39 protein-coding genes (2 of these 39 running past the window's edge) are annotated in these 57,671 nt (G+C 71.3%); 25 read left to right on the top strand and 14 right to left on the bottom strand.

The annotated features are described in order from the left end of the window. The 3 genes in view from ACZ41I_RS17905 to ACZ41I_RS17895 are tightly spaced (at most 2 nt apart) and all read right to left on the bottom strand, a layout consistent with a single transcriptional unit that may run on beyond the window. On the bottom strand, window positions 1-1,067 hold the 5' portion of the coding sequence (locus tag ACZ41I_RS17905; RefSeq protein WP_468514542.1) for an acyl-CoA dehydrogenase family protein. 25 nt of this gene lie to the left of the window's left edge; only the first 1,067 of its 1,092 coding nucleotides appear in the window; its start codon is at window positions 1,065-1,067; its stop codon lies beyond the left edge, outside the window. After that, window positions 1,064-1,330 (bottom strand): acyl carrier protein, encoded by a 267-nt coding sequence (locus tag ACZ41I_RS17900; RefSeq protein WP_468514594.1) that lies wholly within the window; start codon window positions 1,328-1,330, stop codon window positions 1,064-1,066. The genes ACZ41I_RS17905 and ACZ41I_RS17900 overlap by 4 nt, the downstream gene beginning before the upstream one ends. A 2-nt stretch (window positions 1,331-1,332) precedes the next feature. Further along, window positions 1,333-2,196, bottom strand: a complete 864-nt coding sequence (locus ACZ41I_RS17895; protein WP_468514541.1) for a 3-hydroxyacyl-CoA dehydrogenase family protein — start codon at window positions 2,194-2,196, stop codon at window positions 1,333-1,335. A gap of 211 nt (window positions 2,197-2,407) precedes the next feature. Between ACZ41I_RS17895 and ACZ41I_RS17890 the strand changes: the two genes are divergently transcribed. After that, entirely contained in the window at window positions 2,408-7,186 is a 4,779-nt protein-coding gene (locus ACZ41I_RS17890; RefSeq protein WP_468514540.1) for a type I polyketide synthase, read from the top strand. After that, window positions 7,179-11,021 carry an SDR family NAD(P)-dependent oxidoreductase gene (locus ACZ41I_RS17885; RefSeq protein WP_468514539.1) on the top strand — a complete coding sequence of 1,281 codons (3,843 nt, stop codon included), beginning with the start codon at window positions 7,179-7,181 and terminating at the stop codon, window positions 11,019-11,021. The genes ACZ41I_RS17890 and ACZ41I_RS17885 overlap by 8 nt, the downstream gene beginning before the upstream one ends. 13 nt (window positions 11,022-11,034) lie before the next feature. On the opposite strand, the gene ACZ41I_RS17880 is transcribed toward ACZ41I_RS17885, so the two are convergent. Both ACZ41I_RS17880 and ACZ41I_RS17875 read right to left on the bottom strand, forming a co-directional pair. Next, window positions 11,035-12,138, bottom strand: a complete 1,104-nt coding sequence (locus ACZ41I_RS17880; protein WP_468514538.1) for a helix-turn-helix transcriptional regulator — start codon at window positions 12,136-12,138, stop codon at window positions 11,035-11,037. A gap of 30 nt (window positions 12,139-12,168) precedes the next feature. Beyond that, entirely contained in the window at window positions 12,169-17,712 is a 5,544-nt protein-coding gene (locus tag ACZ41I_RS17875; protein WP_468514537.1) for a type I polyketide synthase, read from the bottom strand. 246 nt (window positions 17,713-17,958) lie between these two features. On the opposite strand from ACZ41I_RS17875, the gene ACZ41I_RS17870 reads away from it, so the two are divergent. From ACZ41I_RS17870 to ACZ41I_RS17850, 5 genes are read left to right on the top strand one after another with little or no spacing between them, the layout of a single operon-like run. Further along, a complete protein-coding gene (locus tag ACZ41I_RS17870; protein ID WP_468514536.1) occupies window positions 17,959-23,544 on the top strand; it encodes a type I polyketide synthase in 5,586 nt (1,861 codons plus the stop codon). Next, a complete protein-coding gene (locus ACZ41I_RS17865; RefSeq protein WP_468514535.1) occupies window positions 23,541-24,335 on the top strand; it encodes a thioesterase II family protein in 795 nt (264 codons plus the stop codon). Before ACZ41I_RS17870 ends, ACZ41I_RS17865 begins: the two co-directional genes overlap by 4 nt. A 7-nt stretch (window positions 24,336-24,342) precedes the next feature. Continuing rightward, window positions 24,343-25,389, top strand: coding sequence for an ABC transporter ATP-binding protein (locus ACZ41I_RS17860; RefSeq protein WP_468514534.1), 1,047 nt, complete (start codon window positions 24,343-24,345; stop codon window positions 25,387-25,389). After that, window positions 25,367-26,212 carry an ABC transporter permease gene (locus ACZ41I_RS17855; protein WP_468514533.1) on the top strand — a complete coding sequence of 282 codons (846 nt, stop codon included), beginning with the start codon at window positions 25,367-25,369 and terminating at the stop codon, window positions 26,210-26,212. Before ACZ41I_RS17860 ends, ACZ41I_RS17855 begins: the two co-directional genes overlap by 23 nt. Beyond that, a complete protein-coding gene (locus ACZ41I_RS17850; RefSeq protein ID WP_468514532.1) occupies window positions 26,212-27,030 on the top strand; it encodes an ABC transporter permease in 819 nt (272 codons plus the stop codon). Before ACZ41I_RS17855 ends, ACZ41I_RS17850 begins: the two co-directional genes overlap by 1 nt. Before the next feature lie 21 nt (window positions 27,031-27,051). On the opposite strand, the gene ACZ41I_RS17845 is transcribed toward ACZ41I_RS17850, so the two are convergent. Beyond that, complete coding sequence (locus tag ACZ41I_RS17845) at window positions 27,052-29,445, bottom strand: lantibiotic dehydratase (RefSeq protein WP_468514531.1); 2,394 nt, start codon at window positions 29,443-29,445, stop codon at window positions 27,052-27,054. A 60-nt stretch (window positions 29,446-29,505) separates the two neighbouring features. Here ACZ41I_RS17845 and ACZ41I_RS17840 point away from each other — a divergent pair, with 60 nt between their 5' ends. The 7 genes from ACZ41I_RS17840 to ACZ41I_RS17810 all read left to right on the top strand — a co-directional run bounded on the left by ACZ41I_RS17840 (window position 29,506) and on the right by ACZ41I_RS17810 (window position 36,440). Then, window positions 29,506-30,150, top strand: a complete 645-nt coding sequence (locus ACZ41I_RS17840; RefSeq protein ID WP_468514530.1) for a LuxR C-terminal-related transcriptional regulator — start codon at window positions 29,506-29,508, stop codon at window positions 30,148-30,150. 185 nt (window positions 30,151-30,335) lie between these two features. Next, window positions 30,336-31,694: a hypothetical protein gene (locus ACZ41I_RS17835; RefSeq protein WP_468514529.1), complete on the top strand. Its 1,359-nt coding sequence runs from the start codon at window positions 30,336-30,338 to the stop codon at window positions 31,692-31,694. Between the two features lie 191 nt (window positions 31,695-31,885). Next, window positions 31,886-32,224, top strand: a complete 339-nt coding sequence (locus ACZ41I_RS17830) for a hypothetical protein (protein ID WP_363217358.1) — start codon at window positions 31,886-31,888, stop codon at window positions 32,222-32,224. 64 nt (window positions 32,225-32,288) lie between these two features. After that, entirely contained in the window at window positions 32,289-33,065 is a 777-nt protein-coding gene (locus ACZ41I_RS17825; protein ID WP_468319453.1) for an ATP-binding cassette domain-containing protein, read from the top strand. Next, a complete protein-coding gene (locus tag ACZ41I_RS17820) occupies window positions 33,059-34,348 on the top strand; it encodes a DUF7224 domain-containing protein (protein ID WP_468514528.1) in 1,290 nt (429 codons plus the stop codon). The genes ACZ41I_RS17825 and ACZ41I_RS17820 overlap by 7 nt, the downstream gene beginning before the upstream one ends. Beyond that, the gene (locus tag ACZ41I_RS17815) at window positions 34,348-34,968 is read left to right on the top strand and encodes a hypothetical protein (RefSeq protein ID WP_399764174.1); all 621 of its coding nucleotides are present in this window, start codon (window positions 34,348-34,350) and stop codon (window positions 34,966-34,968) included. Before ACZ41I_RS17820 ends, ACZ41I_RS17815 begins: the two co-directional genes overlap by 1 nt. 14 nt (window positions 34,969-34,982) lie before the next feature. Continuing rightward, window positions 34,983-36,440, top strand: coding sequence for a glycosyltransferase family 39 protein (locus tag ACZ41I_RS17810; protein ID WP_468514527.1), 1,458 nt, complete (start codon window positions 34,983-34,985; stop codon window positions 36,438-36,440). A gap of 17 nt (window positions 36,441-36,457) precedes the next feature. Here the strand turns inward: ACZ41I_RS17810 and ACZ41I_RS17805 are convergent, their stop codons facing one another. After that, window positions 36,458-37,039, bottom strand: a complete 582-nt coding sequence (locus ACZ41I_RS17805) for a Uma2 family endonuclease (RefSeq protein ID WP_468514526.1) — start codon at window positions 37,037-37,039, stop codon at window positions 36,458-36,460. Between the two features lie 40 nt (window positions 37,040-37,079). Then, entirely contained in the window at window positions 37,080-38,063 is a 984-nt protein-coding gene (locus ACZ41I_RS17800; RefSeq protein ID WP_468514525.1) for an SMP-30/gluconolactonase/LRE family protein, read from the bottom strand. A gap of 117 nt (window positions 38,064-38,180) precedes the next feature. Here ACZ41I_RS17800 and ACZ41I_RS17795 point away from each other — a divergent pair, with 117 nt between their 5' ends. Beyond that, window positions 38,181-38,618 (top strand): MarR family winged helix-turn-helix transcriptional regulator, encoded by a 438-nt coding sequence (locus ACZ41I_RS17795; RefSeq protein ID WP_363217385.1) that lies wholly within the window; start codon window positions 38,181-38,183, stop codon window positions 38,616-38,618. Here ACZ41I_RS17795 and ACZ41I_RS17790 read toward each other — a convergent pair. Continuing rightward, window positions 38,584-39,825 (bottom strand): serpin family protein, encoded by a 1,242-nt coding sequence (locus tag ACZ41I_RS17790; RefSeq protein WP_468514524.1) that lies wholly within the window; start codon window positions 39,823-39,825, stop codon window positions 38,584-38,586. The two genes, ACZ41I_RS17795 and ACZ41I_RS17790, sit on opposite strands and share 35 nt — an antisense overlap. A 230-nt stretch (window positions 39,826-40,055) precedes the next feature. Between ACZ41I_RS17790 and ACZ41I_RS17785 the strand changes: the two genes are divergently transcribed. The 5 genes from ACZ41I_RS17785 to ACZ41I_RS17765 all read left to right on the top strand — a co-directional run bounded on the left by ACZ41I_RS17785 (window position 40,056) and on the right by ACZ41I_RS17765 (window position 45,241). After that, entirely contained in the window at window positions 40,056-40,808 is a 753-nt protein-coding gene (locus ACZ41I_RS17785; protein ID WP_363217366.1) for a GntR family transcriptional regulator, read from the top strand. A gap of 392 nt (window positions 40,809-41,200) precedes the next feature. Then, window positions 41,201-41,392, top strand: coding sequence for an SPOR domain-containing protein (locus ACZ41I_RS17780; protein WP_208899008.1), 192 nt, complete (start codon window positions 41,201-41,203; stop codon window positions 41,390-41,392). A gap of 49 nt (window positions 41,393-41,441) precedes the next feature. Continuing rightward, complete coding sequence (locus ACZ41I_RS17775; protein ID WP_399764851.1) at window positions 41,442-41,861, top strand: (deoxy)nucleoside triphosphate pyrophosphohydrolase; 420 nt, start codon at window positions 41,442-41,444, stop codon at window positions 41,859-41,861. Between the two features lie 91 nt (window positions 41,862-41,952). After that, entirely contained in the window at window positions 41,953-42,381 is a 429-nt protein-coding gene (locus tag ACZ41I_RS17770) for an ATP-binding protein (protein ID WP_363217367.1), read from the top strand. Between the two features lie 271 nt (window positions 42,382-42,652). Then, window positions 42,653-45,241, top strand: coding sequence for a SpoIIE family protein phosphatase (locus ACZ41I_RS17765; protein ID WP_399764191.1), 2,589 nt, complete (start codon window positions 42,653-42,655; stop codon window positions 45,239-45,241). Window positions 45,242-45,288: 47 nt separating this feature from the next. Here ACZ41I_RS17765 and ACZ41I_RS17760 read toward each other — a convergent pair whose 3' ends face one another. After that, the gene (locus ACZ41I_RS17760; protein WP_468514523.1) at window positions 45,289-46,863 is read right to left on the bottom strand and encodes a hypothetical protein; all 1,575 of its coding nucleotides are present in this window, start codon (window positions 46,861-46,863) and stop codon (window positions 45,289-45,291) included. A gap of 80 nt (window positions 46,864-46,943) precedes the next feature. Between ACZ41I_RS17760 and ACZ41I_RS17755 the strand changes: the two genes are divergently transcribed. After that, on the top strand, window positions 46,944-48,020 hold the full coding sequence (locus tag ACZ41I_RS17755; RefSeq protein WP_399764197.1) for a hypothetical protein: 1,077 nt from the start codon (window positions 46,944-46,946) through the stop codon (window positions 48,018-48,020). A 42-nt stretch (window positions 48,021-48,062) separates the two neighbouring features. Then, window positions 48,063-48,377, top strand: coding sequence for a hypothetical protein (locus ACZ41I_RS17750; RefSeq protein WP_363217371.1), 315 nt, complete (start codon window positions 48,063-48,065; stop codon window positions 48,375-48,377). Here ACZ41I_RS17750 and ACZ41I_RS17745 read toward each other — a convergent pair. Genes ACZ41I_RS17745 through ACZ41I_RS17730 form a run of 4 tightly spaced genes read right to left on the bottom strand, consistent with a single transcriptional unit; the run spans window position 48,358 to window position 52,243 of the window. Then, entirely contained in the window at window positions 48,358-49,128 is a 771-nt protein-coding gene (locus tag ACZ41I_RS17745) for a succinate dehydrogenase/fumarate reductase iron-sulfur subunit (protein ID WP_363217372.1), read from the bottom strand. The two genes, ACZ41I_RS17750 and ACZ41I_RS17745, sit on opposite strands and share 20 nt — an antisense overlap. After that, complete coding sequence (locus ACZ41I_RS17740; protein WP_468319438.1) at window positions 49,125-51,086, bottom strand: fumarate reductase/succinate dehydrogenase flavoprotein subunit; 1,962 nt, start codon at window positions 51,084-51,086, stop codon at window positions 49,125-49,127. The genes ACZ41I_RS17745 and ACZ41I_RS17740 overlap by 4 nt, the downstream gene beginning before the upstream one ends. A 22-nt stretch (window positions 51,087-51,108) precedes the next feature. Next, complete coding sequence (locus ACZ41I_RS17735; protein WP_363217375.1) at window positions 51,109-51,930, bottom strand: hypothetical protein; 822 nt, start codon at window positions 51,928-51,930, stop codon at window positions 51,109-51,111. 22 nt (window positions 51,931-51,952) lie between these two features. Beyond that, window positions 51,953-52,243 carry a hypothetical protein gene (locus tag ACZ41I_RS17730; protein ID WP_363217376.1) on the bottom strand — a complete coding sequence of 97 codons (291 nt, stop codon included), beginning with the start codon at window positions 52,241-52,243 and terminating at the stop codon, window positions 51,953-51,955. Between the two features lie 315 nt (window positions 52,244-52,558). On the opposite strand from ACZ41I_RS17730, the gene ACZ41I_RS17725 reads away from it, so the two are divergent. The 3 genes from ACZ41I_RS17725 to ACZ41I_RS17715 all read left to right on the top strand — a co-directional run. After that, a complete protein-coding gene (locus ACZ41I_RS17725) occupies window positions 52,559-54,736 on the top strand; it encodes an ABC transporter family substrate-binding protein (protein ID WP_399764204.1) in 2,178 nt (725 codons plus the stop codon). 154 nt (window positions 54,737-54,890) lie between these two features. Next, on the top strand, window positions 54,891-56,798 hold the full coding sequence (gene typA, locus ACZ41I_RS17720; RefSeq protein WP_399764207.1) for a translational GTPase TypA: 1,908 nt from the start codon (window positions 54,891-54,893) through the stop codon (window positions 56,796-56,798). A 419-nt stretch (window positions 56,799-57,217) separates the two neighbouring features. Next, a protein-coding gene (locus ACZ41I_RS17715; RefSeq protein ID WP_468514522.1) for an ABC transporter permease crosses the window boundary here: on the top strand, window positions 57,218-57,671 show its beginning. The gene runs 581 nt beyond the window's last position; 454 of the gene's 1,035 nt are visible here — the first part of the coding sequence; the start codon lies at window positions 57,218-57,220; the stop codon falls past the right edge of the window.

Below are 57,671 nucleotides of genomic sequence, written 5' to 3'. Positions count from 1 at the left end.
CCCACTTTGGTGTCCGGGGGGGAGGGGGGGAGGGGCCTGCTGGGTGCGCACCCGCCGGCCCCATGGATCTGCACGGCCTCGGAGGCGTGCCGTGCGGCGGCCGTGGAGGCGAAGTACTTGGCGATCATCGTCGCCATGATCGTGTCCGCGTCACCGGCGTCCTTCAGTCGCGCGGCCTCCAGACAGAGCAGCCGGGCCGCCGCCGCGTCCGCCACCATGTCCGACAGCTTCGCCCTGATGAGCTGGCGCTCCCGCAGCGGCATGCCGCCCACCTCGCGCCGTGACGTACGGCGGGCGCTGGCGTCGAGGCACGCCTGCAGGATGCCGACCGACCCGGCCGCCACACTGAGCCGGCCGAGGTCCAGCACCCCCGTCAGCACCATGCCCGAGGCGAAGGCCTCCGGACCGAGCAGTGCCTGCGGGCCGAGCGTCACTTCACGCAGGTCCAGCCGCGCCAGCATGCTCGCTCTGGTGCCCAGCATGTCGTCCACCGGTACGACCTCCAGACCGGGCGCACCGCGCTCGACGAGGAAGGCCGCCACCCCGTGCGGCGTGCGCGCGAAGACCAGGAAGACACCCGCGAGTTGCCCGCCGGTGATCCATGTCTTGGTGCCGTTCAGCACCCATCCGTCGTCCTTGCGGACGGCCGTCGCGGTGAGCGCGGTGGCGTCGCTGCCCACCTCCGGCTCGGTGAGGCAGAAGGCGCCCAGCACCCGGCCCGCGGCCAGGTCGGGCAGCCATCGTGCGCGCTGCTCGGCACTGCCCCAGCGCTGGATCGCGTAGGACACCATGCCGTGCACGGTGAGCAGGCTGCGCATCGAGGAGCAGCCGCGCCCCACCTCCTCGTGGATCTCCGCGAGGGCACGGAACGACACCCCGGAACCACCGGCCGCCGTGGGCAGGAAGGGTGCCCACAGGCCGGCCGCCGAGACCGCCTGAAGCAGGGTGCCGGGCACCCGGCCCGCCCGGTCGTAGTCGTCCGCGTGGGGAACGATGTGCGTCTCGGTGAACGCGCGTGCCGAGTCACGATCGAGTACGGGTGCCGCGTCTAGAGGCAGGCCCTTCACACCGGATCGCCCCCCGATCCGGCGGCCAGCGGCTGACGGTCGATCAGGGCCGCCATGGACGCAACCGTGCGGAAATTGTCGAACCTCAGCTCCTCGTTCGGTATCACGAAACCGAAGGAGCTCTCGATGAACATCACCAGCTCCATGGCGAAGAGGGAGTTGATGAACCCCAGAACGAAGATGTCCTCGTCGTCGGCGAAGGAGATGTCCGGGAAACGCCCTTTGATGAAGGCGTGAATACGCGCGGCTGTGCTGTCGGTCATGGTCACGCCCCCGATTCCGTCGGTGTCGTGTACGAGTAGAAGCCCTGGCCCGTCTTCCTGCCGTGCAACCCGGCGTCGGTCATCTGCTTCAGCAGCGGGCACGGGCGGTACTTGCTGTCGCCGAAACTGTCGTGAAGAACCTGGATGCTGTAGAGAATGGTGTCCACGCCGATCAGGTCGGCGGTCTCCAGAGGGCCCATGGGGTGGTCGAAACACCCCCGGAACACCTCGTCCACGTCCCGGGTGGTGGCCACACCCTCATGCACCAGGAAAGCGGCCTCGTTGATGGTCAGCATGAGAACCCGATTGGATACGAAACCGCTCGCATCCCGGACCTGAACGGGTTTCTTGCCCAGCGACGAAAGGAGCTCCCGGGTGCGCTGAAGCGTCGTTTCGGAGGTGTGATGGCCCGGAATGAGTTCCACGACCGGCTTCAGTGGCACCGGGTTCATGAAGTGCACGCCGACGACCCGGTCCGCACGGTCGGTGGCCGACGCGATACGGGTGATGGGAATGGCCGACGTGTTGGCGATGAACACGCACTCCTCGGCCGCGACGGCGTCGAGCCGCGGGTACAGCTCCCGCTTGAGGTCCCAGTTCTCCGTGATGTTCTCGACGACGAACTCCGCCGACGCGAGCGCCTTGAGGTCGGTCTCGAACGCGACCGCGCCCAGGACGGCTTGTTCGTCCACCGGGGGACCGCCCAGGAGACGGCTCATCCGGCAGTTCCGCTCGATCTGCCGACGTGCCTTTTCCAGGGTCGCGTTGTCCACGTCGATCAGTACGACGCGGTGGCCGGCCTGTGCCGCGGTCTGCGCCACACCCGTTCCCATGATCCCTGCGCCCACGACGCCCATCACGGTCATGGTTCACTCCGTCCTCTCATCGCCGTAAGCTTTGGGCCGCATCTCGGCGACGGTCAAGGAAATCCCCGGTCCCGAATCCCCGCAGCCGCTGACACCTTGTGGACGGCAGCTTGTTGTCACCGGCATCGAGTGGACAACGCCGTCACACCCCGCCGCACACTGATGCGTCATCGACGAATGACGCGTGCCATGGGCGAAGGGAACCGTGACGTTGGAGCAACCGATACGTGACCATGACATTGCGGTGATCGCCATGTCGGGCCGATTTCCCGGTGCTGCGGATGTCGGGGGTTTCTGGGAGAACCTCGCGAGCGGCGTGGAGTCGTTCACGCATTTCACCGATGACGAACTGCGCGCCGCAGGTGTCGACGAACGGATCATCGAGCACCCCGACTATGTCAAGGTGCGTCCGGTCCTGGACGACATCCGCGGATTCGACGCGCGTTTCTTCGGCTACAGCCCGCGCGAGGCCGAGGTCGCCGACCCGCAGCAGCGCATCTTCCTGGAATGCGTCTGGGAGGCGCTGGAGAGCGCCGGATACGGCAGGGCCGACACGCGCGGCCGGGTGGGGCTCTTCGCGGGCGCCAACTTCAGTATGTACATGGTCAACCGCTTCGTCGGTCCCGCGCTGCCGCACCTGGACCCGTACGAGCTGATGATCGGCAACGACAAGGACGCGCTGGCCACCGTCATCGCCTACCGGCTGGACCTGACCGGCCCGGCCGTGTCCGTGCAGACCTTCTGCTCCACGTCCGCGACCGCCATGCATCTGGCGTGCGAGAGCCTCCGGCGCGACGAGTGCGAGATCGCCCTGGCCGGCGGCGTCTGCGTCCGTGTCCCCGACCGCGTCGGACACATGTACTTCGAGGGCGGCATGGAGTCGCCCGACGGACACATCCGGACCTTCGACGCCAAGGCGCGCGGCGGCATCTTCGGGGACGGCGCCGGAGTCGTCGTCCTCAAGCGGCTGAGCCGGGCGATCGCCGACCGTGACACCGTGCTCGCGGTGATCCGGGGCTCCGCGATGAACAACGACGGCGCCTCCAAGTTCAGCTACACCGCACCCAGCGTCGTCGGACAGGCGGCCGCCGTCGCCGCGGCCCTGGCCGACGCGGAGGTGTCACCCCGCGACGTGTCCTACGTCGAGGCCCACGGGACGGCGACGGAACTGGGCGACCCCATCGAGGTCGCGGCCCTCACCCGCGCGTTCAAGTCGGCCGAACTCGACCGCACCGGCAAGGCGCTGGACGACCGCAACTACTGCGCGATCGGCTCGGTGAAGACCAACGTCGGCCATCTGGACCGGGCCGCCACCGTCGCCGGACTGATCAAGGTGGTCCAGGCGCTGCGGCACGAAGTGATCCCGCAGTCCCTCAACTTCGAGACCCCGAACCCCGAGATCGATTTCGCACGCAGCCCGTTCTACGTGGCCGGCAAGCAGGTGCGGTGGGCCCGCCAGCAGGGCCGCCCGAGGATCGCGGGCGTCAACGGCCTCGGCATGGGCGGCACCAATGTGCACCTGGTGGTCCAGGAGGCCCCCGACCCCAGGCCGCGTCCCGTCGACACCCGGCGCTGGCACCTCCTGCCGCTCTCCGCGCAGGTGGAGGCGGCCGCCGAGGAACAGCGCAGCCGGCTCGCCCGGCATCTGAAGACCCATCCGGAGACCGCGCTGGCCGATGTCGGCTTCACCCTGCACCAGGGACGTTCCCAGTTCCGGCACCGGCAGGTGTGCGTGACGGACTCCGCGGACGCCGCCGCCGCGGCGCTGGTCGGCGAGACCCCGGCCGGCGCCTCCCTGCTGGTCCGGCACGACGACACCCGCGGACGCCGGGCGGCCTTCATGTTCGCGGGCGTCGGCGAGCACTACACCGGCATGGTCGCCGAGCTGTACCGGACCGAGCCCGTCTTCCGCCGTCATGTCGACCTGTGCCGGCAGCTCCTCGCCGAGTTCTCGCCCGTCGACGTGATCACCCCGCTCACCGCCCCCCGGCAGACATCCCAGCAGGGCGGCGACCTCGCGGCCCTGCTGGGCCGGCGCGGTGACACGCCGGCGCCGGCGGACCCCTTCGCGGACACCCGGGTGGCGCAGCCCGCCGTCTTCGTCGCCGAGTACGCCCTCGCCGCCACCTTCCTGGAATGGGGCCTCGCGCCGGCCGCCGTCCTCGGATACAGCGTCGGCGAGTACGTCGCCGCCTGCGTCGCCGGCGTGTTCTCGCTGCGCGACGCGCTGCGGCTGGTCGCCCACCGTGCCGAGCTGATCGCCGAGCAGCCCGCGGGCGCCATGCTCGCCGTCGCCCTCACCCGGGACGAGCTGCACGTCCGGGTGCCCGACCTGGACGCGCGCGGCATCGACATCGCCGCGCACACCCCGGGACAGACCGTGGTGGCGGGACCCGTGACAGCGGTGCGGGACCTTGCGGACGAGCTGCGGAACCGGCAGATCGTCTGCCGGGAGCTGTCCACCACGCACGCCTTCCACTCCCGGATGCTCGCCCCCAAGGCGGAGGAGCTGACGTCCTGGGTCGCCGAGCACATCACCCTCTCCGTACCGAGCCTGCCCTGCCTGTCCAACGTCACCGGCGAGGAGATGGACGCCGGCCTGGTGACCGACCCGTCGTACTGGGCCCGTCACATGTGCGCGCCCGTGCGTTTCGAGGAGGGGCTCGGCAATCTGCTGGGCCGTCCGGACACGGCCCTGGTCGAGATCGGCCCCGGCAGGTCCCTGGGTGCCATGGCCCGTGCCCACACGGCATGCGACCGCTCCCGCTGGCCGCTGATCGTCTCCACGCTGCCCGCCGCCGGCGAGGACCGCGGCGACGACCGTGCCCTCGCGGAGGCCCTGGCCGAGCTCTGGCTGAGCGGTGTGGACCTCGACTGGGACGCCTACCACCGGGCCGGCCGTGACTTCCAGCCCGGCCGGGTGACGCTGCCCACCTACCCCTTCCAGCGCCAGGAGTACTGGTTCAACGCCGACTGGAACCCGGCCCACCCCGCCCCGGACGGCCTCTTCCAGGACGACCGGGTGCCCGAGGGATACGAGGAACTGCCGCTGCTGCCCGAGTCGCAGTGGCTCCACCTGCCCGTCTGGCAGCAGCGACTCCCGCGTCCGGCAATGGCGGACCCGGGCAACGACTGGACCGTCTTCACCGACGACGGCGAGGCGGACCGGATCCTCGACGGGATGCGGGACAAGGGCGCCACCGACGGGCGGCGCGTGATCCTCGTACGTCCCGGGGACCGCTTCTCCCAGGACGGCGACACCTACCGCATCAGGCCCGGCAACACCCAGGACACCCTCGAACTCTTCGCCGCGCTCCGGGAACGCGGCCGGCTGCCGCAGCGGGTGCTGCACCTGTGGACCCTGCACGACGGGCCCGCCGAGGAGACCGTCCGGCGCGGCACACACACCCTGATCGCGCTCGCCCGCGCCTCACAGGAGACCGGGCTCGGCACCTGGGGGCTCGACGTCGTCACCGCGGGCGTGCACCAGGTCGCCGCCGACGACCCGGTCCGCCCCGAACGCGCCACCGTGCTCGGACCCTGCACCATCATCCCGGTGGAGTGCCCGGGCACCACGGTGCGCTCCATCGACCTGGTCCACGGCGCACCGCCGCCCCTCGACCAGCTCCTGGCCGAACTGGCCACCGATCCAGGCAACCAGACGGTCGCACTGCGCGGCGGCCGGGTGTGGACGTGCGACTACCAGGCACTGGAACTGCCCGCGGAGCAGCCCCCTCCGACCGTGGGTACGCCGCTCCGGCACGGCGGTGTCTACCTGATCACCGGTGGCCTCGGCGGAATCGGCCTGGGCCTCGCGGAGCGTCTGGTCAAGGAGTACCGGGCGAGGCTCGTGCTGTTCGGCCGTACCCCCGTGCCACCCCGTGACCAGTGGGACGCCGTGCTCGCCGACCCGGCGGCCACCGAGGAGGTGCGCCGCCGCATCGAGGGGCTCAGCCGGCTCGTCGCCGAGGGCGGCGAGTTCGTCGTGGTGCCCGGCGACGTCTCCCGGCCCGACGACACCGAGCGCGCGGTCACCACCGCGGTACGCGAGTTCGGTGCCCTGCACGGCGTGCTGCACGCCGCCGGTGTGCCGGGCGTCGGCATGATGCAGTTCAAGACCACCGAGGACGTCGACCGGGTGCTCGCTCCCAAGGTGGCCGGCACCCTCGCGCTGGCCCAGGCCATCGAGCGGCTGCCCGAACCGCCCGACTTCATGCTGCTGTTCTCGTCCGTCGCCTCGGTGACCGGCGCCCTCGGGCAGGCCGACTACTCCGCCGCCAACGCGTTTCTGGACGCCTTCGCCTGCAGCGGCCGGCTGCCCGGCACCCGGGTGCTCTCGGTGGGCTGGGGCGAGTGGGAGTGGAACGGCTGGAAGTCGGGCCTCGACGGCTACGAGCCGGTGCTCCGGGCCTTCTACGAGATGCACCGCGCCCGCTTCGGCATCAGCTTCGACGAAGGCTGGCGCTGCCTGCACCAGGTCCTGGCCCGCCCCGAGCCCCATCTCTTCGTGTCGACGCAGGACTTCTCCGCGATGGCCCGCGGCAGCCGCGACTTCACCATCGAGGACGTCCAGGAAGGCGCCCGGCGCGGGCGAGGCGAACAACGCCATCCGCGCCCCGACCTGTCCAGCCCCTATGTTCCGCCGCGCACGGAGGCCGAGACCGTGATCGCCGAGATCTGGGCGGAAGCCCTCGGCGTCGACAAGGTCGGCGTCAACGACAACTTCTTCGACATGGGCGGCAACTCGCTTCTCGGCGTGGGCATCGTCGCCGCCATCCGCCGGTCACTGGAGCTCGAACACCTGCCGGCCCATGTGATCTACCAGGCGCCCACGGTCGCCGCCCTCGCGGCACTGACCGTCGAGAAGGAGCCCGAGGACGAGGACGCCACCGGCGACCGGTCGTCGCAGGCACAGAACCGGGCAAGGCAGCGCCAGCAGCGGCTGGAGCGCCGGCGGGCCACTCAGCGGGGAGGGAGCAGCGATGTATGACGAGGACCACGAGGCCGACTACGACGCCGCCGTCGCCGTCATCGGCATGGCGGGCCGGTTCCCCGGCGCGTCCGGCGTGGACGAGTTGTGGGCCAACCTCCGGGCGGGCCGGCCGGGGCTGCGCGAGCTGGACGAGGAACAGCTGACCGCCGCCGGTGTCAGCCCGGCGCAGCTCGCCAACCCCGCCTACGTGCGCGTGGCCGGTCCGCTGGAGGGGGTGGACCTCTTCGACGCCGGGATGTTCGGCTTCAGCCGCGTCGAGGCCGAGTCGATGGACCCGCAGCACCGGCTGTTCCTGGAGTGCTGCTGGGAGGTGCTGGAGCGCAGCGGCTACCCGCCCACGCAGATGCCCGGCCGGGTCGGCCTGTTCGCCGGGTGCGGGCACCCCGACTACAGCTACCACGTGGCCCCCCGGCTGATGACCGAGCCGGGCGGGGAGCTGCTGATGGCGGTCGGTCTGGAGCGGGACTCCTTCTCCTCGCTGATCTCCTACAAGCTGGGCCTGACCGGCCCCAGCGTCACCGTGCAGACCTTCTGCTCCACGTCCCTGGTGGCCGTGCACATGGCCGCGCAGTCCCTGCTCAACTTCGAGTGCGAGACGGCGATCGCCGGCGGTGCGTTCATCCCGCTGCCGCAGCAGGTCGGTTACGTCCACCAGGAAGGCGGCATCCTCTCGCCGGACGGCACGGTCCGCGCCTTCGACTCCGGCGCCCGCGGCAGCGTCATCGGCAGCGGGGTGTCCGCCGTCCTGCTCAAGCGGCTCACCGACGCCATCGAGGACGGCGACCACATCGAGGCCGTGATCCTCGGCTCGGCCGTCAACAACGACGGCCGGGCCTGCGCCGGATACACGGCGCCCGGCGTCGACGGCCAGGCCGAGGTGATGGAACAGGCCATCTCCTTCGCCGGTGTCGCACCCGAGACCATCGGGTACGTCGAGTGCCACGCCACCGGCACCCAGCTCGGGGACTCCATCGAACTGGCCGCACTGGCCCGGGCGTTCCCCAGGCATCTGCCGCGCCCCGTCGTCCTGGGCTCCCTCAAGCCCAGCATCGGCCACCTGGACCGCTCCTCAGGGACAGCGGGACTGATCAGGGCGTCGCTCGCCCTGAAGCACAAGGTGCTGCCGGCCACGCCGAACTACGAGAACCCGAACCCGGCGCTCGCCACGGAGCGGGACCGGTTCACCGTGCTGGACCGGGACACCCCGTGGCCCGACGAGGCGCAGCCACGCCGCGCCGGCGTCAGCTCGTTCGGCCTGGGCGGCACCAACGCCCATGTGGTGCTGGAGGAGCCGCCGGTCAGGCAGCGGCCCGAGCGGCGCCCGGCACCGCGGTTGCTCGTGCTGTCCGCGCGGGACGCCACCGCGCTGGACGAGGCGACCCGCAATCTGGGCCGGCACCTTGCCGAACAGCCCGATCTCGACCTGGCCGACGTCGCCTTCACCCTGCAGCGGTCCCGCACGCTCTTCCCCGTACGGCGCGCGTTCGTGTGCACGGACCTGGCGGAGGCGAGCGCCGTGCTCGCCGACCCGGCCCGCTGGCCGGCCGTCCGGGAGGAGCGGCACGAGCCGGTCGTGGAGCTGTCCGCACCAGGTGCCGGTGACGAGCCGTCGGAGACCTGGTGGCGGGAGCTGCACACCGCCGTCGAGCGCCTGGTGCCCGGCAGCGCCCGTCCGTCCGGTGCCGCGACCGGGCAGGAACAGGCGCGCGCGGCGGTCCTGGACGCGCTGGCCCGACTGGGCTGCCGTACCGGAGTACCGGACGACGCCGCGGCCGGGAGCGTACGCCACCTCCTGGAACCGGCGGCGGGCGACGACCCCGAGCGGTGGTTCCTCACCGCGCTGGGACAGGCGTGGACGGCCGGCGCGGCGATCGACTGGACGGTACTGGACCGCGCCGGAGCGCTGCGGGTACCGCTGCCCACCTACCCCTTCCAGCGCCGCCGCTACTGGGTCGACCCGCCGGAGTCCCTGCTGCTGCCCGGCGCCGGGCAGCCGGAGGACACCGGGCGCCGGGACGACGTCGAGCAGTGGACCCATGTGCCCGCCTGGCGGCGCCGGCACGCCGACCCGGTGGATCCCGAGGAGCTGATCCGTGCCGCCGGGCCCTGGCTGGTGCTCGCCGCCGACGCGCTCGGCACGGAACTGGCCGCCCGGGTACGGCAGGCCGGCGGTGACGTCGTCGTGGCCCGGCCCGGGCCGGAGTTCGGCGGTGACGTGGCGGAGGGCTTCACCTTCCGGCCCGGCGCCGCGGAGGACGCACACCGGCTCATCGGCACCCTCGACGCGACACCGCGGACCGTCGTCCACGCCCTGAGCCCCGCCTGCACGGGCCTGCCCTTCGAGGAACAGCTGCTGCACGGCTTCGAGACGGTCCGCACCCTGGTGGGTGCGCTCGCGGCTCACGCCCCCGCGCAGCCCGTCGACCTGCTCGCCGTCACCCGGCAGGGCGTGCAGCTCGCCGGCTCGGCACCGCACGACCCGGCGCAGGCCGCGCTCGGCGCGCTGCTTCCGGTCCTCGCCCAGGAGAACCCCGGCTGGGTGTGCCGCCAGGTCGACCTCGGCCCGGCCGCCGGTGGCGCCGCCGCGCTCCGCGCCGAGACCGCCGCCCTGCTGAACGAGGCGCTCGTCGCCCACGAGGGCCCGGTCGCGCTGCGCGGCACCGAACGCTGGGTGCGGACCTACGAGCCCAGGCCCCTGCCGGGCACCGCCCCGCAGACGCGCGCCGGCGGTCCGCTGCGCCCGGGGGCGACCGTGCTGATCACCGGTGGCCTCGGCCATGTCGGCCTCGTCCTCACCCGCCACCTCACGCTGAACCTGGGCTGCCGGGTGGTGCTGACGGCGCGTACCCCGCTGCCCGAGCCGGAGTGGTGGCCGCAGTACCTCACCGAGGCCACCGACACGTCGGCCAAGGCCTTCCGCTACGTCAAGGAGCTGTCGGAGCTGACCGGGAAGGGCGCCGAGGTGCTGGTGCTCGCCGCCGACGTGGCCGACGCCGGGCGCATGAGCCAGGTGGTGCGGACGGCCCGGGAGCGGTTCGGCGACCTCTCCCTGGTGGTCCACGGCGCCGGCGTCTCCGACCCGGCGACGTTCGGCCCCGCCCACATGGTGTCCGACGAGGGGTGCCGTGCCCACTTCAGGGCCAAGGTCGGCGGTTTCCTCGCCCTGCGGGAGGCGCTGCGCGGGCTGGACGTGCCGGTCGTCGCCCTGTCCTCCCTCTCCGCCGTCCTGGGCGGACTGGCGCTCGGGCCGTACGCCGCGGCCAACGCCGCCCTGGACGCCTGTGCCGTGGCGGAACGGGCCGCCGGCCGCGGGACCTGGCTCACCGTCAACTGGGACACCTGGCGCCCGGAGGTCCAGGCCGTCGGCCACACCGGCGAGTTCGACATGGAGCCGCACGAAGCGGTCGACGTGTTCGAGCGGGCCGTCGCGGCCCTCGACCACGTCGACCACCTGGTGATCTCCACGGGTTCGCTGGCCGCCCGGTACGACCGGTGGATCGTACGGACCGACGAGGCCGCCGACCGCAAGGACGACGCCGTCCGCGACCCCCGCCCCGAGCTGTCGACGCCGTACACGGCACCGCGGGACGGCACGGAACTGGCTCTCGCCGAGATCTGGGCCGGGGTGCTGCGGTTGGAGAAGGTCGGCGCGAACGACGACTTCTTCCACCTCGGCGGCACGTCCCTGCTGGCGATCCAGCTCATCGCCCGGGTCCGCGAGAAGCTGGGCGTGCCCGTCCCCGCGACGGCGCTGCTCGGCTATCCGACCGTGCGCGGCCTCGCCGCCCAGATCGACGAGGCCCGGGCGGCGGAGGAGGACACCGGCAGCTGACAGCAGGGACGGATCAGCTGGCGGGCGGCGTGTACCGCTCCTGGTACATGCCGCCCGCCCCCACCCGTACACCTGCCTGGAACCTGCTGACCGCGTCCAGGTCGCGCAGGACGGCGGCGATATGGCGGCGGCAGGTGCGCACCGAGACGCCGAGCCGCCGGGCGACCGCCTCGTCGGTGAGGCCGTCCGCCAGCAGCCGGATGATGGCGTCGTGGAGGCTGCCCTCCACCGGCCGGTAGCCGTCGGCCTCCGACGCGTACGGATGCGCCCCCGACCAGGCCGGCTCCACGATGTCCAGCAGCATCCGGACCGCCGAACGGCTGCGCACCATCACCCCGGCCGAGGTGCCGGCGTCCTCGCCGGTCCTCTCCGCGAGGAGGAAGGCGACCTCCGCATCGAAGATCATCAGCTGTCGCGGCAGCTGGTCCGCCGTGCGGATCTCCGCGCCGGCGCCCAGCAGTTGGCCGAGGGCGCGCCGCGCGCGGATGTCCGAGCGGGCCGCGTGCTGCAGCAGCAGCCGGACCCGGACACCGCGCGCCCGCAGGCCCAGCGCGCCGACGGGCGGCACAGCCGCGCCGTCCCCGTCTGCGCCGGACAGATGCCCCAGATGCCCGTTGGGCAGGAACGCGATGTACTGCCCGGTGCAGTGCTCCGCCGCCACGGACAGCTGCTCGGCCAGTTGCCGGTGGTCGTGCAGCTCCACGAGGGACGGGGTCTCCGCGCCCGGCTCGTTGCGTGGCCTGGTCTGCGTGTAGTGCGGCCGGAACGCGTTCAGTTGCCGCCGTAGCTGGCTGATCGTGGCACGGCGCCGGTGCACCTCCTCGTCGATGGGCAGGATCAGGGACGCCGAGGCGACGTCCGGATCCACCGGCACGAGGACGGTCCGCGCTCCGCCCGGCTGCTCGCGCAGCAGGTGCAGACGTCTGAGCTGACGTACCGCGCGGCGCAGTTCCTCGGGATCGAGCCCCAGTTCCTCGGCCACGCGCGCGTCGTCCTCACCCGGGACGAGACGGCCGCGCCGCAGCGCGTGCGCGTAGACGGCCGCGGACTGCGGACTGGGGGCGTCGAGCCCGGCCGTCAGGGGGAAGAGGTCCGTGTTGTCGTCGGTGAGTTGCATCGCGATCCTCTACTGCCTGCTGCCTGTCCCTTACACCGCCGCGCCGGCTTCGGCGAGGGCCTCGTCGACCCGGCGGGCCAGGTCGCGGACGGTGGGGTATTCCAGGACGGCCACTCCGGGGACGTTGACGCCGAAGGCCTCCCTGATGCGCACCGCCAGTTGCTGCGCGACCAGCGAGTTGCCGCCCAGGTCGAAGAAGTCCTCGTCCAGCCCGATCCGGGAGATGCCGAAGGCCTCCTGCCACAGCTGGGCCAGCCGTTCCTCGGTCGTCGTCGCGGCGGGCTCGGCGACCTGTGTGCGCTCCGAACGGACGGCGACACCCGCGAGTTCTCCGCCGGTCGCGGACTCGATGTAGGAGGACATCTCGGCGATCCGGCGCACCCGTGTGTCCAGGGGCTCCCGGCTGACGACGTACCGGGTCTCGCCGACGCTGCCCAGCACACGCCACAGCAGGGACAGCCCCTCCTCGGGGGTGACGAGCAGTTCCGCACCCGGGATGCCGGGACGCGCCACGACCGGTTCCGGGGCCGCGGGACGGGGACCGGCCTCGCGGCGCGCCGCCGGCGCGGCGTCCTCGGCGCCGCCCAGCTCGGCCGCCCTGAGGATGCGGATCGTGAATCCCTCGATCGTCACCAGCTCGCGCCCTTGTTCGTCCAGGACGCCGATGTCGTACGCGGCGGTGTCGCTGAGCGCTTCCTCGTCCGTCGTGACGGCCCGGACGTGGCTGTGCAGCCGGGCCGGCAGGGCCTCACGGACGATCAGCCTGCGGTAGCCGACGGGCAGCCAGGTCCTTCCGTCCGCCTTCAGCTCGGGCAGGAAGAGGCTGAGCGAGGTGGCCCCGTCCAGCAGCGAGGGGTGCAGCACGAAGTCGGCGAGGTCCGTGTCCGTCCCCGGTCGCAGACCCAGGGTCGCGAGGTGTTCGCCGTGGCCGATGCGGAACGTCTCCAGCACCGGCCAGTGCTCGCCGAACCGGACGAGGTGCGCACCGGACTCCGCCTCGCCGGGCTCCGGCGACCACAGCAGCCGGTCGCACCGTTCCATCAGGCCCGGCAGGTCGCGGACCTCGGGTTCGGCGTCGCCGCGGTACGGGGTGATCCTGGCCCGTGCGTGGTGCTGCCAGCGCGCCTCGGCCAAGTCCGCGGGCCGGCTGCGCACGGAGAAGTCGTACACGCCGGGTCCGACCCGCTGTCCTCGGACCTGCAGTTCCCGTTCGTGGTCGATCGCCAGGGGGCGGCTGAAGAGGACATCGCTCATCTCCACGGGCCCGGGTGACACCGCTTCCTGGTAGGCGGCCCGCATCAGTTCGATGTACGACGTGCCCGGCAGGACTTCGGAGCCGCCCATCCGGTGGTCGCTGAGCACCCAGTGGAAGCCGGGTTCGACGATCCTGGTGAACGTGATCTCCGTGTCGTCCTCGTGCAGCGGGCGCCCGCCGAGCAGCGGATGGCCGGACCGGGCGGGCACGCGGCCCTGTTCCAGTTGCCGGAAGGCCCGGGGGGCGGCGTCCTGCGTGTCGCCGATCATGCCCACCTCGGTCCAGCCGCACCAGTTGACGGCGACGGTGTGGCAGTCGTCGTCCTGGCGGGAGGCCGCGTAGGCGTCGAGGAACGCGTTGGCGGAGCAGTAGTCCACCATGCCGTAGTCGCCCGACACCGCGACGATGGAGGAGAACAGCACGAGCAGTTCGAGCTCCCCGCCCAGCAGGCGGTCCAGCACCAGGGTCCCCTCGACCTTGGGCGCGAGCACCGCGTCCGCCTGGTCGGCGGTCCGCATCGCCGCGAGGCCGCCGCCGGGCACTCCGGCCGCGTGGAACACGCCGTGGATACGGCCGAAGCGCTCCTGCGCCGCCTCGACGACCTTGCGCATGGCGGCCTCGTCCGTGACGTCGGCGGAGGCGAGCAGTACCTCACCGCCGAGTTCCTCCACCTCCCGCACCCCGAGGATCCGCCGGCTCACCCGGTCGTCGGTGCCGTAACGCTCCAGATGGCCGTCCCAGTCCGCGCGTTCGGGCAGGGGGGTGCGGTTGACCAGCACCAGACGCGCGCCCGCCGTGCGGGCCAGTTCCTTCGCGGTCTCCAGACCGATGCCGCCGAGGCCGCCCGTGACGAGGTAGACACCCCGTCGGCGCAGGGTCCGGGGCAGCTCGGACCGCTGCGACAGGGTGACGGGCTCATGGTCCGCCACCCAGCGGCGCCCGGCCCGGTAGGCGACCAGAGGGTCGGCCACAGGTGTGTGGACCTCGTCCATGATCCGCTCCACCGGCGTCCCGGCGCCGACGTCGACCAGCTGGAAGGCGAGGTGCGGCGTCTCGTGCGGGATCACCCGGCACGGCCCCTGCACCAGCGCCTTCGCCGGCTCGACCGGGTCCGTGCCGGTGACGTCGCAGGAACCCGACGTCAGCACCCGGATGTCCACCTGACGCTCCGGCCAGCGCTCGATCAGCGCCTGGGACAGGAACAGCGGGCTCAGGAAGCCGGTGTCCCGCACCCGGCCGACCTCGGCCCGGTCGAGCACGGGAGCGGCGGCCGGCCCGGCCGTCCAGGCGTGCACGATGTGCGCGGGCCGGTGTGCGCGCGCGTCGAGCGCCGCGCACAGCGAGTCGTAGTCCGCGCGTTGCGCGGGGGCGAGGGTGAAGCGGTCGTCGCCCAGATCGGCGAAGGCCTCGCCCGGAGTCACCCGGACCACGTGGGCGCCGCGCGCGGCGAGCGTCCGGGCGAGGTCCCGGGTCCAGCCGTCGTCGTACCCGAGGACCAGCCAGGACTCGGTGGAGTCGGTGACGTCGCGTGGGCCGTCCGCCGGTGCCAGGGGCCGTCGCCGCCACACCGGGACGAAGGTCGCCTCCTCGGCGGGCAGTTCGGTGGGCACGGCCGCCGGAGCCGTCTGCGGCTGCTCGGTGTCGTCCGGGTCCGGTTCGACCCAGTGCCGCTTGCGCTCGTACGGGTAGCCGGGCAGGGCGACACGCCGGCGTGGCGCGCCCTCCCGCAGCGCCGCCCAGTCGACGTCGACGCCGTGGGCCCACAGAGCCCCGGTCGCCTCGGCGAGGACCTGGTCGTCGGCGCGCTCGGAGTCGGCGCGGCGCAGCGACGGTACGACGGCGGCGCCGCGCGGCAGGATCTGCCGGGCCAGCGTGGTCAGCGTCTGACCGGGACCGGCTTCGAGCAGCACCGCGCCCGTCTCGGCCACGGTTGCGCAGGCCTGGGAGAACCGTACGGTGCCGCGCAGCTGGTCCGCCCAGTAGCCCGGGTCCGTGGCCTGCTCGTCGGTGAGCCAGGTGCCGCTGAGCGTGGACACCACGGGGATCCCGGGCGGCTGCGGCGCGGCCTCGGCGACCGCTTCCCGGAACGGGGCGAGTACCGGGTCGAGCATGGAGGAGTGGAAGGCGTGGGAGGTCTCCAGCCGTTGACCGCGCACCCCGTTCATGGTGAGCCAGTCCCGCAGGATCTCGATCTCGTCCTCCGGACCCGCGACCACACAGCTTCTCGGCCCGTTGACGGCGGCGAGGCAGAGGCTGTCCGTGAGCAGCGGTTCGAGGTCGCTCTCCGGCATCTGCACGGCCAGCATGGCGCCGGCCGGCATGGACTGGGTCAGCCCGCCGCGCAGCGCGACCAGACGCAGGGCTGCGGGCAGCGTGAACACGCCGGCCAGGCAGGCGGCCGCGTACTCCCCGATGCTGTGCCCGACCATCGCCACGGGCCGGACCCCGCGGGCCAGCCACAGCCGGGCGAGGGCGTATTCGGTGACGAAGAGGGCGGGTTGCGCGAGGTCCGTCTGCCGCAGTCGGCCGGCCATCGCGGGGTCCGCCTCGTCCGGGGCGGTGCACAGGTAGGGACGCAGGTCGAAGCCGAGGTCCTCGCGCAGCAGCTCGGCGCAGGTGTCCACGGTCTCCCGGAACACCGGCTCACGTCGGTACAGGCCGGCCGCCATGCCGATCCGCTGGGTGCCCTGCCCGGGGAACAGGAAGGCGGCCCGCGCGTTCTTGCGGGCCTCGGCGGTGACGCCGCCGGTGCCTTCCAGCGCGGCGACGGCCTGAGCGGTGTCCCGGCAGACGAGCGCGGTGCGGTGCCGCAGCAGACGGCGGCCGTCCTGGAGGGTGTGGGCGACGTCGGCGAGCGGCAGTTCCGGATGGGTGCGCAGGTGGGTGGCGAGCCGGGCGCGCAGCGCGGTGAGTGCCGTCTCGGTGCTCGCCGACAGGGGAAGGACCTCGTACCCGTCGTCCGCGCGGTTGTCGGTGCGCGGCGGAGCGGGGGGCGCCTGCTCCACGATGACGTGCGCGTTGGTGCCTCCGATGCCGAACGAGCTGACCGCCGCCCGCCGCGGGGCACCGGTCCCGGGCCAGGGGAGCTGTTCGGTGTTGACGTAGAACGGGGTCTCGTCGAACCCGATGCGGGGGTTGGGCGTCTCGAAGTTGATGACGGGCGGGACGACCCCGTGCTTCACCGACAGCACGGCCTTGATCAGCCCGGCCACACCCGCGGCCGGGCCGAGATGGCCGATGTTGGCCTTCAGCGACCCGATCGGACACGACTGCGTGGCCGTGCTGCCCGCCTCCCGGTAGGCGGCGGTCAGGGCCGCGACCTCCGTCGGGTCGCCGACGGCCGTGGCCGTGCCGTGCGCCTCGATGTAGCCGATGGTGTCCGGGTGCGGATGGCCGGCCGCGGCGAGAGCGCGTGCGATCACCGCCGCCTGTCCGTCGGAACTGGGCGCGGTGAAGCCGCGCCGGGTGGCGCCGTCGTTGTTGACGGCGGAACCGATCAGCACCGCCTCGATGTGATCGCCGTCGGCGACCGCGTCCTCGTACCGTTTGAGGACCACCGCGCCCGCGCCGTGACCGAAGTTGGTGCCGGTCGCCTTCGCGTCGAAGACCCTGACATGGCCGTCGCGGGAGTAGATGCTGTCTTCCGTCCACAACTGCCCCGCGTGGTACGGCAGCATGATGTTGACGCCCCCGGCGAGGGCCATCGTGCACTCGCCGGCCGCGAGGGCCTGGCAGGCGCTGTGGACCGCCACCAGGGACGTGGAGCAGGCGGTGAACATGGACACGGCCGGGCCCTCGCACCCCAGGGCGTAGGCGACGCGCGTGGCGAGGTAGTCCGGGTTGTTGCTGATCTCGACGGCCATGTCACCCACGGCCGCGCGGACCGTGCTGTTCTCGTAGACGTTCTGGAAGTGGTAGCGGTCCGGTCCGCTGCCGCCGAACACGCCGATCGGCCCGGCGTAGCGCCGCGACTCGTACCCGGCGTGCTGCAGCGCGCTGTGACACACCTCCAGGAACACCCGCTGCTGAGGATCGGTGATGTCGGCCTCGCGCGGGTGGTAGCCGAAGTAACCGGCGTCGAAGCCCTCGATGTCGTCCATGAGGGGACGCCGGCGAACGTAGTCGGGATGGGCGATGCGCTCCTCGGACACCCCGCAGGCGCGCAGCTGGTCGTCGCTGATCTCGGTGAGGGACTCCACCCCCGCCAGGAGATTCGCCCACAGCCCGTCGATGTCGCCGGCCCCGGGGAACCTGCCCGCCATGCCGATGACGGCGATCCTCTGCGCCGGCCCGTCCCCGCCCGCCTGTGCCCTGTGCATGTACGAATCCCCCTACAAAGCCCGCTGGGGCGACCGAAGCTACGCGAGCGGCCGGGCGTCAGCCACGTCAGATTTGCGTGACCCGGCCCGTCGGCCCCGTGCGCCCGGTACGGCCGGCGACCGGCCCTGGGCCATCGGGCATTTGCATGTCACACCCTGAACGACAGGTGAATGTGACATTGCTTGGCACCCCGTCGCCCTTCCTAGGCTGGGCCGCCGGACGGAACTGGGGATGCAGGGGGACCTATGTCGGAAGAGCTGCGCGAGGACCACATCGCCATCGTGGGGATGGCCTGCCGGTTCCCCGGAGCCGATACCCCCGAGGAGTTCTGGCGGAACCTCGCCGCAGGCGTCGAGTCGATCACCCGCCTGTCCGAGGAGGAACTCGCCGCGGCCGGTGTGGAACCCCGCGTCTACCGGCACCCCCGTTACGTCAACGCGGCCGCCCTCATCGACGACATGGAGGGCTTCGACGCACGGTTCTTCGGCTACACCCCGCGCGAGGCCGAGGTACGCGATCCCCAGGGGCGGATGTTCCTGGAGGCCTGTCATGCTGCCATCGAGGACAGCGGATACGACGTGACCCGGCTGGATGGCCAGGTCGGTGTCTTCGGGGGCATGGCCAACAACTTCTACGGCGAGCGCAACGTGGCGCGCAACGCGGCCGCGATGGCCGCCGTCGGCGGCATGGCCATCGAGGTCAGCAACAGCCCCGACTATCTCGCCACCACCGTCTCCTACCGGCTGGGCCTGCGTGGTCCGAGCATCAACGTGCAGACCGCGTGCTCCACTGCGCTGGTCGCCGTACACCTCGCGAGCCAGGCGCTGCGCGGCGGCGAGTGCGACTACGCGCTGGCCGGCGGGGTCGAGGTGGAGTTGCCGTACCGCACGGGCTACACGTGGAGCGAGGGCGGCATCTACTCCCGCACCGGGCAGATCCGGCCGTTCGACGCCGACGCCTGCGGGACGCTGTTCGGCACCGGGGTCGGCGTCGTCGCCCTCAAGCGGCTCGGCGACGCACTGCGCGACCGCGACCATGTCTACGGCGTGATCCGCGGCTCCGCCGTCAACAACGACGGCGGTGACCGGGCCGGTTTCACCGCCCCCGGGGTGCGGGGCCAGACACAGCTCGTCATGGAGGCGTTGGCGGTCGCCGAGGTGCATCCCGACACCATCGGCTTCGTGGAGGCGCACGCCACGGGCACCCTGGTGGGTGACCCGATCGAGGTGGCAGGGCTGACCCGGGCGTTCCGCACGGCCGGGGCCACCGGGGTGGGTGCCTGCCCCATCGGCTCGGTCAAGGCCAACATCGGCCACCTCGGGCCCGCCGCGGGCATGGCCGGACTGATCAAGGTCTGCATGGGCCTGCGGCACGAGGCCATCGCGCCGAACATCAACTTCGACCGGCCCAACCCGAACCTCGACCTCGACACCAGCCCGTTCTACGTCCCCACCACCGTCACCCCCTGGAAGCGGGGGGACCGGCCGCGCCGGGCCGGGATCAGCTCCTTCGGCATCGGGGGCACCAACGCGCACGTGGTGATCGAGGAGGCGCCGAGCCCGGCGCACCGTGGCGAGCCCGGTCCGGCACCCCGCCGCCGTGTGTTCGTGCTGCCCGTGTCGGCGCGTACCGCCACGGCAGCGGAGGAGGCGGCGCGCCGGCTCGGCCACCATCTGAACGAGCATCCGGACATCGACCTCGCCGATGTGGCGTACACCCTCCAGAACGGCCGTACCGCGCACCCGCACCGCCGGGTCGTCGTCAGTGACTCGGTCACCGAGGCGGCACACGCCCTGCAGGCCCCCCACTCCAGCCGCCAGGTCAAGGCGCCGGGCCCCGCCCCCGCCCGACGGGCGATGCTGCTGTTCCCCGGGCAGGGCGCCCAGTACGTCGGCATGGGCCGGCAGCTGTACCGGACCGAACCCGTCTTCCGGCAGGCCGTCGACACCTGCGCCGACCTGCTGCGCCCGCATCTCGATGCCGATCTGCGCGAGCTGCTGTACCCGGCGCAGGAGTCGGAAGCGGCGCGTGCCCGGCTGCGCGAGACCCGCTACAGCCAGCCCGCCCTGTTCGCCGTCTGCTACGCCCAGGCGCAGCTGCTGCACAGCGCTGGCATCCGGCCCGAGGGCATGATCGGGCACTCGGTCGGCGAATACGTCGCCGCCCACCTCGCGGGCGTCTTCACCCTCCCGGACGCGCTCGCGGTTGTGGCCGCCCGCGGCAGGCTGATGCAGGCGATGGCGCCCGGCGGCATGCTCGCTGTCGCCGCGCCCGAGGCGCAGGTGACCGCGCTGCTGCCGGACGGCGTGGAGATCGCCGCGGTCAACGGGCGGCTGAGTACCGTGGTGGCCGGCCCCCTGGACGCCTTGCAGACCGTCGCCGAGGCCTGCGAGGCGAACGGCCTCGGGTGTCACCGGCTGGAGACCTCGCACGCCTTCCACACCCGGATGATGGAGCCGTGCCTGGAGGAGTTCACCGCCACCGTGGCCCGGTACGGCCCGCAGGCGCCCCAGGTGCCCTTCGTGTCCAACGTGACCGGGACCTGGATCACCGACGACGAGGCCCGCGACCCCGCCTACTGGGCTCGGCACCTGCGCTCCCCGGTCCGTTTCGCCGACGGCATCGGCACCCTCGCCGCCGGTGACGTCTGTCTGCTGGAGGCCGGACCGGGAGACACCCTGACCCGGCTCGCCCGGCAGGGCGTGGGATACGAGGCGGTGCCCATCGTGCCCACCATGCGGCACCCGCGGCGGGACGCGGCCGACGACGCCGTGTTCGCCGCGGCCCTCGCCGACGCCTGGGTGAACGGTGTGGTGATCGACTGGGAGGCATGGTCGCAGAGGCCCGAGCACGGGCGGGTGCCGCTGCCGACCTATCCCTTCGAACGGCAGCGCTACTGGGTCGACCCCGACCCGGTGGCGCCCGGCGCGGCCGCCCCGGAGGAGACCGGACGGCTGCCGGTGGAACGCTGTGCCTTCGCCCCGAACTGGCAGGAGGCACCGCTGCCGAGCCCGAGGCCCGACCTCGCGCCCGGCCACTGGCTGGTGTTCGGCTCCGGTCACCCCGTGGTCGACTGCCTGGTCGAGGAGTTGCGCGGCAGCGACCGGAACCGGGTGACCGTGGTCCGCGCGGGCGACGGATTCGCGAGGCTCGGGGCAGCGGAGTTCACCGTACGGCCCGGCGCGGCCGCCGACCTGGACGCGGTGCTGGCCGAGCTGACCGACGACCCGCCGGGCCAGGTCGTCCACGCCTTCACGCTCACCGAGCCCGATCCGGACGCGGACACCGACCCGCTGTCCGCGCAGAGCATCGCCGACGCCCTCGACCGCGGCTTCCACAGCCTGCTGCACCTGGGCCGGCAGCTCGACACCCTCCAGCAGAGCAGGAGCGGTGACGAGCCCGGAACCGTCCGCGTGTACGTCCTGTCCAGCAATGTGCAGGAGGTCTCCGGCACCGAGCACCTGGAGCCGGCCAAGGCACCGGTACTGGGCCCCGCACTGGTCATGGGGCGTGAGATCACGGGCGTCAGCTGCCGCTCGGTCGACCTCGCCCTGCCCAGTGACGAGTCGCCGCGCGTCATGGCGCGCCGGCTCCTCGACGAGTTCACGGCGTCCGCCGAGGACCGTCAGGTGGCCTGGCGCGGCCGCAAACGGTGGTCTCTCGGCCACCGGACCGTGCCGTTGGAGGAGCCTTCGGCCACTCCGGTCGTGCTGCGGCCCTCGGGCACCTATCTGGTCACCGGCGGGCTCGGCGCGCTGGGCCTCGCCGTGGCCGAGGACCTGTCCCGGACGGGCCCGGTCACGCTGCTGCTGGCGGGCAGATCCCCGCTCCCGCCCCGGGAGCAGTGGCGGACGACCGCCGACGATCCCGCGACCGAGGAGGGGCTGCGCCGCAAATTGCGCGCCCTGCTGAGCATCGAGGAGCGCGGCGCCACCGCCGTCCCGCTGCGCTGTGACGTGTCGGACGAAGCGGCGCTGGCGGCGGCACTGGCCGAGGTCCGCGCCGGCCATCCCTCCGTCACCACGGTCCACGGGGTGTTCCACGCCGCCGGTGTCGCCGGCGGCGGCATGATGGCCGTCCGCAGCGACGAGGACATCGCGCGGGTTCTCGCCCCGAAGGTGGCCGGCACGCTCGCCCTGCACCGTCTGCTCGGCGCCGAGGCCGACTTCCTCGCCCTGTTCTCCTCGGTCATCGCCGTCGACGGACTGTTCGGTCAGGTCGACTACTGCGGGGCCAATGCCTTCATGGACCGCTTCGCCGCCTTCGCCGCCCGCCGTGGCGCTCCGGTGGTCTCCATCGGCTGGTCGGGCTGGCAGGACTTCGGCATGGCGGTCGAGACCGCCGCACCGGAGGCCTTCCGCCGGCTGGAGTTCGGCGCTCGCTCCGAGCCCGCCCAGCACCCGCTGCTGCACCACGTCACGCGCCGGGGCGAGGTGGTCGAGTTCAGCACGGTGCTGGAGCCGGGCGGTCACTGGATCACCGCCGAACACCGGCTCGGCGACACCGACCTGCTGGTCGGATCGGCCCTGGTGGAGATGGCCGACGGCGCCTACCGGGAGGGCGTGGGCGGCGCCGCGGACATCACGGGGCTGGTCTTCCTCGGCCCGGTCGCGGTGAACGAGCCGGTCGAACTGCGCATCACCCTCACCCCCGACGGTCCCGCCCACACGGTCACCGTGTCGGCGTCGCCCGTCGGCGAGGGGCGGCGGGTGTGGACCGAGCGCATGCGCTGCCGGATGGAACCGTCCGGCACCGAGCCGGCCCCCGCCCGCGATCTGGCGGGCATCGCGGCGCGCTGCCGCAAGTTCTCGGTGAGCCGGGAGATGCTCGACACGGCTGCCCGGCTGATCCAGTTCGGCTCCCGGTGGACGGGCAGCATCCGGAGCATCGACGTGGGAGACCGGGAGGAGCTGTCCCGTGTCGAAATCCCCGAGCAGTACCGCTCCGAGACGGCCCTGTACCGGCTGCACCCCGCGCTGCTCGACGCAGCCGTCGACGCGAAGTACGGCGCCGACCGGATCGAGCGCGGCGACGCATACCTGCCGATGGGCTACCAGCGCATCCGTGTGCACGAGCCCATACCGTCCGGGTTCTGGGTGCACATCCGCCGGGTCTCCGAGGACGGGGCGGAGGTGGGCACCACCGACGTGACGCTGCTCGGCGACGACGGGCGCGTGCTGGTCGACATCACGGGCTACACGGAACGCCGGATCCCGCCGACCGCCATCCGCGCCCTGGCGGATTCCGGTACCGCGCCGCTCGCGGAGGGTGCGGGGTCCACGCCCGCCGAAGCCGTGGTCCGGGACGTCAACACCGAGGGCCTGGCCGAGTTCGGCATCACCGCCGAGGAGGGACTGGAGACACTCCGCCGCATCCTGCACTGGCGTCCCGAACCGTATCTGATCGTCTGCCCCACCGGGATCCACGAAGTGCTGCGGCGCTTCGACGCCCTGACCCTGGAGACGGTCCAGCGGGAGCTGAGCGGCAGCCGGGTCACCAACCGGCCGGCGTCCGGCGCGGAACGCATGGTGGAGACCGCGTATGCGCAGCCGGAGACGGAACTGCAGCGGGCACTGGCCGGCCTGTGGGCCGACACCCTGGGCGTCGACGGCATCGGCATCGACGACGACCTCTTCGAACTCGGCGGCAACTCCCTGGTGGCCGTGCAGGTCGCCGCCCGGATACGTGACACCCTCACCCTCGCCGTACCGATCGCGGCGCTCTTCGATCATCCGACCGTCAGGGAGCTGGCCGAGCACCTGAGCGGTGCGGGCGGGGACGAGGAAGACCGGACAGAGGCGACCGGGGAGCACGGGGGAGCAGCGGTATGACGTCCTCACTGGACCCGTGGATCAAGCTCGCCCGCCACCTGGACTCCCCCCGCATGCGCCTGGTCTGCTTCCACCACGCGGGCGGCGGTGCCTCGTACTTCAAGGACTGGCCGGCCGCCCTGGCCCCGTACGGCGTGGAGGTGTGGCCGGTCCAACTGCCGGGAAGGGAGAGCCGCTTCAAGGAGCCGAAGGCCACCGACCTGGCGGACCTGACGGACGAACTGGTCCACTTTCTCGGCACGAAGCTCGCCACGGTGCCGTACGCCGTCTACGGACACAGCGTGGGCGCCTTCGTGGCCTGTGCCTTCGCGGCCCGTATGGTGCGCCTCGCTCTGCCCGGTCCGTGCCATGCGTTCCTGGCCGCGGCCCGCCCCCCGAGCCACCCCGACCCCGATGCCCCGCTCCACCGGATGAGCGACGAGGCCCTGCTGGCCAAGCTGGAGACCTACGGCGGCATCCCCCGGGAGCTGCAGGCCTATCCGGACCTGATGGCCATGGCCGTGGCCACCGCACGAGCCGACCTGCGGCTGACCGAGACCGCCTCCTGGCCCGAGCGGCCCTGGCTGGAGTGCCCCGTGACCGTGGTCGGCGGCGACCGCGATGTCACGGTGCCGGTGGATCTGCTGCCGTTCTGGCGCGAGGTGACGTGCGGCGACACCGATGTGATCACCGTGTCCGGGGGCCATTTTCCCGAACCCCGCATGCCCACCAGGATGATGGAGGCGATTCGACGTGCCGCACACACGGGCGGACCAGGAGCCGGTCGCCCCGGGCTCTGGGCCTGGCTCTGAGCCGGCGTTGCCGGCGGCCTTCCCGGCGACCGGGGCCGATCACGCGATAGAACTGGAACGCCTGACCAAGTTCTATCCGGACCGCCGCGACGCGGAGGACCGGCCCGTCGCGTCCGTCGACAGCATCGACCTGCAGGTACCCCACGGGCAGGTGTTCAGCCTGCTGGGGCGCAACGGGGCCGGCAAATCGACCACGGTCCGAATGATCGCCACGCTCCTGGAACCCACCTCGGGGAGCATCCGGGTGTGCGGCCTCGACGCGGCCCGGCGCCGGCGCCAGGTGCGGGCACGGCTCGGTGTGGCCCTGGGCGGTGAGCGGAGCGTCTACTGGAAGCTGACGGCACGTCAGAACCTGGAGTACTTCGCCGCCTTGCACGGACTGTCGCGACGCCGGGCCAGAGCACGCATCGACGAGGTCCTGGAGCAGGTGAGCCTCGGCGACCGGGCCGATGACTATGTCGAACGGTACTCCACCGGCATGCGGCAGCGGCTGGTGATCGGCCGGGCCATCCTGCACCGCCCCAGCGTGCTGCTCCTGGACGAGCCCGCGAGCGGGCTCGACCCGCACGCGGCCGAAGACCTGCACAGCCACGTTCGTGCCCTGCGCGACACGGGCCACACCATCCTGCTCACCACCCATGACATGAGCGAAGCCGACCTGCTGTCCGACCGGGTCGCCATCATCGACAACGGCCGGTTGAAGGCCATCGGCACGCCGGAAGAGCTCAAGCGCTCCGTGGGGGCGGCCAGGCTGCTGCAGGTCCGGCTTCTCGCCCCGGGCCCCGAACAGCTCGACGCGGTGACCGCGGAACTGAGGCAGACGGTGGCCGTGACGGTGCGGAACGGCGCCGACCGGGCCGACGACCGCAGCGTGGACCTCACCCTGTCCGCCGGACCGGAGGACGACCTGGGTCCCTGGCTGTTCAGCGTGGCCGGACGGCACGGAGCGACGGTCATACGGATGGAGAACGAAGCGGTCAGCCTGCGTGACGCCTTTCTCGCCCTCACCTCCGACCCGGGAGGAGCGCCTGGTGCCCCGACTGCCCAGGACTGAGCTGGTCTCCTTCTGCGCAACGGTCCGCAAGGAATGGCAGGTCATGCGCCGCTATCCCGAGAACTTCGTGATGGTTGCCGTCATGGCCGTGGTGGTGCCCGCCTCCTTCGTCGCCCAGGCGAGCGGCTTCTCCGGCGGCGGGCAGAAGGACGCCGTCGACGCGTTCGCCGCACGGGCGGGCACCGGCCAGGTCGCGGGGTTCGTCTACCTCGGCTGGGCGGTCTACCTGTGGATCACGATGATGTTGTGGGGCCCCGGCTCCGCGCTGCGCCAGGAGCGGATCCAGGGCTCGCTGGAGATGGTGCACCTCACTCCTGTCTCCCGCTTCACGGTGCTGTACGGCCCCGCCGTGGTGGAACTCGTGCCCGCGGTGCTGCTCTTCGGCGTCGTCGGCTTGATGCTGCGGTTCGCCTTCGGGGTCCCGATCGGACTCGGACAGCTGCTCGCCGGTCTGCTCGTGGTCTGTGCCTCCGTTCCGGTGCTGTTCGCACTCGGCGCGCTGATGGCCGTACTGGCCCTCCGGCTGCGCGATGCCGAAGGGGTGACGGAGGCGTTGCGTGGCCTCATGGGGATCCTGTGCGGCGTTTCCTACCCGATCGCTGTACTGCCGCACTGGATACAGCCCGTCAGCAGGCACCTGCCGCCCACGCAGATCCTCGACCTGCTGCGCGGCTCGGTGCTGGAACGGCCATGGCTCGCCGGTACGGCACAGCGGCTGCTGATCCTGCTCGTGACGGGGGTCGTACTGGGCGCACTGGCGGTGTTCGCACTCGGCCGGACGCTGCGAAGCGCCCGGAGGACCGGACGGATGGGACATTACTGATGAACGTGGCTCTCGCCGTCGTCCTGCGGGAACTGCGCGTCCAATGCCGGTACCCCGTCAGCCTGATCAACCTGGTGCTCCTCACACCCCTCTACGAGATGGCCATTCCCACCCTGCTGCTCGGCACCGCGTTCACGGTGCACGGCTCCGCTGTCGGCCTGGCGCACACCGTGGGCACCGACGATCTCGCCGGATGGGTCGGACTCGGGGTGCTCGTCGCCTCCCTGCTCGTGGGTGCGGTGCGCGGAGTGTCGGGGACGCTGCAGACCGACCGCAACACCGGTGTGCTGGAACACTCCTGGGCCAGCCCCGCGTCACGCGCGGTCTTCGTCATCGGCGGTGTGGCAGCGGGCACGGTCTTCACCGCGGCGGCGAGCGCTCTGCTGCTCGCCTTCGCCGTCGGTGTGCTGGGTGCCGGCTACCGGCTGGGCGGAGTGCTGCTCGGCGTGCCGGTGCTGGTGGTCCTGCTGATCGGCAACTGCGGTTACGGCTATCTGGCCGCAGCGGTGACCCTGAGGCTGCGGCGACCGAACGGCCTGCTGGACCCGCTCACTTCGCTCGTGGCCGCCTTCTCGGGAGTCGCGTTCCCGATCAGCGTTCTGCCCATGCCGCTGCGGTGGTCGGCGTATGCGCTGCCGAGCACCTGGACGCTGGACCTGATGAGGTACGCGACCCTCGGCACGGAGCCTCTGTTGCCCGTATACGCCGAACTTGCCGCCGCGGCCGTCTCCGCCTCGGTCTGGTTCGCCCTCGGCCGGTGGCTGTTCGGACGGGCCGAACGCCAGGTGCGGACGGCCGGCACGCTGACGCAGTTCTGACCGCGGCGGCGGACTCGTACGTCATCCGTCCGCCACCGTCAGCCTCAGTTCACTGGTGTACCGGCGGCCTTCCGCATCGCTGAGCCACAACTGGTCGGGCCCGGGAAGCATCTCGGTGAAGGTGACGGTCGGGCCGGCCGCATCCCTGGACAGCGTGTCGAGGAGGATGTCCGTCAGCAGCGAGCTGTGCGTGTCCAAGAAGAGGGGCTTCTGCCGCGCCTCGGAGCCGGCCCGCCAGAAGGTGTGCCGGGGAAGCCCGTGTTTCTCGAACACCGTCCGTACCCGCTGGTGGCGTTCGGCGTCGGACATGCCACGGTGTGGCACGAACTCTTCGGTGGGGATGCGCCATCGCTCCCGTGCTAGGACAAGGCGGTCCACGGTGATCCGGGGAGTGTGCGGCAGATCCGGCAGCATGCCGAAGCCCGTGCCGGTCTGGAAGACCAGATACTCGCCGAACACGGTCAGCAAAGGCAGCTCCTCGCCGTCCGGCAGCCGGGCGATCAGTTCCGTACCCTGCTTCGTCCTCGTCTCGGCCACCATGACGGCCGCCGCCGGGACGGCTTCCACCGGTGACCGTCGTGCACCGACCCGCTTCCCGAACGACAAGTAGGAGTATCGAGGGGAATACGTTTCCGGCGGAGGGTAGTCGAAGCCCGTCGGTCCGCCCGGCGCGCGGTGATGAAGCGGGACGAACCGAGCGGGTCCACCGTCGAGGCCCGCCTCCGCGGGGCGCTGAACCGCCTCATACGGATCCGCGCAGCAGCAGGTCATCGAGTCGCAGTCGAAGGTGACCATGCCGGCGTGCAGTTCGCCCATGACGGCCAGGTAGTCGCCGCACCGCACCGCCTCCACGCTGTCCGCGGCAATGAGTATGTCGGGGCTGTGGTGCCGCCCGCCGAACCAGGCAGGAGGCTCGGCGGCGAATTGCTCGGAGACCTGCCGCGCCAGCTCCGCAGCGCTGTAGGTCAGGCGTCCGACGGCAGGATCCGGGCGGAGTATGCGCGCCCAGCGTGCTGCCAGATCCTCCCGTACGTCGGTGCAGCTCGACGCGTCCCACAGGCGGTCGTCCACCCTGGCGATCAAGGCGTCGAGCGGTACGTTGCCCGGTCCGTAGAAAGCGGTCAGCTCGGCGTATCCGGAGGTCAGCCAGCCGAGGGCCTTGTCACCCACGCGGCTGCAGAACCACCGCGCGCTGTCCAGCACCAAGGCCAGCGGCGCCGCCAGCTCGTCGAGCACACGGTCGCCGATGGTGAGCTCCACCGCGCGTCGGTCGGCGCTCACCATGAGCCGGCGGCCGTACGCGACTTCGGAGCGGGCCCGTTCGGCGGGGCGATCCGCCAGGTCCTCGTACACCAGATCGGCCCGCGCCAGAGCCCGGGACAACTCGGCGGCCGTAGCGGCAGCCTTGACCTCGGTGCGGGCGGAGAGCAGCCGGTCCAGGCCGACGAGGGCCGTGCTGACGGCCGGCATGCGCGGCAGCGCGTCGAGCTGGCGCTTCAGGGCCAGTTCCGGCTGGAGGTCCACGGGAATGTCGAACGTCCAGGAGACGATCGATTCCTCCTCCAGGCCCGCGAGCACTCCGAGGACAGCGGTCTCGTCCCCCAGGGCGGCGCCGATGTGTGCCGCCGTCCGCTCCCCGTCCACCAGGTCGAGAACCCTGGCCTCGAACGAGCTGAGCCGACGTGCGCCCGCGGCACGGCGCAGCACCGTGCGGCCCATACGCGTGGCGCCCACGACGAGCGCGGGTGGCAGGTGACGCCTGATCTCCGGCGCGCGGGACAGCTGACGGCCCAGTTCATGGACCGCCCAGTCCTCGAACATGACGTGCTGCTGATCGGTGAGTCCGGGCCCGGGTACCAGGGTCATGCGAGGGCCGTGGTCGAACGCTCCCCACGACACGGGGCCGAAGAAACCGACACTCTCGTTTCGGGTGTAATAGCGCTGCAGGTATCGTCCGAGCCGACGCAGCCTATGACGACGCCCACGCTGGGCCCGCCGGCCCGCTCGGCCGGTGGCGCGCGCTGACCGGGACTCGCCCTTGACGAAACTCTGCAGAGTCCCCACCAACTCGTCGACGGCCTCGGGGTTCTGCCAGAGCAGGGCCATGGTGAATCGCTCGTCAGAGGCGAGAGCAACGGCCGCCTTCAGCGTCTCCGTATCGGGTGGCTCGGCGGACGGTCGATCGCCGGCGACGGTTCCGATCAGCTCCGCCAGGGGGAATGCGGTGCTGCGCAGGACGAAATGCCGCCATACTTTCCATCGCGATCCGTCCCGCAGAGGCATCCTGCTGTCCAATACATCACCTATATTCACATTTATTCCGAAAGTGATCGAAAAGAATTGGCAAAGAAAATGTGTGCGGCTGTTCGATTCAACTAGTGTGACTCTGGATATGTGGCGGGTTGAGCTGACCATTCATTGCACTTTTTCGTGTTGCCCGCCCATATAAATCAGAGAAACGGGGAGTGCTGGGCTGTGGTCTTCAGCGTTGCCATTATCGATGACGGCTCACTTGCCATGCGTGGCGCCATCGACATCATCAGTCGATCTGTCGACTACCGGCTTGTTGGAAGTCCTGACGAAATCAGTGCGATGCCGATCGGTGAAGGTGTCGGGGGTGATGTGTGCATCGTCGATCCTTTTTCCGAAGGGGCCGCCTTTCCTTCCTGGATTTCTGAGGCGGCCGGCAAGGTCGCCGTACTCGCGATGTCCTCCCGCGTCGAGCGTCATTACGTGCAGCAAGCGTTGCGGTCCGGCGTGCGGGGATACGTCAGCAAGGACGTGGATTCCTTGAATCTGCTCGCCGCGGTCCGAGCGCTCGCGGTGGGGGGTGTATATCTGGGTCTCGCGGTCGCCGACATGCTGCGCGAGACGTGGGACGCGGGCTCTTCGGGTGCGGAGCCGCAGCGGGTGTCCGAACTCACCCAGCGTGAACAGGATGTGCTGGTGATGGTGGCGCAAGGGCTGACCCACAAACAGATCGGAAGCCGCCTCATGCTTTCCAAGGCCACGGTGGACACATATGTCCACCGGATCCGCCAGAAGGTCGGCGCGGTCAACAAGGCGGGCCTGACCAGGGCCGCTGTCAACATGGGCCTGCTGCAACACGTCAACACCTGAGGGTTTGAAGGACCCTCCAAGTCTCACCCCGTACTTTCGCTCAGGAAAGTCGACGAAAGCGTGACACTCAACGTCTGACGTACAGGAGGGACGTTGCCTGGCCGCTGCCGGTTGCCTAGTGTCCGGCCAGCAGGTGGTCGTGCCGGTGGGTGGCCAGGCGCGTGCGTCAACGGGGGGATCGAGCATTGAGTTCGTCGCAGCGCGGTACAGAGATCGAACTTCCCAATAGCGCAGCCCAGCGTGACATGCTTGCCGCCCGCTACGGCGAAACCCCGGCGATTTACCGACCTGCGCACCGCCTGACCGCTGCCCTGGATGTACGGGGCAGGGTGGACGAGGCCGGAATCCAGGAGGCCTTGTCTCGCGTGGTGCGTCGGCGGTCCGCGTTGCGCAGTGTCTTCGACTCGGAGAAATCCCACCGTGTCACCGAATGCGGTCCGCCTTCGGTGACACGGATTTCGGTCGACGGACCGAGTGCAGAAGAACGGTGGCGGAACGCCTACGAGCGCGCGCGTCAGGAAGCCCACGTCCCGCTCGCCCCGAGTATGGTGCCACGCCTGCAGGGCACGATATTGAGCGCTGACGAGGACCGCCATCTCCTTGTCATCGGCATTGATCCGCTCGTGTGCGATGCATGGTCGGCGAATCTCGTGGTCGGTGATCTGCTGCGGGACGCGGAGGAGCACCAGCCGGACGACTACGAGCGTGTGTGGCGCGCCCGAGAGGAGTGGCTGACCGGCACGCACGGCGATGCTGAGCTCGTCCAGCGCCGGAAGGAGGTGGCCGATGCACTTCGGTACTGGCCCACCTCATGGCGTGCGCCGGCTGCTTCTGCGGGGCCTGCGGAGCCGATCGAACGACTGGTGGACCTGGACGACAGCGTGGTCACTTCGCTGCGCGAACGGATCCGCCAGGTCAGGGGGACCATGCTTGCAGTGGGAGCGCACGCCCTTGCGCTGAGCGCGGGCACGGAGACGGACATGCGCGTGCCGTTGGCGCTCACCACGACCCTCGCGGCACGCCGGCCGGCGGAGGAACCCGTCGTCGGACGGTTCTCCAATGAAGGGGTACTCGTCATCCCGCCCCGCACGGGCACGGTCAAGGAGCACCTCACGGCGATTCGCCGCGAGGTCTTCAGCGTGCTTGCCCATCAGCAGCTGCCCTACGAACGGCTCGTCGACGCACTGGACGGGTCGACCGCGGCCACGGGCCTCTCGCTCTCCCTGCTCTATCTGCCGGAGGCGCTCAGCGGAGGAGCCCAGAGCGATCGGACCATCATGGGGGCACGGGCGGCCAGGATGGCGGTATCCGTCTGCCCGACCGGTGCCGACGTGGACCTTTTCATGATCGAAAGGCCGCCGCCGGACGGAGACGGCCACCGTCCGCTGCTGCGTGTCGGCGCCATCAGCCACCGGGGAGCAGAGATGACCTCCGGCGTCGAGAGCGTGCTGGGGCGCTGGGCTGAAACGCTGACGCGGCTCGCCGCATGCGATTGGGCGACGACAGGCGTCCAGGCGCTGACCGAGTCATTGGGCGGATCTTGAACGGTGTCCGGACCGATGCCGGATCGCGACCCGGTCCGGGGCGGGACCGGCAGGGGCGAGATTCAGCCAACTGGCGGTATCTCTACGGCTGAAAATGATCTTGCTCGTCGGGTGGGAGGTCCCTAAGGTCTCGATGTTTGTGCCTGTCCCGGCAGCGGGACGGGCGTGTGTGTCTGACCATGAGGGGAAAAATGAAGACGGGGATCGCAAAGGGGAGCCTGACGAAGACCATCGGGAAGGCGGCGGTCGTAGCGGCTCTGGCCACGGCAGCCTTCTCGATGGCCGGCCCGTCGGCGAGCGCCTCCGCGGAGAGCCACTGGACGTACGGATGCCGTGGGTACTGGTACCACACCTCCGGCCACGCCTACTGCGACCACGCGTACGCTCCGGCCGACACGTATCTCGTGACGTACGACTGCAACAACGAGCTGGACGAGCAGAAGTTCGCCCACGCCAAGTGGGGCTACGTCGGCAAGATAAGCTCCTACGAGTGCACCTTCAAGATCAACAAGACGCGCGTCACTGTCTAGTCGTCGCCCGTCTCAACTTGTGGGGCAGGATTCGTCCTGCCCCACAAGGCGTTTGGAGAACTTGATGCCTGACAGGGCTATCGCAACGCTGACTGCCCTTTCACAAGGGTACGGAGACAGACTGGTCATCGAGGAACTCGATCTGACCATCATGCCCGGCATCACAGGCCTGTTGGGGCCGAACGGCGCGGGCAAGACGACCCTGTTCCGTACCCTCAGCGCAGTGACACCTCCGCTCTCGGGGTCTCTTGAGCTTTTCGGTGCCCGCATCACCGGAGAGAAGGAAGCCCGCACCGCGCGGCGCGACATCGGCTATCTGCCGCAGGACTTCGGTTATTACCCCGCCTTTTCCGTCGGTGACTTCGTGCGTTACTGCGCCTGGTTGCGCGAGGTGCCAGAGAAGGACGCGGGCCGGGCCACGGATCTCGCCCTGAGCGCGGTCGGCCTCACGGACCGGGCCCGGCACAAGATGAAGTCCCTGTCCGGGGGCATGCTGCGCAGGGCGGGCATCGCCGGCGCGATCGTGGGTTCGCCGAAACTCATCCTGCTCGACGAGCCGACGGTGGGTCTCGACCCCGCGCAGCGACTGGAATTCCGCAGCCTGATCCGCGATCTGTCGGGACAGGGCGCCGCCGTCGTACTGAGCACACACCTGGTCGAAGACGTCAGTGCCGCCTGCGACACCGTCGTCGTACTGCAGGACGGCAAGGCGATCTACCGCGGCACACCGGCGCAACTGGCCGACGAAGCCGATCCGGCCGCCCCCGGGGACAGTCCTCTGGAGCGCGGATACATGACCAGGCTGGGGAATCGAGACAGTGAAGCGGACGTAGCATGCTGAGCATTTTCCGTATGGAGTTGCGCCGCTCCCCGGTGCTCACCGCTCTGCCCGTGCTCATCGCCGTCGACCTGGCGGTGCTCTTCGGACGCACCCGGTACTGGGTGGGCGTATGGCCCGAGGCCAGCGCGGCCGCGCAGATGGTGACCCTCTTCTTGGGGCCGGTCCTGGCCGCGATCGCCGCCTGGCAGGCCGGACGGGCTTCCCGCGCGCAGATGCCGGAGTCGCTGCTGGCGGCCGCGCGCCCGGGCTGGCAGATCGAGAGCGCACGGCTGGCAGCCACGCTCACCCTCGGCTTCACCGCCTACGTCGTCGGCTGCCTGGTCGCCGCCGCGGTGTCGCTGCCCGACGCGGGCCCTGGCTTCCTGTGGCCCTCCTACATCCTGATGGGCGCCAACACGCTGATCCTCTTTGCCGCCGCCGGCCACCTGGCCGGCCGCTGGTCGCCGTCCCCCGCGTTCACGCCGGTGGTCTGCGCCCTGGGCGGCTTCGTCGTCATGATGGGTGTCGGTCAGAACCTCGGCCTGTTCGTCCTGTCCGGTACGCCGGACCAGATGCTGCGTCTGCAGCCCATCGCCGTGCACTTCGCGTTCGCTGCCGCACTGACGGTCCTCGCGGTGACGCTTCCCCGGCCGCACGCGGCCACCGGCCGTCTTCCGCGGTGGTCCCCCTCCGTCGTCCAGCGCCTCTCCGTCGTCGTCCCCGCGGCCGGTGCGGCCTTCGCCCTGGTCGCCGTCCCGGCGGCCGGTGAGGTTCGGGTCGAGCGGCCCGCCACGGCCGTTCGGCCGCTCTGCGGGAAGGTCGCCGGAGTCCCCTCCCAGGTCTGTGTGTGGCCCGAGCACCGCAAGTACCTCGCCGACCTCGTGAGCATGGCCGGCCATGTGTCGCGCATTCCGCAGCCGTGGATCAAGATGCCGCGCCGGATGAGTGAGTACGGGCTGATGCCCACGTCGATGGGTGACGGCGGATTCGATGTGACGGAAGGGCATGTGCGCACCGCGGCCATCGCCATGTCGAACAGCGTCTTCTACACCTCGTTCCCGAAGTGCCGACCGCCTGCTGAGCGGCGCGACGCCTGGCAGCTGGCCAAGGACCGGGTCACCCTGTGGCTCGAATACAGGGCGATGGCGGAAGACCCCGGTGTCGCCGACGCGGGTCTGTCCATGAGCGGTGTCTCGCAGGCGCAGGCCGATGCCGCCGCTGCTGTCCGCATGCCCGAATCCGCCCAACGGAAGTGGACCGCCCAGCAGTTCACCGTTCTCCGCACGAGTGGTTGCAGCCCCTGATGCAGGTCACCGCGCTCCTCCGCTTCGCGCGCCTTCACCGCCTCTGGCCGATCCTGGCCGGGGTCGTCCTGGTGGCGCTGCTCTCGGCCTTCCTGGGCGGTTTCGAGATACCCCTGCCCTCGCTGGACGGCGGAGCCGCCACCGGTATCCCGTTCAGGCGTGATCTGCCCCTGCTGTCGGGCGTCTTTCTGGCGGCGGCCGGCACCAGCAGCATGCATGCGTACGAGCGTGCCGCCGGGCCACGCTACTTCCGGCTGCTCGGTGCCTACGTGCTGGCCCTCACCGTCGTCGCAAGCCTGTGCTCGTTCGCCGTCCAGGGGCTGGCCGCAGGGGCGCACACCGGAGTCTCCTTCGTTCGCTCGATGCTGATCTGGTTCGGTCTCGCCCGGGTGTCCGCCCGGGTGATCGGCTGGAATCTGGCGTGGGTGTTGCCGGTCGCCTCGGTCTTCCCGCTCATCTGGCTGAGCGACGGCGCCTGGTGGGACTGGACGGCTGCCCCTGCCGCGGACCCCGTCGGCTGGGGCACCGCCGCCGTCTCCCTGTCGCTCGGTGTCCTGTTGACGGCCGCCACTCCTTGGCGGGTGCGCTCTCTTCTGCATTCCGTCCGCCGCCACCCGTAAGACCTGGATCCCCCATGACATCTGCCCTGTCCGTTGCCCGGCGTGCTCTTCCCGTCTGGCCGATCGCGATGCTGTGGACCCTCGGCTTCGGCCTGTGGGGGCTGTCCCGGCAGCACAGCGTGTGGCGGGACGAGGCCGCGACCTGGCAGGTGGCCCGACGGTCCACGGGCGACATCTGGCACATGCTGGGGCACGTCGACGCCGTGCACGGGCTCTATTACCTGCTGATGCACGCACTCTTCGCCTGGTTCGGACCCGGCACCACCACCCTGCGGCTGCCCTCCGTGCTGGCGATGGCGGTGGCGGCGGCCTGTGTGGCCGCCCTGGGCCACCGGCTCGCCGGGGCATGGGCGGGCCTGGGAGCAGGGCTGGCGCTCGGGCTGCTTCCCTCCGCGCAGTTCTATCTCCAGGAGGGCCGCCCGTACGCGCTGGTGGCGGCCGGGGCAGGGATCTCGACGCTGCTGCTGGTGACCCTGCTGGAAGGGCGCGGCGGGGCGATCGGCTGGGTGGCGTACGCCGGGACGGTCCTCACCTGCGGGCTGCTGAACTGGCTGTCGTTGCTGATCCTGCCGGCGCACGCCGGGACTCTTCTGTGGACCCGGTGCGGGCGCGGCGTGTGGGTGCGCTGGACGGCCGCCGCGGTGGTCGCCGTGGCGGGCGATCTGCCGTTGATTCTCTTCAGCCGCAGCCAGTCCGACCAGATTGCGTGGATTCCGCCGCTGACCTGGCACATGCTGATCGGCCCAGCGGTCCTCCTGGCCATCGGCGGCCTCGGAGCCCTGCTGGACCGGCCGAAGACAGGGCGACCGTCGGCGGCGGCCGTCGGACTGCCCCTGCTCGCGGTGCCGCAACTCGCCCTGATCGGCATCTCCCTGGTCAAGCCCCTGTTCGTGGACAGGTACGTGCTGTTCAGCCTGCTGGGTCTGGCGCTGTTGATCGGTGCGGCCCTGGGCGCGGCGGTACGGGCGGCCGCACCACGCTTCTCGAGGGCGTCCCGGTGGCTCGTCCCGGTGGCGGTCGTCGTGGCGTTCGTGGCGCTGCTCCCGCAGTCGCTGGCCAAGCGGTCCCCGTCGAGCCGCGTGGACGACGTCCTGGCAGCGGCGGCCGACGTGCGGCGCCTGAAGCAGACCGGGGACGCGACGCTCTTCGTACCGGCGGCCCGACGCGACACCGCGCTGGTGTCCCCCGACGCCTTCACCGGCCTGCGGGACATCGCGCTGGGGGAGGACCCCGTGGCGTCCGGGACGCTGAAGGGTGAGGAGGCCAGTCCGGCCCGGATCCGCACGGCGATGCTGGCCGAGAGGCGGATCCTGCTGGTCACGGATGCCACGGGGGTGGCGAGGCCGGTGACGGCACAGCGGGACAGCGTGAAGCTCTCCGTGCTGGAGAAGTACTTCACCGTGGTGGCGGACGAGCAGGTCCGTGGACGGCGGGTGACGGTGTACGAGCGACGCGGACACGCGGGGCGGTGACCGCCCCGCGGGCTCCTTCAGGTGTCCCGCGACGGGAGGAGCTTGTCGAGGTCCAGGCTGATCTCGAACGGCACCGGACGCGTCAGGGTGCCCCGGAAGATACCGGCGGGCGCATAGGCCCCGGTCGGTGCGTCCAGCTCGTAGACGTGGACGACGGGAGCGCCGTTCTCCTCCTCGATGCACCAGTAGTGGGGGATGCCGGCCTGCGCGTACTTGCGCAGCTTGACCGTGCGGTCGCGGTGCGCGGACTCGGGGGAGACGACCTCGATGACCAGCTGAACTTCTTCCGGCGCGTACCAGGTGCGGTCCGGCTCGTAGGGCGCGGTTGTCACCAGCAGGTCCGGCTCCGGGCGGTTGCGCTCGTCGAGCTTGATGGTCATCTCGCGGCCGACCTGGACACCGGCGGGCGCCTGCTCCATGAGAGCGACGGTGAGCATGGTGACGAGGTGGCCGTGCCACCACCTCTGCGGCGACATCATGAAGACGAGGGCTCCATCGATCAGCTCGGTGTGGCGGGGCGCCTCGGGGAGGCGGTCCAGGTCCTCCGCGAACCAGCCTTCGTCGCGCGGCGGGCGCATCCAGTCGGGCAGTTCGGTCATGGCTCAACCGTAGCGACTCGGTGAGGCCCCGGCCACGAGATCACATCCCCGTCACCCGCGCCACCGTGAACGGCGTCCGAGGCACTCCCGGGCCCATCGGTCCGCCCTTGTCGAACTGGGAGCGGACGACGAGGAGGCCGTGGTGGTCGCGGGCCAGGGTGGTGGGGGTCTGCAGGGCGGGGGTGGTCAGGGTGCGGGTCAGGCGGGCCCTGGTGCCGTCGGGCGAGAGGCGCCAGCGGGTGAGGGTGTTGGTCGCGTTGTGGGCGGCCCACAGGGTGCCGTGGGCCAGCTCCAGACCGTCGCCGTGCTTCAAGTCACCGCCCTGCAAGGTGACTTGGCGCACCGATCCGTCGGTCACGTCGACCCGGTACAGGCCGCCGCCGGTCATGTCGACGGCGAACAGCAGGCGTCCGGCGGGGTCGGCGACGATGCCGTTGAGGGTGTAGGCGTCCGGCGAGTGCGCGGGTACGGCGCCGCTGAGGTCGTAGTGCGCGGTCAGCGGCGCCCGGCCGCCGCGGGCGCGGGCCAGGTCGGCCGGGGTGACGCGGTAGATCACCGGACGCACGCTGTCGGTGGCGCAGGCCGTGCCGTCCGCGGTGATCACGAGGTCGTTCAGGAAGCGCGGGTCGCCCTCCGGTATCTCGAAGCGGGCCAGCAGGGAGCGGTCGTAGAGGTCGTAGACGTCGATTCCGGTGGTGTGGTCGGTGACCCACAGCCGGCCCGCCCGGTCGGCCTTCAGGCCGTTGGCGGTGGTCCGGCCGTCGGCGCCCGCCGGCAGGAAGACCTCGGCGGTACGGCTCCCGGCGGCGGCGCGGTAGATCGCGCCGGTCGTGAAGGAGCCGACGTACGCGTCGCCCGTTCGCGGGTCGAGGGCGATGCCCTCGGGGTAGGCGCGCTCGTCGGGGAGGGTGAAGGCGGTGGAGATGCGCGGGCCGGTGCCCGCGCTCGCGGTGGGCGCGGCGACGGCCACGGTCGCCGCGGCGGCGCCGGTCAGGAAGGTACGGCGGTGGATCGAACGGGACACGACAGTGCCTCTCGGTTCGGCTACTCACTGTAGGACGATTGCGAACCTACATTAGTACTCTAATCATTGCCAGGGTATTAATCACCACCCAGGCATTAATGTGGCCGGGTGACCTCCATGCCCGCGTCCGAGCGCCTCGGCTCCCATCTCAAGCGGGCCGAGCAGGCCCTCAACGCGACCAAGACGGCGGTCCTGAAGCCCGCGGGCCTGACCGTCGCCCAGTACGCCGCGCTGCTCCACCTCTCCGCCAACCCCGGCATCTCCGCGGCGGCCCTGTCCCGGCTGTGCGGGGTCACTCCGCCGACCATGAACACGGTCCTGAAGAACCTCCAGGACCGCGATCTGATCACCCGCAGCCCGCACGAGTGGCACAAGAACGTCCTGGAGACCCGCCTGACGGACGAGGGCCGTGCCGTACTCGCCGACGCCGACGCGTCCGCCGTACGCGTCGAGCGTGCCCTCGCCGCCGAGTTCACCGACGCGGAGCGGGACGCCCTGACCGGGCTGCTCGCACGCTGCGTCAGAGTGCTGGAGGAGCAGCGCCCGGGAAGCTGACGACGGGTTCCGGCGCCGGATCCGTCACCCAGCCCGCCGCCAGCACCAGCCGCGACTCACGGTCGACGGCGAGGAAGCCGAACGGCCGGTCGTAGACGGCCCGGACGACCGTGGACTCGTAGCGCTGCTGCGGCGGCGCGCTGCCGTACACCTCGGCGACCGCCGTCACCGCCGCCGCCCGGAAGCCGAGCGCGCCGAACTGGGCCACGGCCGACTGGCGGGCCTCCGCGACAGCAAGCGGGGAGGGGCTCAGCCCGGGGAAGTGGCCGACTCGGGTGTCCGACGCCGACGTCAGGCCGAACAGGTACGGCAGGGCGAGCAGATCGTGGTCGGCGCGCACCTCGTACACCACCGTCCGCACGTCCAGCACCGGCGGCCCCGGCTCGGCGGCCGGCTGCTGCTCCACGTACAGGCCCGGCCCCACGTGCCCGTGCGGCAGCGAGCCACCCCCGGTCAGCGGCAGCGCCCGCTCCACGATCCCCACGCCGGCCGTGAGCACCTGCCCCGGCGTCATGTGCTCCTCGCCGAGCAGCAGATGGACGTCGATGCCGTTGTCACCCGGCACCGTCAGCGCGGTGACGAAGCCGTCCGGCGTGCCCGTCACGCCCACCCGGTCCGGCCGTACGCTCCGCCGGTGCAGCCCGCGCAGCGCCCGCCCCTGCCAGGGGCCGGCGTCCGGCCTGAGCGGCAGCTCGGTGAAGGGCTGCCGCCAGGTCGTGCGCAGCGCGAGCGCGCAGGCCAGGACCAGCCCTGCCTCCCGGGTCAGCGTCACCGGCATGCGCTCGACCAGTCCGCCGGTCCGCTCGGCCGCCCAGGCGTCCAGCCGTTCCTGCGCGGTGACGAGGTCGTCCCCGAACACCCCGTACGTCCCGGCGGGCAGTCCCGCCCGCCACTCCTCGCGCAGGGCGAGCGCGTGGTGCGTCCACAGACCGAGCGCCGCGTCCAGACCGGACACCGCCCCCAGGGTCCCCGTCAACTCCCGTGCCGCGCCCGCCGCCTGATCCGCCGGCAGGCCGAGGGCCTCGCTCAGCTCCGTCCGCGCCGGCCCCGTCGCGCCGTCGGCCAGGAAGGCCAGCAGGGGCCAGACGCCGGGCGCGGAGAAGACCGTGCCGTTGCGTGCGCTCGCCGCCCACCGCGCGGTGAGCCCGTTCGCCGCCCGGACGACTCCGCCGCCCACCCGGCCCCCGGACAGGGTTGCCGCCTTCATTCCGCCCCCGTTTCACTGCCGCCGCTCTCCCCGGGAGCACGGTACCGGTGCCCGCACCCGCCCCCCGCTCCCGCCAGGTGTGAGCGCACCTATACGGGGGAGAAAGTGCCTGGGTAAAGCCCTCGCACGCGCCATGTCATCACATCGAGTGATTCTCTGGCCTTTGCTTGCACGGCACAACCCACGGTTGCCAGGCTGTTGCTGTCTGTACAACCTGATGGGAGCGGCCAGTGACTTTCGGTGAGCAGCCGGCGTACCTGCGTGTCGCGGGTGATCTCCGCAAGAAGATCGTCGACGGTTCACTGCCGCCCCACACCCGCCTGCCCTCCCAGGCCCGCATCCGCGAGGAGTACGGCGTCTCGGACACGGTCGCGCTGGAGGCCCGCAAGGTGCTGATGGCCGAGGGGCTGGTCGAGGGCCGCTCCGGCTCCGGGACGTATGTGCGCGAGCGGCCCGTACCCCGCCGGGTGGCCCGCTCCGGGTACCGCCCGGCCGGCGGCGCCACGCCCTTCCGGCAGGAGCAGGCCGACGCCTCGGTGCGCGGCACCTGGGAGTCCAGCAGCGAGCAGGCCGAGGCCGGGGCCGCCATCGCCGAGCGGCTCGCGATCCAGGCCGGCGACCGGGTCATGCGCACCAAGTACCTGTTCCGCGAGGCCGGCGAGCCGATGATGCTCTCCGTCTCCTGGGAGCCCCTGGCCGTCACCGGCCGTACCCCCGTGATGCTGCCCGAGGAGGGCCCGCTCGGCGGCATGGGGGTGGTCGAGCGCATGCGCGCCATCGACGTCATCGTGGACAACGTCACCGAGGAGGTCGGCGCCCGCCCCGGCCTCGCCGAGGAACTGCACCTCCTCGGCGGCGTCCCCGGGCATGTGGTCCTGGTCGTCCAGCGCACGTACTACGCCTCCGGCCGCCCGGTGGAGACCGCCGACGTGGTGATCCCGGCCGACCGGTACCGGGTGGCGTACCACCTGCCCGTGAAGTGACGGCCGGGGTCCCGTGCGGCGTGCACGCCTTTGCGAGTGAGGTAGCGCACACCCTGGGCGCCCCTCACGCCGGTATGACCCGGTGGCGCACCCCCCGCCGGGGCCGACCGGCCGCTGCAATCCAGCCGTTTTCCCAGGTGACCAGGGGTCACTCGGGTATGCCCGCGATGCACGACAGTGGCGCTCACAACGGCGCGTTCACTCCCGTGCGCCCCCGGTCCCCTGGCTGGTTGCGTACCTCTTTGTGAAAAGGCGTGTTCGCTGCGTAAAGGTTGGGCGTACGCTCGGGCATATGCGGATTGCGGTTTCCTTAGGCGGGGCTCGGCGGGGGCCCGGGACGGGAAGCGGGTGGTGGGGCGGTGCGAGAAGGAGCGGCGCGGGCGGTGGGGGCCATGAGTGAGGGGACGGTCTCGCTGCCCTGGCTCGTGATACGGCAGGACGACAACGGCAATCGCTATCGCGTCGGACGGTACGCGACCCGCGCCGAGGCGCAGAAGATCGCCGACAGCCTCGACGACCGGGGCCACAAACAGCTCTACTGGGTCGAGCGCATCGGCCAGAACGGGGACGGCGCCCGGAACTGACCGCCCGGCGCCCTCCCGTAGGCTCCGCCCCATGACGCCCAAGACGCCCATGACGGACCGGATCGTGGTGGTGGGAGCGGCCCTGCTCGACGGCGGGCGGCTGCTCGCCGCGCGCCGCAGCGCCCCCGCCGACTTGGCGGGCCGCTGGGAGCTGCCCGGCGGCAAGGTCGAGACGGGCGAGCGGCCCGAGGACGCCCTGGTGCGTGAACTGCGCGAGGAACTGGGCATCGACGCCGAACCGGTCGAGCGCGTGCCGGGCCAGTGGCCGCTGCGGTCGCCGTACGTCCTGCAGGTGTGGACCGCCCGTCTGCTCCCCGGCTCACCCGCGCCCCGGCCCCTGCAGGACCATGACGAGCTGCGCTGGCTCACCCCGTCCGAGGTCTGGGACGTGGCCTGGCTGGATCAGGACGTCCCCGCCGTTCGCGAAGTCGCCCCTCGGCTCACCGACGGTCTCCACCGAGCCCCTTGATACGCCGTTCGTGCCACAGTGCGCCCTCCCGCGCGGTACTGCCCCCTGGATATCGGGTATGTGCCCATTAACCCCATGAAACCGGACATGGGTGGGCTCGCTGGCCTGGGAAGTGATCGGCGTGATCGACACCGATGGCGACTGCGCCGAGTGGACCTTTCCCGCGGAACCGGGCGCCGTACGCACCGCGCGCGCCGCGGTGCGCGGGAAGTTGCACGGCTGGGGCCTCGACTGCCTCGCCGACCTCGCCGCCCTGCTGGTCAGCGAGCTGGTCACCAACTCGCTGCGGCATGCCACCGGCCCCATCGGCGTACGGCTCGTACGCCCCGGCGGACCGGCCGACACCCTGCGGGTGGAGGTCTCCGACCCGCTGCCCGACCCGCCGCGCGAGCGCGTCGCCCGCGACGAGGACGAGAGCGGGCGCGGGCTGCAACTGGTCGCCGGCTCCTCGCGCCGCTGGGGCACCCGGCCCGGCGCGAGCGGAAAGACCGTCTGGTTCGAACTGGCGGTGCCGGGGTGAGCCGGAAGCATCCGGGGGGCACGGGGGAGTGCGGCCGGCGGTGGTCCGCCCATCGTGCGCTCCGGGCGCGCGGCCGGTCCTGCGGTGCGTGATTCGAGGGCGTGTTCCCTGGTTAGAAGACTGGAAGTGTTGCCACGGGCCGGTCCGAAAACCATCTGGACCGAGCTGTGATCGTGAACACCGTGTTGTGCGGCACCGTAGTGCTGGATACTGCGGGCAGCCGCCCCCGGTGACCGGTGCCGGACGCGGTGAGCTGGAGGGGACGGTTCGCGTGAGCGAGATACCAGCGAAGGCCACGGAGTCCGAGGACCCGTCGGACGGCGCGAGGCACCAGGCCGCGGAGGGTGCCGCGGCACCCGGCGACGCCATGTGGCAGAGCAGTCCGCCCGGTTCGATCTACGACTACATCAAGGTCGCGTCCTTCTCCATCGGTCCCGGCGGGCTGGTCGAGCAGTGGAGCCTGCGCGCCGAGCAGCTCTTCGGCATCCCCGCCGCACGCGCCGTCGGCATGGACCCCATAGACGCCTTCATCGACCCCGACCTGCGCGAGCGCGGCCAGCGCAAGATGGCCGAAATCCTCGACGGGCGGGAGTGGACTGGGGTCGTGCCCTTCCGGATGCCGGACAAGCCGGACGGCACGCGCGGCGAGGACGGCCTCGCCGAGGTCTACGTCATGCCCACCCGGACCGGCGAGGGCGACAGGGCCGCCGTCTGCATCGTCGTGGACGTGCGCACCCTGCGCAGCATCGAGACCGATCTCGCCGCCTCGCAGGCGATTTTCGGTCAGTCTCCATTCGGATTCCTGCTGATCGACACCGATCTGAGGGTCCGTCGGGCCAACGAGCGGTTCGCCTCCGTCTTCGGCGGGACACCCGACGACCACCGGGGCAAGGGCGTGCACGACTATCTGCCCCGCGGCGAGGCCGAGCGGGTTTCGGCCACGCTGCGCCGGGTGCTGCAGTCCGGTGAGTCCATCACCGACATGCATGTCACGGGGTACGTCCCCGGCTCCGAGGAACGCCGGCACTGGTCCGTCAACCTCTACCGTGTGCACAGCGGCAGCGGCCGGCCCATCGGCATCGCCTGGCTCGGGACCGACATCACCGCCCGCCGGGCCGCCGCCCGTGAGGCCGCCGCGGCCCGGCGCAACCTCGCCCTCCTCAACGAGGCCGGCGCCCGTATAGGGAACTCGCTCGACCTGGAGACCACGGCCAGGGAACTGCTCGACGTCGTCGTCCCCGGCTTCTGCGACCTCGCCACCGTCGACCTCTACCAGGGGCTGCTCACCGGCGACGAGACCCCGCCCGGCCTCGCCGACGGCAGCGCCGAACTGCGCCGCGTCGCCTTCGCGAGCGCCGTCGCAGGCGTCCCCTTCACCAGCTCCGGTGAGTCCGTCGAGGTCGGCGCGGTCCACCACTTCCCCTTCAACTCTCCCTGCGCGGACGCCCTGCGCACCGCCCGGCCGCAGCGGGTGCCCGCCGAGGAGGGCGGTCTGGTGCAGTCCACGCTGGCCGTACCGATGGTCGCCCACGACACCGTCGTCGGCCTCGCCCAGTTCGCCCGCACCAAGGGCAGCGAGCCGTTCGGCGACCGTGACCGGGAACTGGCGGTGGAGCTGGCCGCGCGCGCCGCCGTCTGCATCGACAACGCGCGCCTGTACCGCCGGGAGCACGAGCGGGCGTTGATACTGCAGCGCTCGCTGCTGCCGCCGGGCGACCCCGAGGCCTCCGGGCTGGACATCGCCTGCCGCTATCTGCCCGGCAACGCGGCCACCGAGGTGGGTGGCGACTGGTTCGACGTGATCGAACTGCCGGGGCACCGCACGGCGTTGGTCGTGGGCGATGTGATGGGGCGGGGCCTGCGGGCGGCGGTCGCCATGGGCGAACTCCGCACCGCCGTACGGACCCTGGCCCTGCTGGACCTCGAACCGGCCGAGGTCCTCTCGGCGTTGGACGAGATCGCCCGGGGACTCGGCACCCCGGGAGGCGTCCAGCAGGCCACCCGCACGGCACGCCAGCCGAGGGACGCCGACCTCTCCGAGGTCTACTTGGCGACCTGCGTGTACGCGGTGTACGACTCCGTCACCAGACGCTGTACGTTCGCCAACGCCGGCCATCTGCCGCCGGTCCTGGTCGAGCCCGGTGAGGCCGCCCTGATGCTGGACGTGCCGCCCGGCATGCCGCTCGGCGTGGGCGGCGAGCCCTTCGAGGAGGTCGAGGTCGAGCTGCCCGAGGGCGCGCTGCTGGCCCTCTACACGGACGGCCTGGTCGAGTCCCGCGACCACCCCCTGGACGAGGGGCTGCAGGCCTTCGTCGGGGCACTCACCGACCCCTCCCGCCCCCTGGAGGACGTCTGCGACCACGTCCTGAGCACCCTCGACACCCACCACGGCGAGGACGACATCGCGCTGCTGATGGCGCGGGTGCAGGGGCTGCCGGCCGACTCCGTCGGCGACTGGACGCTGCCGCGCGAGCCGCGCAGTGTGGGGCGGGCGCGGGAGTACGCCCGGGCACAGCTGGTGAGCTGGGATCTGGAGCCGTTGGTCGACACGGCGGAACTGCTCGTCAGCGAGCTGGTCACCAACGCGCTGCGGTACGGCGAGGGGGACATCAGGCTGCGGCTGCTGCTGGACCGCACACTGGTCTGCGAGGTGTGGGACTCCGGGCTGGTGCAGCCGCGGCGGCGACGGGCCCGGGACACGGACGAGGGGGGCCGGGGATTGCAGCTGGTCGGACTGCTGAGCGCGGCGTGGGGCTCCCGCAGGACGCCGCGCGGCAAGACGGTGTGGTTCGAGTTGCCGTTGCCCGGCGGCGAAACCGGCCTCACCGACCCGGCGGAGGCCCTGCTGAGTCTCTTCTGACCGGGCCGCAGCGGCGCGGCCCGGCCGTGCGGACGTGCTTCCGCTGCCTACGCCCGTGGCAGGAAGCCGTGGCGTCCCCTTGTTTGCGGGCCGCCGTAGCTCGCCGCCGGCCCGCCGTCCTGGTCCTCGGCCAGGAGCACACCGCCCAGGACCGCACCGGACAGGCCCGGCGAGCCACCATCGGCGCCCGGGTACGGATTGCCGTGCGCTCGTACGTCCCGTTCGGCCAGGTTCCGGGACTCGCGGGCGAGGGTGTCGGCCTGGCCGGCGCGGTCCGCGCCCAGCTCCCGTGCCGCCTCCGCGAGGAGAACCCGCGCCTGAGGGCCCACCGCGCCCCGGTGCACCGCGACGAACTCCTCCGCCCCGGCGACGGAACCCCGCGCCACGAGCAGCGCCGCCGCGGCCGGTGCGCCCAAGTGACCGGTGTCCAGCCGCTCCACCGCCCGCGCGATCCGGCGCAGGGCGTCCAGCGGGTCGTACGGGCCCGCCGTGCGCTCCTCCCGTACGGCGGCCAGCACGCCGTCCGCGTGGGCCAGCCGCGCGTGCAGCTCACCAGTGGTCAGCGGCTCCCGTACGCCCCCCTCACGGGCCGCCGCGAGCTCCGCCTCCGCGCCGGTCAGCGCGGCCGGCACCAGCTCCGCCGCCGCCCGCAGCCGCGCCGCGAGCCGCTCCACCCCGGTCACCAGAACCTCGGCCTGTGCCACCGCGCCCTCGGCGGCGCGCAGCTGCCCGGCGGCCCGCCCGCCGTCTCCCGTGTCCGCCGCCTGACGGGCCTCGTTGAGCCGGACGGTGGCGAACACCAGCCGGTCCTTGGCCTGTTCGACATACCCGGTGACCGGCCCGATGGCCGAGGCGGCGTACCGTTCGTGCAGCTCCGCCAGGGTGTCCTGCGCGGTCACCGTGCGCCCCGTCAGCTCCCGGAACCGGCCCTCGGCCGACTCCAGCGCCCCGGCCAGGCCCGGCCCGGCCAGGTCCCGCAGCCCGTCCAGCGCGGGGGCCTCCGCGTCCAGCCGGCGTCCCGCCTCCGCGCACCGGCCGACCACACCGACCAGCGCCTGCCGCCGCGCCGCCGCGTCCTTCGGCACCCCCTGCTCGTACCGCCGCCAGATCGCGCACGCGGCCGTCAGCTCGGTCTCGGCGGCCCGCAGCGCATGGACGAAGGGTTCGGTCTCGGCCTCCCCGAACTGCAGCTGTACGAAGGTGAGTTCCTCACGGCTGGTCCGTACGCAGTCGTCGGCCAGGACCAGCGCCGCGCGAGCCTGGCGCTCGAAGTCGGCCGGGGTGGGGGCGGGCGGGGCGACGGAGACGATCCCGGGGGTCGTACGGGTACGGGCGCGGCGGGTGCGGCGCAGACAGCCGTATCCGGCCAGCCCCAGGGCCGCGACCCCCGCGACGAGGGGCAGGACGAGATCGGCGGCGGACGTCTCGTCCTGCTGCGGCGCGGCGGCACTCGCTACCGTGCCGGCGGGCGCGACGGGAACCGGATCTTGCGCCCCGGCCGTCATCACCGGCAACACCAGCCACCCGGTTCCGACCACGGCACCCAGCACGGCATGCGCCACCCGCACCGATATGTGCGCCGTGGCGCGCCGGGGCCGGCCCCGGATCAGGGAGGACGTCACATTTCGGAGCGTATGGGCAGGTAGGCGCCTTCGCGAGCGGAATGGATACGGGTGGGGGAAGAGAAGGGCAGGGGGCAGAAATGGACACCGCAGGACCACGACCCGCCGCCGTCGGCGGCGAGGGCGCACCGCAGGAGGCCGCGGCGCGCCGCCCCGGACGCCGCCGCGCCCTCCGCTGGACGCTCGCCGTCCTCGCCCTCCTGCTCGTCCCCGTCCTCACCGCCGAAACAGCGCTCCGCATCAACTACACCGGCACGCCGGAACCCGGCACCACCACCCGCCACCAGGACGCCCTGTGGCTGGGCCACGCCTGGGTGGACGGCCGCAGGACCGACCGTGATGTCCAGGCCCTCGCCCGCCACCTGAAGACCACCGGCATCCGAGACCTGTACGTCCACGCAGGCCCCCTGGAGCACGACGGCACCCTCCCCAAGTCGTCGTACGCCAAGGCGCGTTGGCTGACGACGGCCCTGCGCGAAGCGGCTCCCCGCATCCGCGTCCAGGCCTGGCTCGGCGACAAGCTGGCCAGTGAGAGCCCCGACGGGCTGCGTCTGGACCGCCCCGCCACCCGCACCGCGATCCTCGCCTCCACCCGCCAGGTCCTCGCCGCCGGCTTCCAGGGCGCCCACTTCGACCTGGAGCCCCTCCACTCCGGCGACAAGAACTACCTCGCCCTCCTCGACGATCTCCGCGCCCTCACCCGCACCCGCCATGCGCTGCTCTCCGTCGCCGCGCACCAGATCGACCCGCTCCCCGCCTTCCACTCCTTCTGGGGGACGACCACCGGACACCCCAAGTGGTGGTCGCAGTCCTACTTCGGGCAGGTGGCCCGCCGTGTGGACCAGATCGCCGTCATGTCGTACGACACCATGCAGCCGCTGCAGAGCCTGTACGGCGGCTATGTGGCCCAGCAGACGAGCCTCGCCCTGGAGGTCACCCCGGACACCACCGACCTCCTCATGGGCCTGCCCTTCTACCACGAGAACCACATCGGCCACTGGGCCCACGCGGAGACCGTCCCGGCCGCCGTACGCGGCGTCCGCCTGGGCCTGTCCCGCACCGACGCCGACCGCGTCCGTTTCGGCGTCGCCCTGTACGTCGACTTCGCGGCCACGGAGGCGGACTGGCGGGCGTACCGGGAAAACTGGGTCCGCTGAGCGCCTGGCGCGGCCGTCGGCCCTGGTGGGACGATGACCGGCATGCACATGCTCTTGGTGGTGGCGGCGGGGCTGGCCGTGGTGTTCATGGTGGCGTCCGGCGTCGCGGGCATCAGGACCGGCTGGGTGATCCCGATCGGTCGCCACCGGGTCCTGCGGCCGAAGCTGTGGGCGTACGGCCAGCTGATCGGCGCGGTCGGACTGTCCCTCTGGATGTTCCTCGGGATCATCCCCCGCAGGCTGGATGCGCTCCCCCTCATCGGCTGGTTCCTGTTCATGGGGGCACTGGGCCTTCAGATGCTGGCCCAGCGCCCCGGCCGCACGGCGCGGAGCGGCGCTACGAAGACCGCCTCCTGATCTTCGACCCCAGCCACACCAGCGGGTCGTACTTGCGGTCGACGGCCCGCTCCTTCAGGGGGATCAGTGCGTTGTCGGTGATCCTGATGCCCTCGGGGCAGACCTCCGTGCAGCACTTGGTGATGTTGCAGTAGCCGAGGCCGTGTTCGTCCTGGGCCGTGCGTTTGCGGTCCAGGCCCGTCTCGGCGGCCGCGTCCAGCGGGTGCATGTCGAGTTCGGCGATCCGCATCAGGAAGCGCGGGCCCGCGAAGGCGGTCTTGTTCTCCTCGTGGTCGCGGACGACATGGCAGGTGTCCTGGCACAGGAAGCACTCGATGCACTTGCGGAACTCCTGCGAGCGGTCCACGTCCTCCTGCATCATCCGGTACTCGCCCGGCCCCACGCCGGCCGGTGGCACGAACGCCGGGACCTCTCTCGCCTTCTGGTAGTTGAAGCCGACGTCCGTCACCAGATCGCGGATCACCGGGAAGGCGCGCAGGGGAGTCACCGTGATCGTCTCCGCGCGGTCGAAGACCGACATACGGGTCATGCACATCAGCCGCGGGCGGCCGTTGATCTCCGCCGAGCACGAACCGCACTTGCCGGCCTTGCAGTTCCAGCGCACGGCGAGGTCGGGCGCCTGGGTGGCCTGGAGGCGGTGGACGATGTCCAGCACCACCTCGCCGTCGTTGACCTCGACCGTGAAGTCCTGGAGGCCGCCGCCCTGTTCGTCGCCCCGCCACACCTTGAAGCGGGCCTCGTAGCTGCTCACTCGTACAGCTCCTCTTCGGCGAGGTACTTGACCAGCTCCTCCTTCTCGAAGAGGGCGAGCAGGTCCGGGCGGATGGGGTCGGTCGTCTCGCGGGTGAGGCGGATCTGACCGCGACCGGGGTCGGTCGCCGCGAGGCCGCCGGTGGGGTCGGCGAGGGCGCACAGGAGGTTCACGTTGCGCCAGGCGCGGTCCATCGCCGGATGGTCCTCGCGGGTGTGCCCGCCGCGCGACTCGGTGCGTTCCAGGGCGGCCCGTGCCACGCACTCGCTGACCAGCAGCATGTTCCGCAGGTCGAGGGCTAGGTGCCAGCCCGGGTTGAACTGGCGGTGGCCCTCCACGCCGGCCCGGCGGGCCCGTACCCGCAGCTCGGCCAGCTTGCGCAGGGCCTGTTCCATCTCGCTCTCGCGGCGGATGATGCCGACCAGGTCGTTCATGGTCTGCTGGAGTTCCTGGTGCAGGGTGTACGGGTTCTCCGGCGGGCCCGCCTCGCCCTCCCGGTCCGCCTCCGCGGAGAACGGGCGCAGGGCTTCCGCCGCGGCCGTGTTGACCTGGGCGTCGTCCACCGGCGGACGCCGGTGTGCCACCCCCTGCGCGTACTCCGCCGCGTGCCAGCCCGCCCGCCGTCCGAAGACCAGCAGGTCGGAGAGGGAGTTGCCGCCGAGCCGGTTGGAGCCGTGCATACCGCCCGCCACCTCACCGGCCGCGAACAGGCCCGGCACATCCCGCGCCGCCGCCGTGTCCGAGTCGACCGCGATGCCGCCCATCACGTAGTGACAGGTCGGCCCGACCTCCATCGCCTCCGCCGTGATGTCGACGTCCGCCAGCTCCTTGAACTGGTGGTACATGGACGGCAGCCGGCGCCGGATCACCTCGGCGGGCATCCGGGTGGACACGTCCAGGAAGACTCCGCCGTGCGGCGAACCCCGGCCCGCCTTCACCTCGGCGTTGATCGCGCGGGCCACCTCGTCGCGGGGGAGCAGTTCGGGCGGACGCCGGTTGTGGTCCGGGTCCTCGTACCACCGGTCGGCCTCCTCCTCCGACTCGGCGTACTTCTCCTTGAACACGTCCGGGACGTAGTCGAACATGAACCGCTTGCCCTCGGAGTTCCTGAGCACCCCTCCGTCGCCGCGCACCGACTCGGTGACGAGGATGCCCTTCACCGACGGCGGCCAGACCATGCCCGTCGGGTGGAACTGCACGAACTCCATGTTCAGCAGCGGCGCCCCGGCGAGGAGCGCGAGCGCGTGTCCGTCACCCGTGTACTCCCACGAGTTCGACGTCACCTTGAAGGACTTGCCGATGCCACCGGTCGCGATCACCACGGCGGGGGCTTCGAGGACGAAGAAACGGCCGGTCTCGCGGTCGTAGGCGAAGACACCACTCACCCGTGAGCCCGCGGCGGAGCCGCTGTCGGGCACAGTCTTCAGGACCCTCGTGACCGTGCACTCCTGGAAGACCTTCAGCCGCGATTCGTAGTCCCCGGTCTCCTTGAAGTCCTCCTGCTGCAGGGCGACGATCTTCTGCTGGAGGGTGCGGATCAGCTCCAGGCCCGTGCGGTCGCCGACGTGGGCGAGGCGCGGGTACTCGTGGCCGCCGAAGTTGCGCTGCGAGATCCGGCCGTCCTTCGTACGGTCGAACAGCGCGCCCCAGGTCTCCAGCTCCCACACCCGGTCCGGGGCCTCCTGCGCGTGCAGCTCGGCCATCCGCCACTGGTTCAGGAACTTGCCGCCGCGCATCGTGTCGCGGAAGTGGACCTGCCAGTTGTCGTGCTCGTTGGCGTTGGCCATCGCCGCCGCGATGCCGCCCTCGGCCATCACCGTGTGCGCCTTGCCGAACAGCGACTTGCAGATCACCGCCGTGCGGGCGCCCCGCTCGCGCGCCTCGATCGCGGCCCGCAGTCCGGCGCCGCCGGCACCGACCACGACGACGTCCCACTCCTGGCGGTCGACCACGGACATCGGCTCAGTACCTCACTGGTCTCTAGAAGAAGCGGGGATCGGCGAAGACGCCGGACGCGACGAGATAGACGTAGAAGTCGGCGAGCGCCACGCTCAGCAGCGACGCCCACGCCAGCTGCATGTGCCGGGCGTTGAGCCTGCCGACGAACTGCCACGCGCGGTAGCGCACCGGGTGTTTCGAGAAGTGCTTGAGCTTGCCGCCGACGATGTGCCGGCAGGAGTGGCAGGACAGGGTGTACGCCCAGATCAGCACGATGTTGGCCAGGAACACCAGGGTGCCGAGCCCCATGTGGCCCCAGCGGTAGTGCGTGTCCCGGAAGGACAGCACGGTGTCGTAGGTCAGCACGCCGGCGACCAGGATCGCCGCGTAGAAGAAGTACCGGTGGAGGTTCTGCAGGATGAGCGGGAAGCGGGTCTCGCCGGTGTACGTCCGGTGCGGTTCGGCCACCGCGCAGGCGGGCGGGGAGGCCCAGAAGCTGCGGTAGTACGCCTTGCGGTAGTAGTAGCAGGTCAGCCGGAAGCCGAGCGGGAAGATCAGGATGATGATCGCCGGGGAGATGCCCCACCAGCTGCCGAACAGCTGCCAGTTCGGTCCGGCGTGCATGACCTTGCAGCTCTGCGCCAGGCACGGCGAGTAGAAGGGCGAGACGTAGGGCGCCGCGTAGTAGTCCGCGTCGGCGAAGGCCCGCCAGGTCGAGTAGACGACGAAGGCCAGCAGACCGGCCGCGGTGACGGCGGGCGCCAGCCACCAGCGGTCGGTCCGCAGATGCGGGGCGGCGATCGCGGCGCGCGTACCGGTCCGTACGCCGCCGCTGTTCTGTTGGGATTCCGTACCAGTGGCCAAGGCAGGCTCCGGTCGTCGGGGGTCAGGGGGCGCGGCGGTCGCGGGCGCCCAGGCCCTCGTCGTCCGAGTCCGTCCACAGGCTGATGTCGTAGGGCGTGTCGGAGATGGTGACGAGGTCGGGCCGGTGCGGGGCGTCCGGCGCGGCGGTCGCCTCGCGCAGCAGCGCCACGCTCTCACGCAGATGGTCGGCGTCCAGTCGGACCCGGCGCATCTCGAGGCCGCCACTGCCGATCTGGTGCTCCAGGCGTCCCAGCGACCGGTACAGGTCGTCGATGGAGCGCTGGACCGAGGTGATGTCGTCGTGCACGGACATGACTTGCCCTCACTTCCGTGGGTCCGGCGAACCCTGGGCGGCAACGTTCATGCGCCTTGGAGTGTTGCGCGCCGCACCTGCCGATGTGAAGGCATGTGCAGCGATTGGCGGAGGCGTACGGATGCATCTCGGGTGGTGTTGCGCCGCACGGGTGGGGTTACCGCGCGTCGTCGCCGTGTCGCCCGGGGTTGCCGGATCCTTTCCTCTTCAGTGGGCCGCATAGATCTGATCAGCTCCATATACCGCCAAAGGTGATCAGCTCCATATACCGACAAATGTGAGCATAAAGCCCGCGGCTCCCCGGAGGTAGCAGAGATGTCCCACGACGGCGTCGGCGCCCGCTCGCGGCACCCCCAGCGGAGCGTCATGCGTTCGGTCACCTTTCTGACCGCCGGCGTGCTCGCCGTGCCCCTGCTCGCCGGCTGCGGTTCCGACGAGAAGGTCAGCAAGCCGCTCGCCGGGCAGGACATCGTCCCGGTGGCGCGTGAGCTGGTCGCCGACGGCGGCACCCTGAAGTGGGCCGTGGACGCCGTCCCGGAGACTCTGAACACCTTCCAGGCCGACGCCGACGCGGGCACCACCCGTATCGCCCAGGCCGTGCTGCCGTCGATGTTCCGCCTCGACGCCACAGGCCGGCCGGTGGCCAACCCCGCCTACCTGGAGTCGGCCAAGGTCATCGAGACCGAACCGCGCCAGGTCGTGCTGTACAAGCTGAACCAGCAGGCGGTCTGGAGCGACGGCCGGGAGATCGGCGCCGCCGACTTCGTCGCCCAGTGGCGCGCCCTGTCCGGGAAGAACAGCGCCTACTGGACCGCCCGCAACGCCGGCTACGACCGCATCGAGAAGATCGAACGCGGCGCCAACGACCTCCAGGTCCGGGTCACCTTCTCGCGCCCCTACGCCGACTGGAAGTCACTGTTCTCCCCGCTGTACCCGAAGGACGTCATGGGCACCCCGGACGCCTTCAACGAAGGTGCCCGGCGCAAGCTGGCGGTCACCGCCGGCCCCTTCACACTGGAGAAGGTCGACCCCGCGGCGAAGGACGTGGTCCTCACCCGCAACCCGCGCTGGTGGGGCAAGCCCGCCAAGCTGAACGAGATCGTGCTGCACGCCGTGGCCCACGACCAGCGGGCCGTCGCGCTCGCCGACGGCAGCGTGGATCTCGCCGACGTCGACCCCGCCGATGCCGAGCGGATCGGGCTCGCCGCCCGCGGCACCGTGAACCCGCTGCAGGGCTCCGGCAGGACGTCCCTGACGAAGCTGCGCTCCTGGGCGCTCGCGCACGGCTTCGGCTCCGAGCAGGCCAGTGCGGGTGGGACGAAGCTGCGCAAGGCCATCGCCGAGTACCTGGACGAGCAGCAGGCGCTGCACGACGTCGAGGTCCGCAAGTCGCTGGAGCCCGCCTACACCCAGCTCGCCCTCAACGGCTCCGAGGGTCCGCTCGCCGACGAGCGCGTCCGCCGGGCCGTCGCCCGTGCCCTGGACCGCAAGGAACTGGCCAAGCTGGTGCTCACTCCGCTGGGCCTGCCCGCCGTCCCGGTCGGCAGCCACCTCGCCCTGTCCGGGCAGGCCGCCTACGCCGACAGCAGCGACGCGATCGGCGACCAGGACGCCAAGGCGGCGCAGGCGCTGCTCGCCGAGGCCGGCTGGGTGCCGGGCGGCCCGGTCAAGCCGGAGAAGAAGGGCGAGAAGGCGGCCGGCCCCGAGAAGGACCACGGGAAGGCCAAGAAGGAGACGGAGGCCCCGTCCGACGGCGGTGACGACGGCGCGTACATCGTCGGCGAGGACGACAAGAGCGGGGACGGCAAGTCGGGAGGCCGCGACGACGGCGGGGACCGGCACATCTCACAGGAGGGCAAGCGCGGGGGAGTGCCCGGGGCCTACGCCCCCAAGGGCACGGCCGCGCCGGCCGCCGCGCCGGCGGGCCTGCTCGCCAAGGACGGCAAGGCGCTCGCGCTCCGCTTCGTGCTGCCGTCCGGCCCCGGGTCCGAGACGCTGAACTCGGTCGCCGAGCGGATCTCGGCCATGCTGGAGCGGCTCGGGATCCGGACGGTGATCATCAAGGTCTCCGACGAGAGCTACTTCAAGGACCACATCGCCTCCGGCGACTACGACCTCGCGCTGTACTCGTGGCCGTCCTCCGCGTTCCCGGCGACGGACGACCGGCCGGTCTACGCGAAGCCGGTACCTGCGGCGGACGGCTCCTTGAACGTCGAACAGAACTACACGCGCGTGGGGACCGACCAGGTCGACCAGCTCTTCGACCAGGCCGTGGCGACGCTGGACGAGGGTGAGGAGGTCTCCCTGATCCGCAAGGCGGACTCCAGGATCTGGGCCGCGGCGGGCTCGATCCCCCTGTACCAGCGGCCCCAGCTGGTGGGTGCGCGCAAGAACCTGGTCAACGCCGGGGCGTTCGGTTTCCAGACGCCGGTCTACGAGGACATGGGCTTCCTGAAGAAGGGGGCGAAGATCTCCCCCAGCCCCACCAAATGACCTGCTCGGAGATCACCGCGTGGCCCTGAGAAGGCCGACTCACTCGGGGCCACGTACCATGGGGTGAGGCCGTGGCGTGTCCAGCCCGGCAGGGCCCGTGCGACACAGACGTACGCGCAGGGCGATCCTCACCACTCCGGGAGTACGGCAGCTTATGGCCACGCGCCACGACATCCGCAACGTCGCCATCGTCGCTCACGTCGACCACGGCAAGACCACCATCGTCGACGGCATGCTGAAGCAGGCCGGCGCGTTCGCCGCCCACCAGCTCGACTCGGTCGACGACCGCATGATGGACTCGAACGACCTGGAGCGTGAGAAGGGCATCACGATCCTCGCCAAGAACACCGCGGTGAAGTACCACCCGAAGGACGGCGGGGACCCGATCACCATCAACATCATCGACACCCCCGGCCACGCCGACTTCGGTGGCGAGGTCGAGCGCGGTCTGTCGATGGTCGACGGTGTCGTGCTGCTGGTGGACGCCTCCGAGGGCCCGCTGCCGCAGACCCGGTTCGTGCTGCGCAAGGCGCTGCAGCAGCGCCTGCCCGTCATCCTGTGCATCAACAAGACCGACCGCCCGGACTCCCGGATCGACGAGGTCGTCAACGAGACCTACGACCTCTTCCTCGACCTGGACGCCGACGAGGAGCAGATCGAGTTCCCGATCGTCTACGCCTGCGGCCGTGACGGCATCGCCTCGCTGACCAAGCCGGACAACGGCACGGTCCCGGCCGACAGCGACAGCCTGGAGCCGTTCTTCTCCACGATCCTGGAGCACATCCCGGCGCCGACGTACGAGGAGGACGCGCCGCTCCAGGCCCACGTCACCAACCTCGACGCCGACAACTTCCTCGGCCGTATCGCGCTGCTCCGCGTCGAGCAGGGCGAGCTGCGCAAGGGCCAGACGGTCGCCTGGATCAAGCGCGACGGTTCCGTCAGCAACGTCCGCATCTCCGAGCTGATGATGACCGAGGCGCTCACCCGCAAGCCCGCCGAGAAGGCCGGCCCCGGTGACATCTGCGCCGTCGCCGGCATCCCGGACATCATGATCGGCGAGACCCTCGCCGACACCGAGAACCCGGTCCCGCTGCCGCTGATCACGGTCGACGAGCCGGCGATCTCCATGGTCATCGGTACCAACACCTCGCCGCTGGTCGGCCGTGGCGGCACCGGCAAGGGCGCGGACGCGAAGGCGGCCGTGAAGGACCGCAAGGTCACCGCCCGCCAGGTCAAGGACCGCCTGGACCGCGAGCTGATCGGTAACGTCAGCCTCCGTGTCCTGGAGACCGAGCGTCCGGACGCCTGGGAGGTGCAGGGCCGTGGTGAGCTGGCGCTCGCCATCCTGGTCGAGACCATGCGCCGGGAGGGCTACGAGCTGACGGTCGGCAAGCCGCAGGTCGTCACCAAGGAGGTCGACGGCAAGGTCTACGAGCCGGTCGAGCGCATGACGATCGACGTGCCCGAGGAGCACATGGGCGCCGTCACGCAGCTCATGGGTGTCCGCAAGGGCCGCATGGACAACATGTCCAACCACGGCTCGGGCTGGGTGCGCATGGAGTTCGTCGTCCCGTCCCGCGGTCTCATCGGCTTCCGTACCGAGTTCCTGACGCAGACGCGTGGTACCGGTATCGCCCACTCCATCCACGAGGGCCACGAGCCCTGGTTCGGTCCGCTGCAGACGCGGAACAACGGCTCGCTCGTCGCCGACCGCGCCGGTGCCGTCACCGCGTTCGCGATGACGAACCTGCAGGAGCGCGGCGTGCTGTTCGTGGAGCCGGGCACCGAGGTGTACGAGGGCATGATCGTCGGCGAGAACTCTCGTTCCGACGACATGGACGTCAACATCACCAAGGAGAAGAAGCTCACCAACATGCGGTCTTCGACGGCCGACGTGGCCGAGTCGATCGTGCCGCCGCGCAAGCTGTCGCTGGAGCAGTCGCTGGAGTTCTGCCGTGACGACGAGTGCGTCGAGGTGACCCCGGAGGCCGTTCGCATCCGCAAGGTCAACCTCGACCAGCGTGAGCGGGCCCGCGCCGCGAGCCGCGCCAAGCACGGCTGACCCAGGACCGGTTCAAGGACCGGTTGAGCCCGGGTGCCCCCAAGGGTGGGGGCACCCGGGCTTTTTGCAACCCGTTTTCGGGGTCCCTATGTCCGACATGCGGAGATCGTTGCCCGATACCCATGTAACACGTCCGTTTCGTGCCTTCTTCTGTCGAACAGTTTGTCCAGATTTTGGAAGCTTCCGCGGCGATCCGTGACGGAATTGAGATCTACGGGCGGTGGTCGGTGGTCGACCCATGGCAGATAGTTAGCCGCGAAGCGCTCGGGTCAACGGGTCTCGCGCACTGTGGGGACAGTGCGCCGACTCACGAGCACCAGGGGGTCTCTGTCCCTCCGTCAGGGGTGTCGGAGGGACGACGGAAACCCTCTCCTGTTGGTGAACGCGTGGAGTCACTCATACCTTGAAACGGACGAACCGTGACAAGTCCTATCGACATTGAGGGCGGCGGGACTTCGGTCGTCGTCGACGGCGAACCAGGGCCGGAGACGAAGAGCGAATCCGTCAAGCTCGAAGGCCGGTCTCCCGGCCAGCTGATGTGGATGCGCTTCAAGCGCGACCGCACGGGCGTGATCTCGGCCTACGTCGTGGGCTTCTTCTTCCTGATCGGACTGCTCGCCCCGCTCATCGCCAAGCTGTACGGCAAGAACCCGTACACGGTGTACGCGGACGAGCGCCCGGAGCTCTTCGACAGCGCCGGCGTGCCGGTCCAGCCCAACGGCGGTACCAGCGGCGAGTTCTGGTTCGGTCTCGAACCCGGTAACGGCTACGACGTCTTCACCAAGCTGGTCTACGGCATCCGCACCTCCCTGATGATCTCCGTCGCCGTCACTCTCGCCGTGGTGGTGACCGGCATCCTGCTCGGTGTCGCGG

It is taken from the genome of Streptomyces sp. NPDC030799 (assembly GCF_055572255.1).
The sequence above is the reverse complement of the archived record's forward strand: the minus strand, read 5'-3'. Positions and strand labels throughout refer to the sequence as shown.

Bases quoted from the DNA above. Each gene is read 5' to 3' on its own strand.
- ACZ41I_RS17780 (WP_208899008.1), top strand. From the start codon at position 41,201: ATGAGTGAGGGGACGGTCTCGCTGCCCTGGCTCGTGATACGGCAGGAC.
- ACZ41I_RS17775 (WP_399764851.1), top strand. From the start codon at position 41,442: ATGACGGACCGGATCGTGGTGGTGGGAGCGGCCCTGCTCGACGGCGGG.
- ACZ41I_RS17845 (WP_468514531.1), bottom strand. From the start codon at position 29,445: ATGGTCAGCTCAACCCGCCACATATCCAGAGTCACACTAGTTGAATCG.
- ACZ41I_RS17865 (WP_468514535.1), top strand. From the start codon at position 23,541: ATGACGTCCTCACTGGACCCGTGGATCAAGCTCGCCCGCCACCTGGAC.
- ACZ41I_RS17825 (WP_468319453.1), top strand. From the start codon at position 32,289: ATGCCTGACAGGGCTATCGCAACGCTGACTGCCCTTTCACAAGGGTAC.
- ACZ41I_RS17795 (WP_363217385.1), top strand. From the start codon at position 38,181: ATGCCCGCGTCCGAGCGCCTCGGCTCCCATCTCAAGCGGGCCGAGCAG.
- ACZ41I_RS17850 (WP_468514532.1), top strand. From the start codon at position 26,212: ATGAACGTGGCTCTCGCCGTCGTCCTGCGGGAACTGCGCGTCCAATGC.
- ACZ41I_RS17755 (WP_399764197.1), top strand. From the start codon at position 46,944: ATGGACACCGCAGGACCACGACCCGCCGCCGTCGGCGGCGAGGGCGCA.
- ACZ41I_RS17725 (WP_399764204.1), top strand. From the start codon at position 52,559: ATGTCCCACGACGGCGTCGGCGCCCGCTCGCGGCACCCCCAGCGGAGC.
- ACZ41I_RS17805 (WP_468514526.1), bottom strand. From the start codon at position 37,039: ATGACCGAACTGCCCGACTGGATGCGCCCGCCGCGCGACGAAGGCTGG.
- ACZ41I_RS17895 (WP_468514541.1), bottom strand. From the start codon at position 2,196: ATGACCGTGATGGGCGTCGTGGGCGCAGGGATCATGGGAACGGGTGTG.
- ACZ41I_RS17730 (WP_363217376.1), bottom strand. From the start codon at position 52,243: ATGTCCGTGCACGACGACATCACCTCGGTCCAGCGCTCCATCGACGAC.
- ACZ41I_RS17790 (WP_468514524.1), bottom strand. From the start codon at position 39,825: ATGAAGGCGGCAACCCTGTCCGGGGGCCGGGTGGGCGGCGGAGTCGTC.
- ACZ41I_RS17885 (WP_468514539.1), top strand. From the start codon at position 7,179: ATGTATGACGAGGACCACGAGGCCGACTACGACGCCGCCGTCGCCGTC.
- ACZ41I_RS17875 (WP_468514537.1), bottom strand. From the start codon at position 17,712: ATGCACAGGGCACAGGCGGGCGGGGACGGGCCGGCGCAGAGGATCGCC.
- typA (WP_399764207.1), top strand. From the start codon at position 54,891: ATGGCCACGCGCCACGACATCCGCAACGTCGCCATCGTCGCTCACGTC.
- ACZ41I_RS17900 (WP_468514594.1), bottom strand. From the start codon at position 1,330: ATGACCGACAGCACAGCCGCGCGTATTCACGCCTTCATCAAAGGGCGT.
- ACZ41I_RS17740 (WP_468319438.1), bottom strand. From the start codon at position 51,086: ATGTCCGTGGTCGACCGCCAGGAGTGGGACGTCGTCGTGGTCGGTGCC.
- ACZ41I_RS17815 (WP_399764174.1), top strand. From the start codon at position 34,348: ATGCAGGTCACCGCGCTCCTCCGCTTCGCGCGCCTTCACCGCCTCTGG.
- ACZ41I_RS17870 (WP_468514536.1), top strand. From the start codon at position 17,959: ATGTCGGAAGAGCTGCGCGAGGACCACATCGCCATCGTGGGGATGGCC.
- ACZ41I_RS17880 (WP_468514538.1), bottom strand. From the start codon at position 12,138: ATGCAACTCACCGACGACAACACGGACCTCTTCCCCCTGACGGCCGGG.
- ACZ41I_RS17750 (WP_363217371.1), top strand. From the start codon at position 48,063: ATGCACATGCTCTTGGTGGTGGCGGCGGGGCTGGCCGTGGTGTTCATG.
- ACZ41I_RS17820 (WP_468514528.1), top strand. From the start codon at position 33,059: ATGCTGAGCATTTTCCGTATGGAGTTGCGCCGCTCCCCGGTGCTCACC.
- ACZ41I_RS17810 (WP_468514527.1), top strand. From the start codon at position 34,983: ATGACATCTGCCCTGTCCGTTGCCCGGCGTGCTCTTCCCGTCTGGCCG.
- ACZ41I_RS17830 (WP_363217358.1), top strand. From the start codon at position 31,886: ATGAAGACGGGGATCGCAAAGGGGAGCCTGACGAAGACCATCGGGAAG.